At 67.6% G+C, this 57,023-nt stretch carries 49 protein-coding genes, 1 tRNA gene and 2 pseudogenes (2 of these 52 cut by a window edge); 27 read left to right on the forward strand and 25 right to left on the reverse strand.

Annotation, left to right across the window (positions count from 1 at the left end):
* The 3 genes from AAYO93_RS04755 to secA all read left to right on the forward strand — a co-directional run.
* Positions 1-442, forward strand: the 3' portion of a protein-coding gene (locus tag AAYO93_RS04755; RefSeq protein ID WP_345763862.1) for a ComF family protein. Its footprint begins 269 nt before the window's first position; 442 of the gene's 711 nt are visible here — the last part of the coding sequence; its start codon lies off the left edge, out of view; its stop codon occupies positions 440-442.
* Positions 443-530: 88 nt separating this feature from the next.
* Positions 531-1,232 (forward strand): ribosome hibernation-promoting factor, HPF/YfiA family, encoded by a 702-nt coding sequence (gene hpf / locus AAYO93_RS04760; RefSeq protein ID WP_345763863.1) that lies wholly within the window; start codon positions 531-533, stop codon positions 1,230-1,232.
* A 148-nt stretch (positions 1,233-1,380) separates the two neighbouring features.
* The gene (gene secA / locus AAYO93_RS04765; protein ID WP_345763864.1) at positions 1,381-4,188 is read left to right on the forward strand and encodes a preprotein translocase subunit SecA; all 2,808 of its coding nucleotides are present in this window, start codon (positions 1,381-1,383) and stop codon (positions 4,186-4,188) included.
* Positions 4,189-4,223: 35 nt separating this feature from the next.
* On the opposite strand, the gene AAYO93_RS04770 is transcribed toward secA, so the two are convergent.
* Positions 4,224-5,078 (reverse strand): helix-turn-helix transcriptional regulator, encoded by an 855-nt coding sequence (locus AAYO93_RS04770; protein ID WP_345763865.1) that lies wholly within the window; start codon positions 5,076-5,078, stop codon positions 4,224-4,226.
* Between the two features lie 112 nt (positions 5,079-5,190).
* On the opposite strand from AAYO93_RS04770, the gene AAYO93_RS04775 reads away from it, so the two are divergent.
* Positions 5,191-5,886 carry an SDR family NAD(P)-dependent oxidoreductase gene (locus tag AAYO93_RS04775; protein WP_345763866.1) on the forward strand — a complete coding sequence of 232 codons (696 nt, stop codon included), beginning with the start codon at positions 5,191-5,193 and terminating at the stop codon, positions 5,884-5,886.
* Between the two features lie 25 nt (positions 5,887-5,911).
* On the opposite strand, the gene AAYO93_RS04780 is transcribed toward AAYO93_RS04775, so the two are convergent.
* Positions 5,912-6,373, reverse strand: a complete 462-nt coding sequence (locus AAYO93_RS04780) for an Rv3235 family protein (protein ID WP_345763867.1) — start codon at positions 6,371-6,373, stop codon at positions 5,912-5,914.
* Between the two features lie 225 nt (positions 6,374-6,598).
* Here AAYO93_RS04780 and AAYO93_RS04785 point away from each other — a divergent pair, with 225 nt between their 5' ends.
* Together AAYO93_RS04785 and AAYO93_RS04790 are read left to right on the forward strand one after the other, a co-directional pair.
* Positions 6,599-8,092: a sensor histidine kinase gene (locus AAYO93_RS04785; protein WP_345763868.1), complete on the forward strand. Its 1,494-nt coding sequence runs from the start codon at positions 6,599-6,601 to the stop codon at positions 8,090-8,092.
* Between the two features lie 82 nt (positions 8,093-8,174).
* The gene (locus AAYO93_RS04790) at positions 8,175-8,480 is read left to right on the forward strand and encodes a hypothetical protein (protein WP_345763869.1); all 306 of its coding nucleotides are present in this window, start codon (positions 8,175-8,177) and stop codon (positions 8,478-8,480) included.
* Positions 8,481-8,558: 78 nt separating this feature from the next.
* Here the strand turns inward: AAYO93_RS04790 and AAYO93_RS04795 are convergent, their stop codons facing one another.
* A complete protein-coding gene (locus AAYO93_RS04795) occupies positions 8,559-8,807 on the reverse strand; it encodes a WhiB family transcriptional regulator (protein ID WP_055890939.1) in 249 nt (82 codons plus the stop codon).
* Positions 8,808-9,020: 213 nt separating this feature from the next.
* Here AAYO93_RS04795 and AAYO93_RS04800 point away from each other — a divergent pair, with 213 nt between their 5' ends.
* Both AAYO93_RS04800 and AAYO93_RS04805 read left to right on the forward strand, forming a co-directional pair.
* Positions 9,021-9,443: a hypothetical protein gene (locus AAYO93_RS04800; RefSeq protein ID WP_345763870.1), complete on the forward strand. Its 423-nt coding sequence runs from the start codon at positions 9,021-9,023 to the stop codon at positions 9,441-9,443.
* 35 nt (positions 9,444-9,478) lie between these two features.
* Positions 9,479-10,210, forward strand: coding sequence for a DUF1684 domain-containing protein (locus tag AAYO93_RS04805; protein ID WP_345763871.1), 732 nt, complete (start codon positions 9,479-9,481; stop codon positions 10,208-10,210).
* A gap of 51 nt (positions 10,211-10,261) precedes the next feature.
* Here the strand turns inward: AAYO93_RS04805 and bcp are convergent, their stop codons facing one another.
* The 3 genes from bcp to aroA are packed head-to-tail and all read right to left on the reverse strand — an operon-like array spanning position 10,262 to position 13,234.
* Positions 10,262-10,738, reverse strand: a complete 477-nt coding sequence (bcp, locus tag AAYO93_RS04810; protein ID WP_345763872.1) for a thioredoxin-dependent thiol peroxidase — start codon at positions 10,736-10,738, stop codon at positions 10,262-10,264.
* A 9-nt stretch (positions 10,739-10,747) separates the two neighbouring features.
* The gene (rsgA, locus tag AAYO93_RS04815) at positions 10,748-11,809 is read right to left on the reverse strand and encodes a ribosome small subunit-dependent GTPase A (RefSeq protein ID WP_345764818.1); all 1,062 of its coding nucleotides are present in this window, start codon (positions 11,807-11,809) and stop codon (positions 10,748-10,750) included.
* Between the two features lie 51 nt (positions 11,810-11,860).
* Complete coding sequence (aroA, locus tag AAYO93_RS04820) at positions 11,861-13,234, reverse strand: 3-phosphoshikimate 1-carboxyvinyltransferase (RefSeq protein WP_345763873.1); 1,374 nt, start codon at positions 13,232-13,234, stop codon at positions 11,861-11,863.
* 66 nt (positions 13,235-13,300) lie between these two features.
* Between aroA and AAYO93_RS04825 the strand changes: the two genes are divergently transcribed.
* Positions 13,301-13,978: a sigma-70 family RNA polymerase sigma factor gene (locus tag AAYO93_RS04825; RefSeq protein ID WP_345763874.1), complete on the forward strand. Its 678-nt coding sequence runs from the start codon at positions 13,301-13,303 to the stop codon at positions 13,976-13,978.
* A complete protein-coding gene (locus AAYO93_RS04830; protein WP_345763875.1) occupies positions 13,975-14,223 on the forward strand; it encodes a zf-HC2 domain-containing protein in 249 nt (82 codons plus the stop codon). Before AAYO93_RS04825 ends, AAYO93_RS04830 begins: the two co-directional genes overlap by 4 nt.
* A 16-nt stretch (positions 14,224-14,239) precedes the next feature.
* Here AAYO93_RS04830 and AAYO93_RS04835 read toward each other — a convergent pair whose 3' ends face one another.
* The gene (locus AAYO93_RS04835) at positions 14,240-15,022 is read right to left on the reverse strand and encodes a VOC family protein (RefSeq protein ID WP_345763876.1); all 783 of its coding nucleotides are present in this window, start codon (positions 15,020-15,022) and stop codon (positions 14,240-14,242) included.
* Between the two features lie 144 nt (positions 15,023-15,166).
* Positions 15,167-19,114, reverse strand: a complete 3,948-nt coding sequence (locus AAYO93_RS04840) for a multifunctional oxoglutarate decarboxylase/oxoglutarate dehydrogenase thiamine pyrophosphate-binding subunit/dihydrolipoyllysine-residue succinyltransferase subunit (RefSeq protein ID WP_345763877.1) — start codon at positions 19,112-19,114, stop codon at positions 15,167-15,169.
* Between the two features lie 136 nt (positions 19,115-19,250).
* Between AAYO93_RS04840 and AAYO93_RS04845 the strand changes: the two genes are divergently transcribed.
* Positions 19,251-20,690, forward strand: a complete 1,440-nt coding sequence (locus AAYO93_RS04845; RefSeq protein ID WP_345763878.1) for a GuaB1 family IMP dehydrogenase-related protein — start codon at positions 19,251-19,253, stop codon at positions 20,688-20,690.
* A gap of 27 nt (positions 20,691-20,717) precedes the next feature.
* Here AAYO93_RS04845 and AAYO93_RS04850 read toward each other — a convergent pair whose 3' ends face one another.
* From AAYO93_RS04850 to AAYO93_RS04885, 8 genes and pseudogenes are all read right to left on the reverse strand, one after another.
* Complete coding sequence (locus AAYO93_RS04850) at positions 20,718-21,245, reverse strand: hypothetical protein (RefSeq protein ID WP_345763879.1); 528 nt, start codon at positions 21,243-21,245, stop codon at positions 20,718-20,720.
* An 85-nt stretch (positions 21,246-21,330) separates the two neighbouring features.
* Positions 21,331-23,043 (reverse strand): DUF222 domain-containing protein, encoded by a 1,713-nt coding sequence (locus tag AAYO93_RS04855; RefSeq protein WP_345763880.1) that lies wholly within the window; start codon positions 23,041-23,043, stop codon positions 21,331-21,333.
* Between the two features lie 122 nt (positions 23,044-23,165).
* Positions 23,166-24,173: a type I glyceraldehyde-3-phosphate dehydrogenase gene (gene gap, locus AAYO93_RS04860; protein WP_345763881.1), complete on the reverse strand. Its 1,008-nt coding sequence runs from the start codon at positions 24,171-24,173 to the stop codon at positions 23,166-23,168.
* 143 nt (positions 24,174-24,316) lie between these two features.
* Positions 24,317-25,264 carry a GlxA family transcriptional regulator gene (locus AAYO93_RS04865; RefSeq protein ID WP_345763882.1) on the reverse strand — a complete coding sequence of 316 codons (948 nt, stop codon included), beginning with the start codon at positions 25,262-25,264 and terminating at the stop codon, positions 24,317-24,319.
* Between the two features lie 320 nt (positions 25,265-25,584).
* A pseudogene (locus AAYO93_RS04870) lies at positions 25,585-26,814 on the reverse strand (alpha-hydroxy acid oxidase); the annotation flags it as partial.
* The gene (locus AAYO93_RS04875) at positions 26,807-27,628 is read right to left on the reverse strand and encodes a FadR/GntR family transcriptional regulator (RefSeq protein ID WP_345763884.1); all 822 of its coding nucleotides are present in this window, start codon (positions 27,626-27,628) and stop codon (positions 26,807-26,809) included. The pseudogene AAYO93_RS04870 and the gene AAYO93_RS04875, both read right to left, overlap by 8 nt.
* A 92-nt stretch (positions 27,629-27,720) precedes the next feature.
* Entirely contained in the window at positions 27,721-28,542 is an 822-nt protein-coding gene (locus AAYO93_RS04880) for a C40 family peptidase (RefSeq protein WP_345763885.1), read from the reverse strand.
* Positions 28,543-28,672: 130 nt separating this feature from the next.
* Positions 28,673-30,130: an MDR family MFS transporter gene (locus AAYO93_RS04885; protein ID WP_345763886.1), complete on the reverse strand. Its 1,458-nt coding sequence runs from the start codon at positions 30,128-30,130 to the stop codon at positions 28,673-28,675.
* 123 nt (positions 30,131-30,253) lie between these two features.
* Between AAYO93_RS04885 and AAYO93_RS04890 the strand changes: the two genes are divergently transcribed.
* The 4 genes from AAYO93_RS04890 to AAYO93_RS04905 all read left to right on the forward strand — a co-directional run bounded on the left by AAYO93_RS04890 (position 30,254) and on the right by AAYO93_RS04905 (position 36,316).
* Complete coding sequence (locus AAYO93_RS04890; RefSeq protein ID WP_345763887.1) at positions 30,254-30,913, forward strand: ArsR/SmtB family transcription factor; 660 nt, start codon at positions 30,254-30,256, stop codon at positions 30,911-30,913.
* Entirely contained in the window at positions 30,910-32,187 is a 1,278-nt protein-coding gene (locus AAYO93_RS04895) for an MFS transporter (protein WP_345763888.1), read from the forward strand. The genes AAYO93_RS04890 and AAYO93_RS04895 overlap by 4 nt, the downstream gene beginning before the upstream one ends.
* Before the next feature lie 57 nt (positions 32,188-32,244).
* Positions 32,245-35,997, forward strand: a complete 3,753-nt coding sequence (locus AAYO93_RS04900) for an AAA family ATPase (RefSeq protein WP_434056670.1) — start codon at positions 32,245-32,247, stop codon at positions 35,995-35,997.
* 121 nt (positions 35,998-36,118) lie between these two features.
* Complete coding sequence (locus AAYO93_RS04905) at positions 36,119-36,316, forward strand: hypothetical protein (protein ID WP_345763890.1); 198 nt, start codon at positions 36,119-36,121, stop codon at positions 36,314-36,316.
* Positions 36,317-36,322: 6 nt separating this feature from the next.
* Here the strand turns inward: AAYO93_RS04905 and mscL are convergent, their stop codons facing one another.
* Positions 36,323-36,751 (reverse strand): large conductance mechanosensitive channel protein MscL, encoded by a 429-nt coding sequence (gene mscL / locus AAYO93_RS04910; protein WP_345763891.1) that lies wholly within the window; start codon positions 36,749-36,751, stop codon positions 36,323-36,325.
* A gap of 32 nt (positions 36,752-36,783) precedes the next feature.
* Here mscL and AAYO93_RS04915 point away from each other — a divergent pair, with 32 nt between their 5' ends.
* Positions 36,784-36,948, forward strand: a complete 165-nt coding sequence (locus AAYO93_RS04915) for a hypothetical protein (RefSeq protein WP_345764961.1) — start codon at positions 36,784-36,786, stop codon at positions 36,946-36,948.
* A gap of 62 nt (positions 36,949-37,010) precedes the next feature.
* On the opposite strand, the pseudogene AAYO93_RS04920 reads toward AAYO93_RS04915, so the two are convergent.
* Together AAYO93_RS04920 and AAYO93_RS04925 are read right to left on the reverse strand one after the other, a co-directional pair.
* Positions 37,011-37,235, reverse strand: a pseudogene (locus AAYO93_RS04920) (FmdB family zinc ribbon protein); the annotation flags it as partial.
* The gene (locus AAYO93_RS04925; RefSeq protein ID WP_345763892.1) at positions 37,162-37,743 is read right to left on the reverse strand and encodes a 5-formyltetrahydrofolate cyclo-ligase; all 582 of its coding nucleotides are present in this window, start codon (positions 37,741-37,743) and stop codon (positions 37,162-37,164) included. The gene AAYO93_RS04925 and the pseudogene AAYO93_RS04920, both read right to left, overlap by 74 nt.
* Positions 37,744-37,777: 34 nt before the next feature.
* On the opposite strand from AAYO93_RS04925, the gene galU reads away from it, so the two are divergent.
* The 7 genes from galU (at position 37,778) to AAYO93_RS04960 (ending at position 44,796) form a co-directional block, all read left to right on the forward strand.
* A complete protein-coding gene (gene galU, locus AAYO93_RS04930; protein WP_345763893.1) occupies positions 37,778-38,743 on the forward strand; it encodes a UTP--glucose-1-phosphate uridylyltransferase GalU in 966 nt (321 codons plus the stop codon).
* Positions 38,744-38,769: 26 nt separating this feature from the next.
* Positions 38,770-39,432, forward strand: coding sequence for a GNAT family N-acetyltransferase (locus AAYO93_RS04935; RefSeq protein ID WP_345763894.1), 663 nt, complete (start codon positions 38,770-38,772; stop codon positions 39,430-39,432).
* A gap of 52 nt (positions 39,433-39,484) precedes the next feature.
* Positions 39,485-40,552: a hypothetical protein gene (locus AAYO93_RS04940; protein WP_345763895.1), complete on the forward strand. Its 1,068-nt coding sequence runs from the start codon at positions 39,485-39,487 to the stop codon at positions 40,550-40,552.
* Between the two features lie 55 nt (positions 40,553-40,607).
* Positions 40,608-40,680: transfer RNA gene (locus AAYO93_RS04945), tRNA-Ala, on the forward strand.
* Positions 40,681-40,797: 117 nt separating this feature from the next.
* Positions 40,798-42,585 carry an ABC transporter ATP-binding protein gene (locus AAYO93_RS04950; protein ID WP_345763896.1) on the forward strand — a complete coding sequence of 596 codons (1,788 nt, stop codon included), beginning with the start codon at positions 40,798-40,800 and terminating at the stop codon, positions 42,583-42,585.
* The gene (locus AAYO93_RS04955; protein ID WP_345763897.1) at positions 42,585-43,715 is read left to right on the forward strand and encodes a glycosyltransferase; all 1,131 of its coding nucleotides are present in this window, start codon (positions 42,585-42,587) and stop codon (positions 43,713-43,715) included. The genes AAYO93_RS04950 and AAYO93_RS04955 overlap by 1 nt, the downstream gene beginning before the upstream one ends.
* Positions 43,708-44,796 (forward strand): glycosyltransferase, encoded by a 1,089-nt coding sequence (locus AAYO93_RS04960; protein ID WP_345763898.1) that lies wholly within the window; start codon positions 43,708-43,710, stop codon positions 44,794-44,796. The genes AAYO93_RS04955 and AAYO93_RS04960 overlap by 8 nt, the downstream gene beginning before the upstream one ends.
* An 18-nt stretch (positions 44,797-44,814) precedes the next feature.
* Here AAYO93_RS04960 and AAYO93_RS04965 read toward each other — a convergent pair whose 3' ends face one another.
* The 3 genes from AAYO93_RS04965 to AAYO93_RS04975 are packed head-to-tail and all read right to left on the reverse strand — an operon-like array spanning position 44,815 to position 47,145.
* On the reverse strand, positions 44,815-45,954 hold the full coding sequence (locus tag AAYO93_RS04965) for a glycosyltransferase family 1 protein (RefSeq protein WP_345763899.1): 1,140 nt from the start codon (positions 45,952-45,954) through the stop codon (positions 44,815-44,817).
* A 39-nt stretch (positions 45,955-45,993) separates the two neighbouring features.
* A complete protein-coding gene (locus AAYO93_RS04970; RefSeq protein ID WP_345763900.1) occupies positions 45,994-46,854 on the reverse strand; it encodes an Fpg/Nei family DNA glycosylase in 861 nt (286 codons plus the stop codon).
* 42 nt (positions 46,855-46,896) lie between these two features.
* Positions 46,897-47,145, reverse strand: coding sequence for an SCO4226 family nickel-binding protein (locus tag AAYO93_RS04975; protein ID WP_345763901.1), 249 nt, complete (start codon positions 47,143-47,145; stop codon positions 46,897-46,899).
* A gap of 131 nt (positions 47,146-47,276) precedes the next feature.
* Between AAYO93_RS04975 and AAYO93_RS04980 the strand changes: the two genes are divergently transcribed.
* Positions 47,277-50,147, forward strand: coding sequence for a helix-turn-helix transcriptional regulator (locus AAYO93_RS04980; protein ID WP_345763902.1), 2,871 nt, complete (start codon positions 47,277-47,279; stop codon positions 50,145-50,147).
* A gap of 28 nt (positions 50,148-50,175) precedes the next feature.
* Here AAYO93_RS04980 and AAYO93_RS04985 read toward each other — a convergent pair whose 3' ends face one another.
* Positions 50,176-50,796, reverse strand: coding sequence for a LysE/ArgO family amino acid transporter (locus AAYO93_RS04985; RefSeq protein ID WP_345763903.1), 621 nt, complete (start codon positions 50,794-50,796; stop codon positions 50,176-50,178).
* Between the two features lie 72 nt (positions 50,797-50,868).
* On the opposite strand from AAYO93_RS04985, the gene AAYO93_RS04990 reads away from it, so the two are divergent.
* Positions 50,869-51,801, forward strand: a complete 933-nt coding sequence (locus AAYO93_RS04990) for a LysR family transcriptional regulator ArgP (RefSeq protein ID WP_345763904.1) — start codon at positions 50,869-50,871, stop codon at positions 51,799-51,801.
* Here the strand turns inward: AAYO93_RS04990 and AAYO93_RS04995 are convergent.
* Positions 51,743-54,664 (reverse strand): aminotransferase, encoded by a 2,922-nt coding sequence (locus tag AAYO93_RS04995; protein ID WP_345763905.1) that lies wholly within the window; start codon positions 54,662-54,664, stop codon positions 51,743-51,745. The two genes, AAYO93_RS04990 and AAYO93_RS04995, sit on opposite strands and share 59 nt — an antisense overlap.
* 73 nt (positions 54,665-54,737) lie before the next feature.
* On the opposite strand from AAYO93_RS04995, the gene AAYO93_RS05000 reads away from it, so the two are divergent.
* Positions 54,738-55,646 carry an SDR family oxidoreductase gene (locus AAYO93_RS05000; protein WP_345763906.1) on the forward strand — a complete coding sequence of 303 codons (909 nt, stop codon included), beginning with the start codon at positions 54,738-54,740 and terminating at the stop codon, positions 55,644-55,646.
* Positions 55,647-55,718: 72 nt separating this feature from the next.
* Positions 55,719-56,090: a DUF3054 domain-containing protein gene (locus tag AAYO93_RS05005; protein ID WP_345763907.1), complete on the forward strand. Its 372-nt coding sequence runs from the start codon at positions 55,719-55,721 to the stop codon at positions 56,088-56,090.
* A 9-nt stretch (positions 56,091-56,099) separates the two neighbouring features.
* On the opposite strand, the gene AAYO93_RS05010 is transcribed toward AAYO93_RS05005, so the two are convergent.
* A protein-coding gene (locus tag AAYO93_RS05010) for an aminopeptidase P family protein (protein ID WP_345763908.1) crosses the window boundary here: on the reverse strand, positions 56,100-57,023 show its 3' portion. Its footprint extends 189 nt past the window's final position; only the last 924 of its 1,113 coding nucleotides appear in the window; its start codon lies off the right edge, out of view — the gene reads right to left on this strand; it ends in the stop codon at positions 56,100-56,102.

Consider the following 57,023-nt stretch of genomic DNA (forward strand, 5'->3'; position numbering starts at 1 on the left):
CGCTGCGATCGCGTCCGCACTGCGCGACGGCCGAGCCTGCGGTGGCGAACCCGGCATCCGTATCGCCACCATCCCGTCGACGCGCGCTGCGTTCCGGCGTCGCGGCTACCACCCGGTCGAACTCCTCCTCGCACGCTCCGGCCTGCGCAGCGAACGGGTGCTCCGACCGATCCGGCGCGCGGCCGACCAGGCGTCGCTCGGTGCGGCGGAACGGGCCCTGAATCGTGCAGGTTCGCTACGCTGCATGCCGCGGGCAGCAGGGCGGACCTACCTTCTGGTCGACGACATCCTGACCACCGGATCCACGCTCCGCGAGGCCGCGCGGGCGCTCAGGCGGGCCGGTGCGAGCGTCGCGGGAGCGGCCGTCGTGGCCAGAACGGAGCGTCGCGACGGGTTGAACGGATGGGATCAGGTTCCGGCCGGATTCACGGGTGACTTATGAACGGGTCGGCACTACGGTAGGTGAAAAGGCGTGGATGACTCGCCCTTCGTGATCCGGGCGGTGTGACACGCCGATCAGGGAGGCCCTCATGGAAATCAACATCGTCGGACGCAACCTCGGCATCACCGATCGATTCCGTGAATACGCGACGGAGAAGGCCGCTAAGGTCACTCATCTCGCAGAACGCGCGATCACTTTCGAGATCAAAGTGAGCCGTCACAACGAGAAGCTCGGCAGCCAGAACGGCGATGACCGGGTCGAGCTCACGTTGGTCGGGCCGGGGGCAGTGGTGCGCGCCGAAGCGACGGGCACCGACAAGTATGCCGCGTTCGACGTTGCCATCGCCCGTCTCCTGGAGCGTGTGAGACGTGCGAAGGACAGGCGGAAAGTGCATCGTGGCCAGCATCGACCGACCTCGCTCCGCGAGGCGAGCACAGGCGGGTTCAGTGTGGTCGACATCACCCCGGCGCCGGTCGCCGTTCTCGATCAGGTGCGCACGGGTGCGATTCCCGTCATCGCGGACGAGGTCGAGCCGACCGAGGACTCGGACGACTACTGCCCGGTCGTCATCCGCAAGAAGGTCTTCGCGTCCGTTCCGATGACCGTCGATGATGCGCTCTACTACATGGAGCTCGTCGGCCACGACTTCTACCTCTTCATCGACCAGGAGTCGACCCGGCCGAGCGTCGTCTACCGCCGCAAAGGCTGGGACTACGGTGTGATTTCGCTCGACGAAGACGCCGATGAACTGCAGGAGGTCGCGACAGCGAGCCGAAAGCTCGCCCACTGAGGCTGTGACCTTGTTCGGGGGCCGAGCAGGCTCAGCCCCCAAACAAGTAGCATTGCTATAGTTGCCGGCTGCGGTCGGTTAGTCACCCGTGCGTCCGGCCGGACGACAGGCGCGCATCGCGCCCAGACATACAAAGTGGAGTGCATCAGTGGCCTCAGTACTGGAAAAGGTTCTCCGTGTCGGCGAGGGACGGATCCTTCGCAAGCTCGAGGGATACGCCAAGGCGGTCAACGCTCTCGAAGACGACTTCCAGGAACTCACCGACGAGGAACTGAAACACGAGACCGTCGAGTTGCGGGAGCGTTACAGCAACGGCGAGTCCCTCGACGATCTGCTGCCCGAGGCGTTCGCCGCCGTTCGCGAGGCCGCGAAGCGCACCCTCGGGATGCGTCACTTCGACGTGCAGATCATGGGCGGGGCAGCACTGCACCTCGGCAACATCGCAGAGATGAAGACCGGTGAGGGCAAGACTCTCGTCGCCACGACCGCCGCCTACCTCAACGCGATCGCCAGCCGCGGCGTCCACGTCGTGACGGTGAACGACTATCTCGCGAGCTACCAGAGCGAGCTGATGGGCCGCGTCTTCCGCGCACTCGGAATGTCGACCGGCGTGATCCTCGCGGGCCAGACCCCGGAGGAGCGGCGCGAGCAGTACGCCGCCGACATCACCTACGGCACGAACAACGAGTTCGGGTTCGACTACCTGCGCGACAACATGGCGTGGCAGGCGAGTGACATGGTCCAGCGCGGGCACTTCTTCGCCATCGTCGACGAGGTCGACTCGATCCTCATCGACGAGGCCCGCACGCCGCTGATCATCTCGGGCCCGGCATCGGGTGAGGCCAACCGGTGGTTCAACGAGTTCGCGAGCCTCGCGAACCGTCTCACGCCCGACGTCGACTACGAAGTCGACGAGAAGAAGCGCACCGTCGGTGTCCTCGAGCCCGGGATCGAGAAGGTCGAGGACTACCTCGGCATCGACAACCTCTACGAATCGGCGAACACCCCGCTCATCTCGTTCCTGAACAACGCCATCAAGGCGAACGCCCTGTTCAAGCGCGACAAGGACTACGTCGTGATGAACGGAGAGGTGCTCATCGTCGACGAGCACACCGGCCGCATCCTCATGGGCCGCCGCTACAACGAGGGCATCCACCAGGCGATCGAGGCGAAAGAGGGTGTCGCGGTCAAGGCCGAGAACCAGACCCTTGCGACCGTGACCCTGCAGAACTACTTCCGCCTCTACAAGAAGCTCTCCGGGATGACCGGTACCGCCGAGACCGAGGCGGCCGAGTTCATGAGCACGTACAAGCTCGGCGTCGTTCCCATCCCGACGAACAAACCGATGCAGCGCCTCGACCAGTCCGACCTCGTCTACAAGAACGAGGAGGCCAAGTTCGGCCAGGTCGTCGAAGACATCGTCCGGCGCCACGAGAAGGGGCAGCCGGTCCTCGTCGGCACGACGAGCGTCGAGAAGAGCGAATACCTGTCGCGCCTGCTCGCCAAGAAAGGCGTGCGCCACGAGGTACTCAACGCGAAGAACCACGCCCGCGAGGCGGCGATCGTCGCCCAGGCCGGACGTCTCGGCTCGGTCACAGTCGCCACCAACATGGCGGGCCGCGGCACCGACATCATGCTCGGTGGCAACGCCGAGTTCATCGCCGTCGCAGAGATGAACGCGCGAGGTCTCTCGCCTGTGGAGACGCCCGACGAGTACGAAGCCGCGTGGGACGACGTCTACGACGAGATCAAAGCGACGGTCCAGGAAGAGGCGGACAAGGTCATCGACGCCGGCGGACTCTACGTCCTCGGCACCGAACGGCACGAATCGCGTCGCATCGACAATCAGCTGCGCGGACGCAGCGGCCGTCAGGGCGACCCGGGGGAGAGCCGTTTCTACCTCTCGCTGACCGACGACCTGATGCGACTGTTCAACGCGGGCGCGGCAGAGAGCCTGATGGGCCGTGGAAACGTGCCCGACGACCTTGCGATCGAGTCCAAAGTCGTGAGCCGAGCCATCCGTAGCGCGCAGTCGCAGGTCGAAGCGCGAAACGCCGAGATCCGCAAGAACGTGCTCAAGTACGACGACGTGCTGAACCGCCAGCGCGAGGCCATCTACAGTGACCGCCGACACATCCTCGAAGGTGATGACCTCCACGAGCGCACGCAGAAGTTCCTGACCGATGTGATCGACGAAGTCCTCGACTCGCACACCGGCGACGGAAACGGCGACGACTGGGACTTCGACGCCCTGTGGAACGAGCTCAAGACGCTCTATCCGGTGGGCGTGACGATCGATGAGGTCATCGCTGAAGCCGGCAACCGCGGGCGTATCAATCGCGACTTCATGCGGCGAGAGATCCTCTCCGACGCACGGCTGGCCTACCAGCGTCGCGAGGAGAGTCTGGGCTCGCCGGCGATGCGTGAACTCGAACGCCGTGTCGTCCTCTCGGTGATCGACCGCCGCTGGCGCGACCACCTGTACGAGATGGACTACCTGAAAGACGGAATCGGCCTGCGCGCGATGGCGCAGCGCGATCCGCTGGTCGAGTACCAGCGCGAAGGCTACGCGATGTTCCAGCAGATGATGGGGCAGATCCGCGAGGAGACCGTCGGCTTCCTGTTCAACCTCGAAGTCGAGGTCAACCAGGGGCCGGGTGAGGTCGCCGGGCCTTCGGTCGCGGCGAAGGGACTCGCCCGTGCCGAAGCCGAACAGCAGCGGCTGAGCTACTCGGCACCGAGTGACTCGGGCGGCGTCGAGGTGCGCAACCAGCGCGGCCAGCTCGAGCAGGCCGCGACGGACCGCGCACAACGGGCGCAGGCCGAGGCCAATGCTCCGGCGCAGCAGGCCCAGCAGGGTCCCCCCCAGCGTGGTGCTTTCGGGCAGCGCGTCGAGGCTGACCAGGCTCCGGTCAACCGTGCCGAGCGGCGGGCGCAGGACAAGAAGCGCCGCTGAGTTCTCCAGAATCGCGTGCGCCTGCCTGAATCAGGTCAGCGCCGCGATCCGGATCCGATGACGCCGAGGAGTGCGAGCTTCTCGGCGTCATCGCTGCCCGCCGACGCGGAGTAGACGACGAGGCGCAGGTCGCTGCCCTGCACGGACAGCACATCGCAGTCGAGTGTGATCGTGCCGAGTTCGGGATGAGCGATCATCTTCCTGTCCGTTGAGCGCACAGCCACATCGGCTCGCGCCCACAGGTCGGCGAATCGCTCCGAGTTCTGCGTGAGGTCGACGATCAGAGCCTTCAGCGCCGCATCGTTCGGATACCGTCCGGTCGCTCGGCGCAGATCGGCCACCATCTCCGTCTCGAAGGCGGCCTTGTCGTCCGCCGAACGGATGACGCGACCTGCGTTCGCGGGCGGCGTGCCGGTGAAGAAGCGCCAGGCCAGGTTGCGGTCCCGTGCGGACTCGCCGGCCGGCTCGCCCATGAGGGCCACGAAGAGGGCGTTGCCAGAAACGTATGTCCACGCCGCGTCGAACACGGCGACGGGGAGGTCGCGCATCCTCTCGGTCATCCGCTGGATCCCGGGTGTGACGTGGGCGTCGATCACGCCGGAGCCCGGAGGAACGAGCTGCGCGAGCGCGAAGAGGTGGTTGCGTTCCGCGGTCGTCAGCATCAGTGCCCGGGCAAGCGCGGTGAGTACCTGCGCCGACGGATGCACCGCACGGCCCTGCTCCAGCCGCGTCAGATAGTCGACGGACAGCCCGGCACGCGCCGCGACATCTTCGCGGCGCAGGCCGGGGGAGCGACGCTGACCGCTGAGGGACGCACCCGCATCATCTGCGTCGGCGCGGTCGCGCCAGGCACGCAGTGTGCGGCCGAGTTCGCGTACATCGACGGTCATGATCCGAGTATCCCGCACCGACCCGGCGTCCGGCCGGCGGGAGGGTAGGACTGGCGGTCCCAGGCTGCGCCGGGCACTGGGCGCGGGGGAGGATCCGGCGCAGGATCGAAGCATGACCATCACACTCATCTCGGGAGCCAACAAGGGCCTCGGCCTCGAAGCCGCTCGTCGTCTCGTACTGCTCGGCCACACCGTCTACCTCGGCGCACGGGATCGTGAGGCGGGTGAGCACGCCGCTGCCGACGTCGGCGGCACCTTCGTTCCGTTCGACATCACCGACGACGAGTCCGTCGCCGGCGCGGTGGAGTTCATCGGGGCCAGGGAGGGCGTGCTCGACGTCCTCGTGAACAACGCGGGAATCTCAGGCGGCCGCATCCCTGCGCTCGAGACCACCGCTGACGACGTCGCGAGAGTGTTCGCTACGAACGTTCTCGGGATCGTGCGCGTGACGCACGCTTTCGTCCCGCTCCTGGACCGTTCGGACGCTCCGGTGGTCGTCAACGTCGGAAGCGGGATGGGATCCCTCACGGTGACGACCGATTCGTCGCGGTTCGAGTCGACCCTGACAGGGCTCGCCTATCCTGCCTCGAAGGCGGCCGTCTCGATGATCACGTCCCAGTACGCGAAGGCGTTGCCCCGGTTCCGGGTGAACGTTGTGGATCCGGGTTACACCGCCACCGACCTCAACGGCCACCGGGGCACGCAGACCGTCGAAGAAGGGGCGACGGCTATCGTCGCCATGGCGAGCATCGGCCCGGACGGACCGACCGGAACATTCGTCGACCGGAACGGTACCGTCCCCTGGTAGTGCTCTCCCTCGGCGCCGGAGCAGGTCAGAGCACGTTGATCGCGCTCGCTCGCCATCGGCCGTCGAAGGATTCGAGCCGGATGGCGACGGCACGTGAGCGGGTCCGCTGGTGCACGACGACGACGGCTTCGATCGCGTTGTCGCGAGGAAAGGTGATTCGGGGTTCCCCGACCGTGAGCTGCGGGCGGCGAACTGTGCCACCGGTGATGGCTCTCGCCCGGCTCGCGAGCACGACTCTCTTGAGAAGGTGACGATAGACGTCGTCGGTCACCCACCGGGACAACTGGTCGAGTCCGCGGACCCCGGCGAGCACTTCGACCACACAGCGTGCGAGGTTGACCAGGAGTGTGGCCGGGTCCGGAAGGCCGAATCGGGATGGGGCCTGGGCGGCGAAGTACTGGTCGCGCGAGCTTGGCGCGGCCCCTCGCGAAGGTCGTCGGCGAGACTCGGCAGTGTGCTCGCGGTCGTCGTTTAGCGCATGGCTCAATGTGTTCCCCTCGATCAGAGCCCGCCGCTCGGCGGACAGCATGGTTCAGCGCGTCGTGGCGATCGACGTGCGATCGTGACCCTGGGCCCGCCCTGCCCCGGGTGTCGGACGCGCTGATCTGCAACTCAAGCAGTAATCGCGTGCGGCTGTCCAGAGATCAGGAGCTGTGTGGATAACTCCGGGACGGGGACGGCATGCTGAGCGCGTCTGCCTAGACTATGAAGCGTGTCGACGCTCAGTGATCTCGTGCTTGCCCAGGGCCGCTCCTCGGAGGTCGACGTCGACTGGCTGCACATGCTCGTCGGCGACTGGCAGCTTCTGGCCGATCTCGCGTTCGCCGACATCGTCCTCTGGGTGCCTACGAACGACGGCAGTTTCGTCGCTGTCGCCCATGCACGACCGTCGAGCGCCGCGACGCTGTTCTACCGCGATTTCGTGGGCCAGCGCATCAAAGCCGAGTGGCGCCAGCAGGTCACAGAGGCGTTCGAGACCAAGCGCATCATCGATACGTCCGCACCTGACTGGTTCGAGGAGACACCCACCCGGGTGCGCGCCGTGCCCGTGATCCGTCGGCTGAGTGCTGTGTCGCCGCAGACCGCGGATCAGCCGGTCGCGGTGATCACCCGACACACGAACCTGAGCGAAGCACGCACGCCGAGCCGACAGGAGCTCACGTTCAACGACTGCGCCAACGACTTGTTCAACATGATCGCGACCGGTGACTTCCCCGACCTCGGGGCTCCCACCGGTCCTCGGCGTGGAGCTCCGCGTGCATCCGACGGTCTGCTCCGGCTCGACGTCGACGGGGTGACGACCTTTGCGAGCCCCAACGCGCTGTCTGCGTTCAACCGCATGGGCTTCACCGACGAGCTCGAAGGCGAATCGCTCGCCGAGGTCACCACCCGGCTGCTCAGTGGGCGGATGGCGGTCGACGAGTCCCTGCCGCTCGTCGTCACAGGGAGGGCGCCGTGGCGCACCGACATTGAGGCGCGCGGTGTCACCGTGTCGCTGCGGGCGATCCCGATCCGCAATCGCGGAGAGCGTGTCGGCGCGATCGTGCTCTGTCGCGACGTGAGCGAGCTGCGTCATCAGGAGCGGGAACTCATCACCAAGGACGCGACCATCCGCGAGATCCACCACCGGGTGAAGAACAACCTCCAGACGGTTGCCTCGCTGCTGCGCATCCAGGCCAGGAGAACGCACTCCGACGAAGCGCGCGAAGCCCTCAGCCAGGCGATGCGGCGCGTTGCAGCGATCGCCGTTGTGCACGACACCCTGTCGACGGGTCTCGCGCAGATCGTCGACTTCGATGACGTCTTCGATCGCGTGCTGCTCCTCGTGGCCGAGGTGGCGTCGAGCCACAACACGACCGTCCACCCCAAGTCGTCGGGGAGCTTCGGTGTGCTGCCCAGCGAATACGCGACCCCCCTCGCACTGGCGCTGACCGAACTGGTGACCAATGCTGTCGAGCATGGCCTCGCCGGCCGCGAAGGACAGGTCGAGATCATCGCCGACCGGTCAGACGACGCCCTCACCGTCAAGGTGGTCGACAACGGATCAGGGCTCCCTGAAGGCAAAGTCGGCTCCGGGCTCGGCACGCAGATCGTGCGAACTCTCATCCAGGGCGAGCTCGGCGGCACGATCGACTGGCACACGATGATGGGGCAGGGCACAGAGGTGACGATCGACGTCCCGTTGCGCTATCTCACCAAGGCCTGACAACCGCAGGCGGGCCCGGTCAGACGATCAGGGCCGATCGACCGTGAAGGGGAGCGACGTGCTCGACGGCAGGATTTTCGACATGGTGTCATCGACCGCGAGCGTCGTTTCCGACCCTCCCACGCGTTTCCGTTACAGCGAACGCGACGGAGTGGTGTGGGGCGAGTACCGAGGAGACACGGTCACCGAAGGCCGGTTCTGCGGCAGCAGAGAGGGCGACGTGCTGCGTGTCGCCTTCGTGCACCGGTCGACTGCGGGCGCGCTCGTATCGGGTGCGGCGACCTCGACCATTTCGCAGGACGCCGAAGGTCGTCTGGTGCTGACCGAGGACTTCACATCGCCGGACGGGTCGCCGGAGGTAAGCGTGTGCCGCGAAATCGGCGTTTAGACGCCGAGGATCCTCTGCGCTGCATCCAGGGCTAGGTGTGCAGATGTGCAGCGGCAGAGGCCTCGATGGCGCCCTACGTCAGGAAGCGCGACGGGCGCGAGCGGCGCGGCGCTTGAGCGCGCGGCGCTCGTCTTCGGAAAGTCCACCCCAGACGCCGGAGTCCTGACCGGTCTCCAGTGCGTACTGCAGGCAGATCTCGGTCACCGTGCAGCGTGCGCACACGGACTTGGCCTTGTCGATCTGGTCGACGGCGGGCCCGGTGTTGCCGACGGGGAAAAACAGTTCCGGGTCAGCGGTGAGGCAGGCTGCCTTGTCGCGCCAGTCCATGGGGGTGCTCCTTTGTTGCTGAGTGCATGGCCGATCGGCCTAGAATGCGGGGTAAGCGTCGAGTTACAGGGTGATTGATCCGTGGGGATGAGACCTGCCCACGACCCTGTGAGCGTCAACTCGACCTCAAATATGCTCCCATACTGGTTAAACCAAATCAATAGTTTTGTATGGGATAACCCTGTGAACACACGCTTGAAACCTTCGGATGATATGACGCCACGCGAAGAAGCCCCGGCCCCGGGGCGCCCACCGCTTCTCATTGCGCTCGCCGCGCTTCTCTTCCTCGAGGCGGCCGGCGCGATCGTTCTCGTCATCTGGCTGGTCGTCGAGCTCGTGACGGCCGGCTCCGCCGCGTACGCGAGCGGCATAGCCCTCGTTCTTCTGGCCGCTCTCGCGGCCGTGTGGATTCTCTTCACGGCCGTCTCGACCCTGCGTCTGAAGTCGTGGGTCCGCGCATCCGCTGTCACCTGGCAAGTGCTGCAGATCGCCGTCGCCATCGGCAGTTTCCAGGGCCTCTATGCTCGGCCGGACCTCGGCTGGGCGCTGCTCGTACCTGCGCTGGTCGGCATCGGTCTCGCCCTGTCGCCGTCCGTCGTGCGGGCCACGACGCGCAACAAACCGGAACACGATTAGCCTCGGCCGGAAAGAGCGACAAGACTTCGATGGTCATGCTGACCGCACCATCCACCGACGCCGCCAGAGCGGGCTATCCCGAATGGCGCGCGTGGCGCCTGGAGACCGTTACCGGGCCGACCGGCAATCTGAGCCTCATCGAGACTCGTTGGCTTCCTGACGGCGACGAGACGACCCTCGAGGATGCGCTCGCCGCCCATCCAGCCACGGTCGTCGCGACGCCTTTGCAGCGCCGCAACCTCGACACGGGCGAGCCTGAGCGAGGGATCCGGCTCTGGGATGCGGCGTCACCCGCAATCAATGCGTTCGAGACGGTCACGGCGTTCCCGTTCAACCCCGACTGGGTGATCGAAGCCGAGTTCACGCCGGTCTCGACCGCACGTACGGTGCCGTTCGAGCACATCCGGGACAACGGGGGCACCCGCGACCTGGTCGTTCCCGGCGACATCACCTTCACCCGCGACGGGGCCGACTATTCGCTGAGCGCCTTCGACGACGACGGCACCCTGCTTCTCGTCTTCGGCGACGCGAGCAACGGCGACGACGGTCCGCAGGGCACCTACGAGTCCGGCCGCTTCCTGTTCGTTCAGCGAGCCGGCGACGACCCGGCTCGGGTCATGCTCGACTTCAACCGCGCATTCGTTCCACCCTGCGGCTTCTCCGCACAGTACAACTGCCCGCTGCCGCCCCGGAACAACCGGTTCGGGTTCGTCGTCGACGCAGGCGAGAAACGGGTCGTCTTCCGCGACGGCTACGCCGTGCACTGACCTGTCGCGCGACCGACGTCACACGAGCACCCCGCCTGTGTCGACGACGGCTCAGGCGTCGATACCGAGCTTCTTGCGGAGGCTCGCCACGTGCCCGGTCGCTTTGACGTTGTACATTGGCAGCCGCACCGAGCCGTCGGGGTCCACGACGAAAGTCGAGCGGAGCACCCCGGTGACCGTCTTGCCATAGAGGACCTTCTCGCCGTAGGCGCCGTACGCCTGGTGGATCGCGAGATCCTGGTCGGACAGGAGAGGGAAGTTCAGCCCGTCGTGCTCCTGGAACTCCTTGTTCTTCGCTGGGGTGTCCTTCGAGATACCAATGACCTGATAGCCGGCGGACTTCAGCGAGTTGAGGTTGTCGCGGAAGTCGCAGGCCTCGGTGGTGCAGCCCGGCGTCATCGCGGCAGGGTAGAAGTAGACGATCACGTTCTGCCCGGCGAAGTCGCCCAGCGAGACGTCGTTCGAGTCCTGGTCTTTCAGAGTGAATGCGGGCGCGGTCGCACCGGCTTCGAGTCGTTCAGCAGTCATGCTCCAACGCTACCGCGAGCCGCCCGCGGCCACCCCGGCGAACGTCGTCAGAAGGCGCTGGAGCGAGTCGAGACGCGCGCGCCCCGTCTCGCCCAGGCGTCCATCCTCCACCGCCTCCTGGATCGCGCAGTCGGGAGCGTCGGGCAGATGCGTGCAGCCCCGCGGGCACTCCTCGGCTATGGCGGCCAGGTCGGTGAACGCCTTGAGGATGCTGTCGGTGTTGACGTGCCCCAGGCCGAACGAACGAACGCCGGGGGTATCGATCACCCAGCCGCGGCCCTCCGGAGTCTCCACCCGCAGGGAGACGGTCGATGACGACGTGTGTCGTCCGCGTCCGGTCACGGCGTTGACCACCCCGATCGCGCGTCGTGCGCCGGGTACGAGCTCGTTCACCAGGGTCGACTTGCCGACACCAGAATGTCCAACGACAACCGTGTCGTGGCCGATGAGCGCCGCGCGGATCGTGTCGACCGGGATGGCGTCCTCGCGGCTCGTGAACACAGGCAGGTCGAGGCCGGCGAAATTGTCGAGGAACTCGGACGGATCCGCGAGATCGATCTTCGTCACGCAGAGCATCGGCTCGATACCAGCGTCGTAGGCCGCGACGAGGTACCGGTCGACGAGCCTCGTCCGGGGCTCCGGGTTGGCGGCCGCGACGACGATGAGCATCTGGTCGGCGTTCGCCACGATGACGCGCTCCACCTCGTCGGTGTCGTCGGCGCTGCGGCGCAGGAGGGTCGTGCGGGGTTCTATGCGCACGATGCGGGCGAGGCTGCCCTCCTCGCCGCTGGTGTCGCCGACGATGGCGACGCGGTCGCCGGTGACGATCGCCTGGCGACGCAGTTCGCTTGCCCGTGCGGCGGTCAGTTGACGCTCGTCGGCTGTGTTCTCGTCGAGCATGACGGTGTAGCGGCCCCGGTCGACGCCCAGGATGCGCCCGATCTCGGCGTCGCTGTGCTCGGGGCGCGTCTTCGTGCGCGGGCGTGAGCCTTTGCGGTTCGGGCGACTGCGGATGCTCGACTCGTCGAACTCGTCGTCCTCGTCGTCGTCGCCGTCATCCCACCAGCTCACGGCATCCACCCGCTCATGGGATGCGCCTGTTCACAGGACCCGCCACGTCATCTAGGCTGCGCCTTCCGTGAGCATCGCCTGCCACAACTGTGTGAACTGGGGAAGCGTCTTCGCCGTCGTGGCGACGTTCTCGATCTCGACGCCGGGCACTGCGAGCCCGATGATCGCGCCTGCCGTCGCCATCCGGTGATCGTGGTAGCTGCGCCACACTCCGCCCTGGAGGGGCCGGGGCACGACGCGCAGCCCGTCCTCGAGCTCCGTGACGTCACCGCCCAGACCGTTGATCTCGGCGGCGAGGGCGGCCAGCCGATTGGTCTCGTGGTGGCGGATGTGCCCGATTCCGGTGATCTCGCTCGGTCCGTCTGCGAGGGCTGCGAGGGCGACGATGGCGGGGGCGAGCTCTCCGCCGGTCGAGAGATCGAGTGTGACGGCGCGGATTCCGCCCGCGCGGACACCGTCCGCAGACACTGTGAGCCGATCGCCGCTGAGGTCGACGGAGGCGCCGAAGAGCGGCAGGATGGCGGCGAGGTCCGCTCCGACCTGTGTCGTCGAGGCCGGCCATCCCGTGATCGTGACGCTGCCGCCGGCGACGAGCGCAGCTGCGAGGAACGGTGCGGCGTTGGAGAGGTCGGGCTCGATGTCCACGTCGGTCGCGCCGATCGTGCCGGCCGACACCATCCATTCACCGGCAGCAGGAGATTCGACAGCCACCCCGCGCGCGGCGAGGGCTGCGATCGTCATCTCGATGTGGGGAAGGCTCGGCAGGCGTTCGCCTTCATGGGTGAGGTGGAGTCCGTCGTCGAACCGTGCTGCCGAGAGGAGGAGGCCGGAGACGAACTGGCTCGACGACGACGCGTCGATGGTGATCCGGCCGCCGGTGACGCGCCCTGTGCCATGGACGGTGAACGGGAGGGTTCCGCGGCCGTCGTCGTTGATGTCGACGCCGAGAGCGCGCAGGGAGGTGATCATGGCCTTCATGGGCCGGCCGCGGGCCGAATCGTCCGCGTCGAAGGTCGTCGGTCCGAGGGCGAGACCGGCGACCGGGGGAACGAAGCGCATCACCGTGCCGGCCATGCCGCAGTCGATCGTCGTGCTTCCGAACAGTTCCTCCGCCGGAGTGACGCGAAGATCGGCGCCGAACGCCCCAGACCCCTGGACCTCCTCGATGCCGGTGCCGAGCGCCCGGAGCGCCTGCACCATGTTCGCGCTGTCGAGCGAGTGCAGGGGAGCGCGGATCAGCGACGGGCCGTCGGCCAGCGCCGCGAGGACGAGCTCCCGATTGGTCAGTGATTTCGAGCCCGGAAGCGAAACGGATGCGCGGAGCGGCCCGTCGGCGACCGGTGCCGGCCACAGCACATTGGGGTCGTCAGCAGCCCTGTCGCCGTACGGGTCGAAGTCGGGAGCGGAATATTTCGAGATCAGCATTGTTGTCAAGATTATCCGCGATCGGTCGCGGGGGAGGCGCAGAACCTGAGGAAGGACGGACAGAGCATGACGGCAACCGCTGTTCTGGCAGCTGAGCGTCCCTCGGAACTCGCAGAACGAGAGCTCTTGGCAGAACTAGACTGGCCCGTGATGACCACCGCACCAGAAGATCTCGGATCCCTCTTCGAAGAGCAGGCGCTCCCATTCATGGACCAGCTGTACGCAGCTGCCCTGCGGATGACGCGCAATCCAGCCGACGCGCAGGACCTCGTCCAGGAGACGTTCGTCAAGGCGTACGCGGCGTTCCGGCAGTTCGAGCAGGGCACGAACCTGAAGGCGTGGCTGTACCGCATCCTCACCAACACGTTCATCAACACCTATCGCAAGAAGCAGCGCGAGCCGTACCAGGGCACCATCGACGAGCTCGAGGACTGGCAGCTCGGCGGTGCGGAGTCGACGACGGCGTCGACCACGCGCTCGGCTGAAGCCGAAGCGATCGACCACCTGCCGGACAGCGCCGTGAAAGACGCTCTCCAGGCCATCCCGGAGGACTTCCGGATGGCGGTCTACTTCGCCGACGTCGAAGGCTTCTCCTACCAGGAGATCGCCGACATCATGAAAACCCCCATCGGCACCGTGATGAGCCGCCTCCATCGCGGTCGCCGGATGCTGCGGGAACTGTTGACTGACTACGCGCACGAGCGGGGGCTCTCCGCCGTGCAGACACCCAGGAGCGCGAAATGACCGACTGCGGCTGCGACAAAGCCAAGCAGGATCTCGAGGAGTACTTGCACAACGAGCTCTGCAACGAAGATGCTGCAGACATCCGTGAGCACCTCGCGAACTGCGCCGACTGCAACCACGAAGCGCACCTCGGTGTCGTGCTCACCGAAGTCGTGCAGCGGGCGTGCAAGGAGACGGCACCCGAGGTACTCCGCGCCCAGGTCCTGTTGAAGATCCGCGAACTGCAGTCGACGCACACGGTGTGAGCCGACCCGTTGGCGTTCAGCCGGCCATCACCGAACTGAGGACGAAGAAGCCGCCGGTGGAGTCGGTGACCTGGCAGAATCGCCCGAATTCGCTGTCCCATGGGTCACGGACTACGGCGCCGCCGAGCTCCGTCACCTGGGCAGCGCTCGCATCCACGTCCTCGACGCCGAAATAGACCAGCCAGCTCGACGGCATTCCCGGCGGGAGAACGGCCGCAGCGTCGTACACACCTCCGACCGGACTCTCTGGTGACGGGCCGAACGTCACATACCGGAAGTCCTCGGTGTCGCTGAGCACGGCGGGCTTCCAGCCGAACACATCAGTGTAGAAGCCGACCTGGCTGTCGAAATCGCGTGCGTTCAGTTCGTGCCACACGACCGAACCGACCTCGGCGGCCAACTCGTATCCGCGGTGCTCGGCGGGCTGCCAGAGTCCGACGGCGGCGCCACCCGGATCGCCGATGACGGCGAGCCTGCCCTGGTCGCCCACGGTCATCGTCGGCGCAAAGACCTGGCCGCCCGCTGCGACGACCGACGCCTCCGTCGTCTCCGCGTCCTCGACGAGCAGATAGGTCATCCACGCGTCGGGTGCGTCGGCGCCGCCCATCGCGCCGCCGAGCCCGGCCACGTTGTGTCCGTCCTTGTGGAACGTGATGTACCCGCCGTACTGGTCGTCGTCGGACACCCGGGGCTCCCAGCCGAACAGGGCGGAGTAGAAGTCGCGGGAGGCGGCGACGTCGTTGCTCATGAAGTCGACCCAGCACGGTTCGCCGAGCCGATGGGTGTTCAGGACGGGCATGATCGTCTCCCTACCGCCGGGGTAGCACCGGCACGAGTGGGCACCGTTCGGATGCCCGCGGCCAGCCTACGACCGAGCCCGGATGCGCGGAAGGCCCCGGGCGTGCTGCCGGGGCCTTCCATCGTCTCGTGCCGGGCGGTGCCGCTACTGGAGGGTGACGGCCCGCTGGACGAGTTGCGCCTGCTCTTGTGCGTGACGCTTCGCAGAGCCCGCCGCCGGCGACGCCGACGGTGCGCGGGAGATCACGCCGAGTGGGCGCGGACCGAGCTTCGAGGTCTCGAGGATCATGTACGGCCAGGCGCCCTGGTTCTCGGGCTCGTCCTGAACCCAGACCAGTTCGGCGTTGGGGTAGGAGTCGACCACCTGCTTGAGCTGTGTCGCCGGCAGGGGGTAGTACTGCTCGACGCGCACCAGAGCGATCTGCGGGTTGGGGTTCTTATCGAGCTCGTTCAGCAGGTCGTAGTACAGCTTGCCCGCCATCATCAGTACCCGTCGTACCGCTCCACGGTCCGTGATGCGTGCATCGTCGATCACCGGCTCGAACTTGCCCGAGGTGAAGTCGGACACATCGCTCGACGCGCCGCGGAGGCGGAGCATCGCCTTCGGTGTGAAGACCACGAGCGGCTTGCGCGGCCGGGCGTACGCCTGGCGACGGAGCAGGTGGAAGTACGATGCCGGGGTCGAAGGACGCGCCACGGTCATGTTGTTCTCTGCGCAGAGCTGGAGGTACCGCTCGATCCTTGCGGACGAGTGGTCCGGTCCCTGGCCCTCGTATCCGTGGGGGAGCAGGAGTACCAGCGATGAGCGCTGGCCCCACTTCTGCTCAGCCGACGAGACGAACTCGTCGATGATCGTCTGTGCACCGTTCGCGAAGTCACCGAACTGTGCCTCCCACAGCACCAGCGCATCCGGTCGCTCCACCGAGTAGCCGTACTCGAAGCCCATCGCCGCGTACTCGCTGAGGAGGGAGTCGTAGATCCAGAACTTGGCCTGGTTGTCGCTGAGGTTCGCCAGCGGCAGCCATTCCTGTCCGTTCTTACGGTCGTGGAGCACCGCGTGACGCGACACGAACGTGCCGCGGCGCGTGTCCTGGCCCGCCATGCGCACCGGGGTGCCCTCGAGCAGGAGCGACCCGAGCGCGAGCAGTTCGCCGAAGCCCCAGTCGATTCCGCCGTTGCGGCTCATGTCGAGGCGCTTGGTCAGGAGCTGCTGCAGCTTCGGGTGGACCGTGAAGCCCTGGGGCGGGTTGTTGAACGCGTCGCCGATCAGGCGGATGACCGCATCGCTCACACCCGTCGTCTCCGGTTCGCCCGCACCGTCTTCATGCTGCTGGGCCTCCGGACGCTCGAGGTCGGCGACCGCCTTCGCGTCGGACGTGATGATCGGCATCGAATTGGTCTGGGCCGCGTGCGTCTCCATGAAGGCGCGCTCGAGGCGTTCCTGGAAGTCGCGGTGCGCCTGCTCGAATTCATCCTGGGTGATGTCGCCACGTCCGACGAGGGCTTCCGTGTACAGCTTGCGAACGCTGCGCTTGGCCTCGATCAGGTTGTACATCAGCGGCTGCGTCATCGACGGGTCGTCGCCCTCGTTGTGTCCGCGACGACGGTAGCTGACGAGGTCGATGACCACATCGCGCTTGAACTCCTGGCGGTACTCGAACGCGAGCTGCGACACGCGCACCACGGCCTCCGGGTCATCCCCGTTCACATGGAAGATCGGCGCCTGGATGGTCTTGGCGACATCCGTCGAGTACACAGACGAACGTGCCTCGGTCGGAGACGTGGTGAAGCCGACCTGATTGTTGATGTTGACGTGGATCGTGCCGCCGGTGCGGTAGGCACGCAGCTGCGACAGCTGCAGAGTCTCCATCACGATGCCCTGGCCGGCCATGGCCGCGTCGCCGTGGATGAGGATCGGCAGGGTCAGGAAGGTTCCCGCCGGTCGGCGGTCCTGCTTCGCGCGGACGATGCCCTCGAGAACCCCGTCGACCGCTTCGAGATGCGACGGGTTCGCCGCGAGGTAGACCGGGATCTCCTCGCCGTTCGCGCCCTTGAACGTGCCCTCGGTGCCGAGGTGGTACTTGACGTCGCCGGACCCCTGCACCGTGCGCGGGTCCTGGGTGCCCTCGAACTCGCGGAAGATCTGGCCGTACGTCTTGCCCGCGATGTTCGTCAGGACGTTGAGACGGCCGCGGTGCGCCATACCGATCGCTACCTCGTCGAGACCCGCCTCGGCAGCACCCTGGAGGATCGTATCGAGTGCCGCGATCGTGGACTCGCCGCCCTCGAGGCTGAAGCGCTTCTGGCCGACGTACTTCGTCTGCAGGAACGTCTCGAACGCCTCGGCCTCGTTCAGCTTGCCGAGGATGCGCAGCTGCTCTTCGTGCGCGATCGTCTGGTACTTGCGCTCGACCTTCTCCTGGATCCACCGGCGCTGTGCCGGGTCCTGGATGTGCATGTACTCGATACCGATCGTGCGGCAGTACGAGTCGCGGAGCACGCCGAGGATGTCGCGCAGCAGCATCTGACGCTTGTCGCCACCGAACTGACCGGTGACGAACTCGCGGTCGAGGTCCCAGAATGTCAGGCCGTGGCTGGCGATGTCGAGGTCGGGGTGCGAACGCTGGACGTACTCGAGCGGGTCGATGTCGGCCATCAGGTGGCCGCGGACACGGAACGCGTTGATCAGTTCCTGCACACGGGCCGTCTTGTCGACGGCGCTAGCCAAGTCGACGCTGATGTCCGGTGCCCAGTGGATCGGGTCGTACGGGATGCGCAGTGCGGCGAAGATGTCTTCGTAGAAGTTGCGCTTGCCGATCAGCATCTCGTGCACGATCTTGAGGAACTCGCCCGAGCCTGCGCCCTGGATCACGCGGTGGTCGTACGTGCTCGTCAACGTGATCGTCTTGCCGATCGCGAGTTCGGTGAGAGTGTGTTCGCTCGCACCCTGGAACTCGGCGGGGTACTCGAGTGCACCGGCACCGATGATGGCTCCCTGGCCCTTCATCAGGCGGGGGACCGAGTGCACGGTTCCGATACCGCCAGGGTTGGTGAGGGAGATCGTCGTGCCTGCGAAATCGGTCGCGGTCAGCTTGTTGTTGCGCGCCCGGGAGACGAGGTCTTCGTAGGCCGCGAGGAATTCGCCGAATCCCATCGTGTCCGCGCGCTTGATGCTCGGAACGAGAAGAGCACGACTGCCGTCAGGCTTCGGAAGGTCGATCGCGATGCCGAGGTTGACGTGTGCCGGGGCGACCACGGACGGCTTGCCGTCGACCTCGTCGTAGAACACGTTCTGGCTCGGGAACTCCTTGAGCGCCTGGACGAGCGCCCAGCCGATCAGGTGGGTGAACGAGACCTTGCCGCCTCGTGCGCGGCGCATGTGGTTGTTGATGACGATGCGGTTGTCGATGAGGAGCTTCGCCGGGATCGTGCGGACGCTCGTCGCCGTCGGGACCGTCAGGCTCGCATCCATGTTCGATGCCAGCGACTTCGCCATTCCGCGCAGCGGCGTCACGAGATCCTGCGGTTCGGCCTCTTCGGCGGCCTCGGTCGCCTTGATGATCGGCTGCGGTGCCGTCACCGGGGCGTCGGCCGGGACAGGTTGCGGTTTCGGCGCCACGGAGGTCGTGCGCGCCACCGGCTGGGTGCCGATGACCGGGATCGGTGCGGTGACGGGGCGCGGCTCGACTGCCGGTGCTGCGTTCTCGGGTGCAGGCGGCGGTGTCGGCGCTGCCGGCGGGGTCGGTGTCTCGGGTGCTGCGGGCGTCGTCGGTTCGGCCGGTGCAGGCGGGTTCGGTTCGGACGGTGCCGGCACCGTCGGTTCCGTGGGGGTCGGAACGCCCGGCTCACTCGGTGTGGGCGCGACCGGTTCGGTCGATGTCGCTGGTGAGGCCGGTGCCGGTGCTGCCTGCGCCGTACCGCTCTCGTCTTTCACGGTCGGGTGGTAGGTCTCGAGGATCGGCCACCACGACTTGTCGACCGAGTTCTTGTCGACGATGAACTGCTCGTAGAGTTCGTCCACGAGCCACTCATTGGCTCCGAATTCGCCCGAGGATCCGTCGTCGGTTCCTACACCGGTCAATTGGCTCGACACAGCCGATCGCCCACTCTCTCCGTTGATTTCGCATTCGATCGGGTGGCACTCGGCCACCCTCTTCTGTCCAGTCCTCAAGCCTAATCCCATTGCCGGAGGGCTGCGGGCGACTGGCTATGGGGATAGCGTTATTCCCATGCAGTTCTATGGGACGACCCCGAGTCACGATCTGACGTACTCCGATGTTTTCCTGGTTCCGTCCCGCTCGTCCGTGACGAGTCGACTCGACGTCTCGCTCGCCCCCGGTGACGGTACCGGGGCGACCATCCCCATCGTCTCCTCCAACATGAACTCCGTCACCGGCAAGCGACTTGCCGCGACGCTCGCCCGCCGGGGAGGAATCGGCGTCCTCCCGCAGGACATGCACCTGCAGGACCTGGATGACGCCATCCGCTGGGTGAAGGCGCAGCCGGTCGCCTTCGACACGCCTCATGTACTCGCCCCTGATCAGACCGTCGCCGAAGCATTGCGCCGCGTTCCCGCCGTCGAAGGGCACGGAATCGTCATTCGTGACCAGTCCGGCGAATACCTGGGTTGCATCTCTGCCTCGCAGCTCGGTACCGCCCTTCCGGATGCACGACTCGGCGACCTTCTGCACGGTGCGCTCACGTCCCTCGACGCTGACGACATCCCTGACGGCCGTGCCGCTTTCGAGGTGATGAGTGCCGCCGGCCTCGAATTCGCGCCTGTTCTCGAACACGGGCGTGTCATCGGGACGCTCAGCCTGCGCAGTGCGCTTCGGTCGACGATCTACGAACCTGCCGTCGACTCCCACGGTCGGCTGCGTGTCGCGGCCGCTGTCGGGATCAATGGTGACGTCGGTGGAAAGGCCAAAGCGCTGGCCGCTGCCGGCGTCGACGTGATCGTGATCGACACCGCTCACGGAGACCAGGAGGGGATGCGTCGCGCGATCGAGGTCGTCAAAGGTCTCGGAATGGGTCTTCCGATCGTCGCGGGCAACGTCGTCACCGACCAGGCGGTGCGAGACCTCGTCGAGGCCGGCGCGGACATCCTCAAAGTGGGTGTCGGGCCGGGCGCCATGTGCACGACCCGGATGATGACCGCTGTCGGCCGACCGCAGTTCTCCGCAGTCCTCGAAGCGTCTGCGGCGGCTCGCGAGCTCGGTGCGCACGTGTGGGCGGATGGTGGAGTGCGGTATCCGAGGGATGTCGCGCTCGCGCTCGCCGCTGGCGGTGCCTCTGTCATGATCGGGTCGTGGTTTGCGGGGACCATTGAGGCTCCGGGCGTTCTCGATCGCGATGACGCTGGTGCCCTGTACAAGGAGAGCTGGGGGATGGCCAGCACCAAGGCCGTGCAACAGCGATTCGAGCGGCTGGACGCCTACGAACTCGCGCGCAAGACCCTCTTCGCGGAGGGAATCTCGAGCTCGCGGATCTACCTGGATCCGCTTCGACCGTCGGTCGAGGATCTGCTGGACATGATCACCACCGGGCTGCGCAGTTCGTTCACCTATGCGGGTGCGCGCAGCGTCATTGAGTTCCACGATCGGGCGCTGGTCGGTATCCAGTCCGCTGCGGGCTACGAAGAAGGCAAGGCGCTGCCTGTCAGCTGGTGAGTTCGGCGTGAAAGGGTGGTCTACGCCTCAGGCGTCCTGGCTTCTGCGCGGAGCAGAACGGAGGCCACCCTCGGTCGAGGACCTCCAGCGAGTGCCGAGTGAATCCGTGAATTCCAGTGACTGGACCTTCTTTGCGTGGCTCTCGGCGAGCTTCACGCGCTCGTGTTCCGCGATGACCGTTTGGCGGCCCCATGCGCGTTGTGCGGTCTTTCCATGTGACTCGATGAAGTACCTGCCCGGCTGAAGTTTCTTGAAAGCGATCGGTTCCGCGCCGCGCTGGTGGTTGTTGCCGAGAACTGTGATCAGGACATCGTGAAATGCCGTGCTCGCCGCGTTGTGGACAAGAACACCCCAAGCCTCTCGATCTTCGTCGTCGAGATGTGCAGTGGCCCATGCTGCGCTGACTCCGAGAGCGGCCCTTCGGGCATCTCGTACGCGATCTTCCTTGAAAGTGCGCCAGGCAAAGACTGCCGCCACGCTCGCTGCGACCATTCCGGCGGCGGTCACGAGGAGGTCCAACCAGTTGGGCAGGTATTGTCCGAATTCGACACTCATGCGTTCTAGTACATCAGAATCTAAGGTGTGAGAACAGGTCAAGACCGGCGATCGGCATCCGAGATCGGTTCAGCTCGCCGTCGGGTCATGGTGGTGTGCTTTCGGGGAGGCGGATGCGTCCGCCTCGGCGCGGTGTGCGGGTTGGGTCGTGATGTGCGGGTGGGGTGAACCAGGGGGTGTTGTCCCGGATGTGAATGTCCCAGCCGTCGTCGTGCACCCGATGATGATGCTGGGAACGCAACAGGATCCCGTTGTCCAGGTCGGTCGGGCCGGTATCGCGGTCCCACCAGCGGATGTGGTGTGCTTGCGCGTAGGAGGGTGGGTGGGGGCAGCCGGTCCAGGCGCAGCCGTCGTCGCGTTCGGCGAGAGCGTGCTTCTGGGCGGGGCTGAACAGGCGTTGTTTCCGGCCCAGGTCGAGGACTTCACTGTTTCCGCCGAGGACCATCGGGATCACGTTCGCGTCGGCGGCGAGCCGCCGGGCGGTGCCGGCGCTGACCGGGGTGGGGGTTTCGTCGATCTGCGCGGTGCCGTCCCCGCTGCGCAGGTCATCCAACCCGATCCGGACGATCATCGTCACCGACGGCCGTGACCCGGGGGTGCTGCAGCCGGCCAGGTGGCGGAAGGCGTCGACCGCCCCATCCGACCGCAGCTGTGCCAGGGTGCGCGACTCGGGCATGATCGGCGACGGGTCAGCCGACCCGTCGGTGGCTGGCCCGCCCGCGGCTGCTCCGCCCGCAGCAGATCCGCCAGCGGCTACTTCGGTCCGGCTCGCGAGCTGGAACCGGACCCCGCCGGCCTGGTCCGCAGTTGTCGGGGCGGTGCCGGACCCTTCAGACTGAGACTGGCTGGCCCGGTAGTCCTGGCTGACATAGGCGGTGAGCTGTGGAACCACGTGCCCGGCAGACTCGGCGTCGAGGTACCAGTTGATGTGAGTCATCCCGTCTCGGGTGGTGCTGATCGTCAACGACCGGAGGCGACGCTGCATCTGTTCGCGGGGTTCGGTGCCGTCCTGATCGAGCCGCTCACGCACCTGCACCGCCAGTTTGCGCAGCTGCTCCACCGTCAACCCGGGCGCATGCTCGATCAGCACCCGTTCGCCCATCGCCCGCTCGTCCAGGCCGCAGCCGGGCCCGGTCTTGACCAGTTCCCGGATGATCGCCCCCGCTTGCTCGACCGACACCCGCGGACGCACAACACCGGCCGTCGGATCGGCCTCGGTATCGGCAGCGTCAGCGTCGTCGCTGAACAGTGCCTTCGCGAGGTCGGGGAACTCGGCGGGCAACGATTCGCCCTGCAGGGTGTGCCGGGGTGCGGTTGCGCGGGCGACCGCACACAACTGGCGGGCGGCCGGCAGCGGTGTCTTCCACAGTTCGGCCAGTAACGATTCGACATTCGGGTGCCCGGCCGCCTGCACCGGATCCGACTCCGAATCGAACCAACGCCCCCCTTCGAGTGCGACTATCCGGCGCAGAGCCACCGCATCCACCGCGGCCCGTATCGCGCCCAGGGCGGCCAGCGACCGGACGAGCTTCTGCGCATTGGTCAGGACTGGGCCGGCCGGCGCAGGTGCGGACCCTGCCACGAACGAGGTGGCAGGTGCGGACCCAGCCACCTCGTTCGCACCCGCACCTGCGGTCGCAGCAGTGTCGGCACCAGCGCACGCATGCGCATTCATCCCAGTGCGCGCATCCGCGCCGAACCCGCCATCCAACTCCCCATCGGCATCCGCCTCGAGGGCGCGCAGCGCATCAAGCGCTGCAGCGACCACATCGAGGTCGGAAGCCGGTGGGAAGGTCATGACTCAAGCCAACCAGCAGCCACCCACATTCGAAGCGACCAATAAACATCCTCTGACCGGCAATTTACCTGTGGAAAACTTCTGAACACCAACAAATGTGGAGGAGTGGACGAAACCCCCGATCAGAGATGGGGTCGGCGCGCGAGCAACTCCAGAGTGTCCACGACACGGTTCGAGAAGCCCCACTCGTTGTCGTACCAGGCGACCACCTTGACGTGCTTGCCATCCACCCGGGTGAGAGCGGCATCGAAGATGGAGGAGGCGGGCTGTCCGGTGATGTCGCTCGACACCAGCGGCTCGTCCGAGTAGTCCAGGATGCCCTTGAGTCCACCATCCGCGGCCGCGCGGTACGCAGCGAGAACCTCGTCGCGCGTGACCTCGCGGGAGACGGTCGTGTTCAGCTCGACGATCGATCCGACGGGTACGGGAACCCGGATGGAGTCGCCGGACAGTTTCCCTTCGAGGCCGGGAAGCACGAGACCGATGGCCTTGGCGGCGCCGGTGGTGGTCGGTACGATGTTCACCCCGGCGGCACGCGCACGACGCAGATCGCGGTGGGGTCCGTCCTGCAGGTTCTGCTCCTGCGTGTAGGCGTGAACGGTGGTCATGAATCCGTGCTCGATGCCGGCGAGATCATCCAGAACCGCAGCCAGAGGTGCAAGCGCGTTCGTCGTGCAGGACGCGTTCGAGACGATCAGGTGAGCCGCCGGGTCGTAGGCGTCGGTGTTCACGCCGTAGGCGAGGGTGACGTCTGCTCCGTCGGATGGAGCACTCACGAGCACACGCTTGGCGCCGGCGTCGAGGTGGGCTCGGGCGGCATCGGCTGAGGTGAAGCGTCCGGTCGATTCGAGCACGACGTCGACGCCGAGCTCGGCCCAGGGCAGGTTGGCGGGTTCGCGCTCCGCGAGCACGATGATGCGGCGACCGTCGACGATGAGGTCCGTGCCGTCGACTTCGACCGAGCGACCGAGGCGGCCCATCGAGCTGTCGTACTTGAGCAGGTGTGCGAGGGTCTCCGGTGCGGTCAGGTCGTTGACGGCGACGACTTCGAGGTCGCTGTCTCGCTCGAGGAGTGCACGCAGGGTGTTGCGTCCGATACGGCCGAAGCCGTTGACGGCGATGCGGGTCATGGATGGTTCCTTTCGTTCCGCCCTCCATGCTCGCGCGCCCGGGAAGGCGCCGACAGTGGCCTGAACGACAGCATGCGCAAGAAACGCGCCACGTCCTCGGTCACGGATCACAAGATTCGCGCCAGGCCGACGGCGAAGCGGAATCAGGCGGAGAACGTGTGCCGATATTCCGTCGGCGAGGTGCCGAGGATGCGCTGGAAATGCATCCGGAGGTTGGCGCCGGTACCGAGCCCGACACGGTCGGCGACCTGCTCGACGCCCAGGTCGGTGCGCTCGAGGAGTTCACGGGCGAGATCGACCCGGGCCCGAAGGACCCACTGCATCGGAGTGTAGCCGGTGTCCTCGATGAACCGTCTCGAGAAGGTGCGTGCAGAGACGCGGGCGTTACGGGCGAGCGCCTCGAGTGTCAGCGGTTCCGACAGGTGCGCGAGCGCCCACTCGCGAGTGCTGGCGAAGACGTCGCCGAGTGGCTCTGGCATGCTCCGGGGGACATACTGCGCCTGGCCGCCGCTTCGATACGGTGCCGCCACCAGACGCCGAGCGACATGATTCGAGAGTCCGACGCCGTGATCGCGCCGCACCAGGTGCAGGCACAGATCGATACCGGATGCGGCACCAGCGGATGTGAGCACGTCGCCCTCGTCCACGAACAGGACGTTCTCGTCGACGTGGATGAGCGGATGCTTCGTGGCGAGGGCTTTCGCATAGTGCCAGTGCGTGGTCGCCCGTTTGCCGTCGAGAAGACCGGTCGCCGCCAACGCGAAAGCTCCGGTGGAGATCGCGGCGAGACGGGTCCCGCGCGCGTGGGCGGCCGTGAGCGCCTTGACGACCTCGGCGGGCGGCTCGGCGGAGGCCGGTTCCCGGTAGCCGGGGATGAAGATGGTGTCCGCGATCTCGAACGCTTCGAGGCCGTCGGCGACGTGGTAGGACAGTCCGTCTCCGCCGCTCACGAGGCCGGGCTCGGCTCCGCACACGCGAACGTCGTACGGCATGCTGGGGCGGTTGGAGAACACCTGTGCAGGGATGCCGACGTCGAGCGGTTTCGCACCCTCGAGCACGAGCACGGCGACGTGGTGGTTGGTCCGACTCATCGGGTCTCCTTCGACTCGAAAGCTCGCACGAGCTGGGGCGCAGCAACTGCTCGACGCCGCTGATGCGCACCTAGGCGGGTCCGCGCCTATTCTGTACCAGTCCGCCGCTTCGGAACAGTCCGCGCTTTCGCCGACGCAGGTGCTTTCGGCTGCGCCGGAGCGTTGGCCGTGGTCCGCGCGGCCGCCGAGGCGGCTGCCTTCGACGAGGTCACGGCCGAGCGACCCGATGCGGTGGTGGAAGTGGTGCGCTTCGCGGGGGTGCGTCTCGCCGATGCGGTGGTGACGGCATCCGCTGCGGCCGCGGCGTCCGCCGCGGCGGGCGCGAGCGGCGTGAGCCGCGCGAGTTGCGTCACGTGACCCGGATTCAACTCGTCGAGCGAGGCGACGCCGAGAAGCCGCATCGTGCGGGCGATCTGACCGGCCAGGATCTCGATCGTGCGGTCGACGCCTTCACGGCCGCCGGCCATCAGTCCATAGAGGTAGGCACGTCCGATCATCGTGAACCGTGCGCCGAGGGCGATCGCTGCGACGATGTCTGCCCCCGACATGATGCCCGTGTCCAGGTGCACCTCGGTGTCGCGACCGACCTCGCGGACGACGTCTGGAAGGAGGTGGAACGGGATGGGGGCGCGGTCGAGCTGGCGACCGCCGTGATTCGAGAGGGTGATGCCGTCGACGCCCATGGCTGCGAGCTTCTTCGCATCCTCGAGGTTCTGCACACCCTTGACGACGAGCTTGCCCGGCCACTGCTCTTTGATCCAGGCCAGGTCCTCGAACGTGACAGTGGGGTCGAACATCGAGTCGAGCAGCGCGGCGACCGTTCCGGACCAGCGGTCGAGGGAGGCGAAGGCGAGCGGCTCGGTGGTGAGGAAGTTGATCCACCAGGCGGGACGGGGGATCGCGTTCACGATCGTCTTCGGAGTCAGCGTGGGCGGGATGGTCATGCCGTTGCGGGTGTCGCGGAGGCGCTGACCGGCTACCGGAACGTCGACGGTGACGAGGAGTGTGTCGAACCCGGATGCGGCGGCACGCTCGACGAGCGCCATCGAACGCTCGCGGTCCTTCCACATGTACAGCTGGAACCAGTTGCGCCCGTTCGGGTTGGCGGCCTTGACGTCCTCGATCGAGGCGGTTCCCATGGTGGAGAGGGAGAACGGGATGCCCGCGGCGCCGGCAGCTGCGGCACCGGCGCGCTCGCCCTCGGTCTGCATCATGCGCGTGAAGCCCGTCGGTGCGATACCGAACGGGAGTGCGACGGGCGCACCGAGCACCTCACGCGACATGTCGACGGTCGACACGTCCCGCAGGATCGCGGGGTTGAACTGGATGTCCTCGAACGCCTGGCGTGCACGGGCGAGCGAGATCTCGGCTTCGGCGGCACCCTCGGTGTAGTCGAATGCGGCCTTGGGAGTCCTGCGCTTCGCGATGGCGCGCAGGTCGGCGATGGTGAGCGCAGCATCCAGGCGCCGCTTCTTGCCGTCGAACTCCGGCTTCTTGAATTTCATCAGAGGAGCGAGATCGCGGGGGCGTGGGATTCGGCGTTCAACCATGATGGATGTTCCTGTCTGGGTACGGTGCGGTGGCGTAGTCGGTCGCAGTGGAGTGGTTCGGGGTGGATGCGATGATCGGGGTCAGGCGGGAGTCGCGGTAGTAGCCGCTGATGTGGTCGTGGACGATGGTCCTGGCGAGGTCGGCCTGACCGGCGTGGATGGCGGCCATGATGGTGCGGTGCTCGTCGCGCAGGCGGGAAGCCATGCCGTCCCAGTCGGGGAGCCGTTCGGCGCCGGCACGGACGTAGCCCTCGATGGAGCTGCGCAGCCCGGCCATCATCGCCGACACGACCTGGTTGTCGGCGGCGACGGCGAGCGCGAGATGGAACTGCGCGTCGAGCACGAGGAATTCCTCGGGGGTGAGAGAGGGCGCATCCATGGCATCGAGGAGCTCGATGGCCTCGCTGAGGTCACGCGTACTTGCGTCCGATCCGGTCGCCCGCCTGCCGGGGAGAGCGAGTTCGGCGAGTTCGGAGACGACCGCGGTCTCGAGGAGGAGTCGGGTACGCACGACGTCGGCGACGGGGAAGCCGCTCGCTGCGACCTGCAGCCGCATGAGGGCCTGCATGCCGCCGTTCGGCCGGGCGACGATGATCGCACCGGAGCTCGGCCCGGAGCCGGTCTGCGTGCGGATGAGGCCCATGACCTCGAGTACCCGGACTGCTTCGCGCACGCTGGAACGGCCGACATCGAGTTCGCCCGCGAGCGCACGCTCCGGGGGAAGATGGTCTCCCGGCTGGAGGCGGCCTTCGACGAGCTGGGTCTCGATGTGGGAGAGGACCAGCTCCCAGGCGCGGCGGTCGGCGACGGTCATGCTGCCTTCCTCACGCGAGTCGAGATGTGGTCAGACCACATGTGGTCCGACCACAGACTAGCGCATTGCCGCGGGGCGGGCCACAGCGGCTCCTAGGTGCCGGCGGGAAGGATGCGCGTGAAGTGGTGGGGCACGCCCTGCCAGACAGTGGTGATCTCCACCGGTCGACCGGGCGCGGGCGCCTGGATGAGGACGCCGCCGCCGAGATAGAGGCCGATGTGCTCCTCGTCGTCGAACACGACCAGATCGCCCGGGCGCGCCTGCGATTCGTCGATGCGGGTGCCCACCGCATCCTGTGCACTCACCAGGTGGACCAGGGGGATGCCGACCTCGGCATACGAGACCATCGTCAGTCCTGAGCAGTCGATGCCGTCGTGCGTCGTTCCGTCGAGCACGTACGGGTCGCCGAGGTAGGTGAGGGCTTTCGCGACGATCGTCTGTCGTGGGCCACCCACCTGGAGGGCCGCGGCGATGGCGTCGCCCGCTATGGCTCCAGCATCCCCACCCTGAGCCGACACGATCCCGGCCAGCGCCGAGGCGACCGGATCGTCACGCTGCCCGAGGGGAGAGGTGACCGAACCGGACACGGTGAGCGCCTGGAGGTGTCGCTCGCCGGCGACGGCATTCGAGTCGGAGGTCGAGACGGTGCCGACCTGGTCGGCCGGGCGCGTGTCGACCGCCGCATTAGCGGGAAGAGCGAACATGAGGCTGCAGACGAGGCCGGCAGAGGCGGCGGAAGCGGTCAGCGCCGTGCTTCGACGCGCGGAACCCGGTTTGGAGGCGATCGGACTGGCGGACGCTTTCGTGGAGCGGAGTGCTGCGGTGGAGCGCCTGCGGGTGGAGGGGGTTGCGCGGTGTCGCTTGGCCGGGGTCGCGCGACGGCGCCCGTGGGCCGCGTTCTCTCTGTGCTGCATGTGCTCCAACTTGCTGACGTGTCGCTCCCCGGGGGACGCGGACGGCGTGCGCAGATCGGACGCAGACCGTCTACCACCCTAACGTGGGTCAGCTGGGCGACCTTCGAGGGCGCCGGTAGAGCCGGCTGGGTCAGGCAGTGCCCTCGTCCGGCAGCGCCCTCGGCCGGGCCATCTCGATGTCCTCGACGCGGCCATTCGGCATGGCGAGCCCCGCCGTGATCGTCAGGACGGCCGCGATCGCGACCGCGAGGAACACCGCACTGCCGGCGGATTCGACCGTGGCCGGGTCATGTTCCCCCTGGGACGACGAGGCGATGATCGCGTTGGCGATCGCCCCGAAGATCGCCACGCCGACCGAACTTCCGATCGACCGGGCGAACAGGTTGGCGCCGGTGACGACTCCGCGCTCGTTCCAGGGGACGCTCGACTGGGCTGCGATGAGGGTCGGCGTCGCGACCAGCCCCATCCCCAGACCGACGATGAAGCAACTGACGGCCACGAGGGCGACACTCGGGTGCGACGAAGTGAGGAAGAGGGAGACGGCCCCGATGATCGCGACACCCATGCCGAGCAGCGCGGTGTTGCGGAATCCGATGCGCAGGTAGAAGCGACCGGACAGGGAGGCGCTGATCGGCCATCCGATCGTGAGGGCCGCGACCGCGAGCCCGGCGACAACGGGGACGGCTCCGATCGACCCTTCGAGATAGGTCGGCACATAAGAGGTGAGTCCGATGAGCATCGCACCGACGCCGAGCGAGATCAGCGTCGTCGTCACCAGGAGCCGACGCGAGAAGATCCAGAGCGGGAGGACGGGTTCTGCCGCCCGCCGCTCGACCAGGACGAACGCGATGAGGAGGAGACCGCTGAGCACGAAGGCGCCGATGCTCTGCACCGAATTCCAGGCCCAGGCCTGACCGCCCTCGAGCACGGCAAGGATGAGCAGGGTCATCCCTGCCGTGAGCAATACCGCGCCGGCGTAGTCGATGCGGTGGCGCCGGGGCTCGATGCTCTCGTGGAAGTTCCGGATGATCATCCACCCGGCGATGAAGCACAGCGGGATGTTGACGAAGAAGATCCACCGCCACGACGTGAACTGGGAGAACACGCCTCCCAGCGTCGGTCCCACGACGGAGGAGATCGCCCAGACACTCGCAAGGTAGCCCTGAACCTTCGCGCGTTCCGCGACGGTGTAGATGTCGCCGGCGATCGTGACGGCCATCGGCTGCACGGCTCCCGCACCGAGACCCTGGACGACGCGGAAAGCGATGAGTGCGGGCATGCTCCACGCGAAGCCGCAGAGGATCGATCCGAGCAGGAACAGCGAGATCCCGATGAGGATGATCGGCTTGCGCCCGACCGTGTCGGCGAGCTTCGCGTAGACGGGAACGGAGGCGGCCTGCGCGAGGAGATACACGGAGAACAGCCACGGGAACTGCGAGAAGCCGCCGAGATCGGCGACGATCGAAGGGACGGCGGTCGCGAGGATCGTTGCATCGATGGCGACGAGCCCCGTCGTCAGCATGAGCGCGATCAGCACCGGCCCCCGCTCCGAACGGAACCCGACTCCTTCACGTACGGCGGTGGACATGGGCCTCCTGGGCGGTTGCTTGCGAACGACGACTCTCAGAACAACGTACGCGTTCCGGCAGCATTCCCGCGGCGCGTGCGATCCGGGTTGCTCCTGTCCTTGAGCTGGTGCATAATGTGAAACATGTCTTTCACATCGGATGGCGAAGCCGGCCGGCCAGAGGTGCGCCGCGCGGTCACCGACGTGCGCGCGCTCCGCGCCCTCGCGCATCCGCTGCGCCTCGCGCTCCTCAACCACCTGATGACGTTCGGCGCCCAGACGGCCAGCCAGTGCGCCGAAGTGGTGGGCTCGACCGCCTCGAACTGCAGCTACCACCTCCGTTCGCTCGCGCGGTTCGGGCTCGTCGAATCGGTCGATCCGGTGGACGGCCGCGAGCGCCCTTGGCGGAGCACCGCGACCGGGCTTCAGTTCGGCGCGACGGACGACCAGGCGACGACGCTCGGCGTCGACTCGGCCGAACGCCTGCTCGTCGAGAAGCAGATCGACGACGAAGCGAACCTGACCCGTCGTGCCGTCGCCCAGCGCGACGAGACCCCGGCCGGATGGCGCGACGCGATGATGCTCTCCGGGTACGCACTGCGCATGACCCCGGAAGAACTGCGGGCGCTCGGCGAGAAGCTGGATGCGCTGATCCGCCCCTACATCGGCCTCACCCGCACCGACGCCCCCGCCGACAGCGATGTGGTCGAACTGCGCCTGAACGCCTACCTGCACCCGGATGCGCTGCGAACGGCGGCCGCGCAGGGCAGGAACACCCCCGCGACGAAGGACGACGAGCGATGACAGACACCCTCTCCGCGGCTCCGCGACTGCGCTCGCCGCTGCGCCAGCGCAACTTCGGCCTGGTCTGGGCCAGCAGCTTCGTCTCCGACGCCGGCGACTGGCTGCTGATGATCGCGCTGCCGCTCTTCGCCTTCGCCGTGACCGGCTCGGCGCTCGGCGCATCCACGGTCTTCCTGGCCGAGCTGATCCCGATGCTCGTGCTCGGCAGCTTCCTCGGGGTGCTCGTCGACCGCTGGGACCACCGCCGCACGATGATCGTCGTGAACCTGGTGCAGGGCGCCTTCCTTCTTCCTCTTCTCTTCGCGTCGGCCGAACACATCTGGATCGTCTACCTCGTCGCCGCGGTCGAGGCATGTCTCGCTGCGCTCTTCAACCCCGCGAAACAGGCGCTCGTCCCACGCCTGGTGGCGCCGGAACAACTCGGCACCGGCAACGCTCTCATGGCGGTGAGCGAGAACCTCGCGCGGCTGATCGGCTCGCCGCTCGGCGGCCTCGCCTTCGCGACCGTCGGCCTGCCCGGCGTGGTCATGGTGGATGCCGCCACCTACATCGTCAGCGCCATCCTCGTCGCCCTGAGCCGCACGCTGCCTGCACGCGACGAGCCCGAGGACGGCCCGCTGCCGCGCATCCACTTCCTCCGCCAGTGGGTGGACGGGATCTCGACCATCCGCCGAACCCGTCCGCTCGGTGCGATCTCCGTCATCACCCTGCTCGGGCAGTTCTCGCAGGGCATCTTCCTCGTCCTCTTCATCGTCTACGTGGTGCAGCAGCTCGATGCGGGCGATACCGCGGTGGGGCTGCTGCGCGGTGTCCAGGCGATCGGGGGAGTGGCGGGTGGCCTGCTCGTGGGTGCGCTCATCCGCAGGTTCTCTCCCCAGACGCTGGTCGGCTGGGGCTACGTGGCCTTCGGTGCGATCTCAATGCTCACCTGGAATCTGTACGGGGTCACTACGGCGATCTGGGTGTACGTCGGGCTCTTCATCGTCGTGGGCATCCCGGCCGTGGCGACCTCGGCCGGCACGATCACGATCGTCCAGAAAGTGACGCCGCCGGATGCGCTGGGCCGTGTCATCGCCAGCTTCGGGACGCTCGGCGGGGCAGCGCAGGGCCTCGGGCTGCTCGCCGCAGGCCTTCTCGTCGAACACCTGGACGTGGTGGCCATCCTGAACGGCCAGGCGATCATCTACATCGTGTGCGGCCTCATCGGATTGATCTTCCTCGGCCGGGTCGGTGCGAGGGGGAGGGCCGGCTCGAGGGCCGATGCCGCCCAGTAGCGCGAAACTCGCCCTGATTGCCGGGGAAATCCGCCGCCGGGCACGTATGGTGGCCGTGTGTGGCGACTCGACAGAAGACATGAGGACGACGACGTGACGTCGGATTCCCGGACCGGCGACGCCCTCAACCCCCGGAACTCCACCGAGCCTCACAAGCTGAGCCTCGGGGACCCGAGCGTGACCGCGGGTAACATCGCCGAACCGGTGTGGCGACGGTGGCGCGAGGAACTCGCGAATGTCGGCGGGCGCTCGCCGCTCCTCCACTTCGACGACAGCGCCCGCACGCGCATCGAGCTGAGCTCGACCCATCCGGGCGGCCTCCCGCAGTTCATCACCGGCCAGAGCACGCTGCTGTCCAGCCTCATCCGCGACGAGCTCGCGCTGCGCAACGCCCGCCTCGCTGCCAATGCGATCACGTCTAAAGGGATCGAGCTGCGCTCGGTGCGCGGCATCGAGTCCGTCCACCTGGCGATCGGGCTCGCCCAGTGGCGGCACGGCGGCGACGAGTTCATGGCGCCGATCCTGCTGCGGCCCCTCGCGATCCGGCGCTACGGACGCGACTTCGAGCTGAAGCTCAAGGGGCAGCCGTTCCTCAACCCGGAGCTCGCACGCGCACTGTCCGAGCAGTTCCAGATCACGCTCGACGCTGACGCGTTCGTCGCGCTCGCGCTCACGAACGGCGTCTTCAAGCCCCAGCCCGTCATCGACCGGCTGCGCGGACTCACCTCCCACCTCGCTTGGTTCAACGTGCTGCCGCGCCTGGTGGTGTCGTCGTTCGCGGATGTGGCGAGCGGGATGCGCGCCGATGCCGACGATCTCGACAACCCGGTCCTCGACGCCCTCGCAGGCAACCCATCCGCCCGCCGCGCGATCGAGGAGGCGTACCGGCCGGTCGAGACGATCGGGCAGGACGAGCGCCCGCCAGCGACCGATACGCTGCTGCTCGACGCGGACGAAGAGCAGGAGAACGTCGTCGCGCAGATCGGCGCAGGAAACTCCCTCGTCGTGAAGACGCTGCCCGGCACCGGCGGAACCCAGACGATCGTCAACGCGATCGGAGTGCTCGTCGCCCAGCACAAGCGTGTGCTCGTGGTCAGCCCCCGGCGCTCCAGTCTCGACGACATCGCGCACCGGCTGACGCAGGTGGGGCTTCCTGGCCTGGCCGTCACCCCGCGCACCTTGCGCCGTGACGTCATCCAGTCGATCGGACGCAACGAGAAGGCGACGCAGCCGCGGGTGACCGAAGTCGACGACGCGCTCGTGCGGCTCCGCAAGGTCCTGCTCGACTACCGGCATGCGCTCGTGCGCCGCGACCCGGTGCTCGGTGTCTCGGTGCTCGACGCCATCCACGAACTGTCCCGTCTGGCGCTCCTTCCCACGCCGCCGTCGACGACCGCTCGCCTCGACCGGCTCTCGATCGAGCTGCTCGCGACCGACCGGTCGGATGCGGCGGATGCGCTCATCAAAGCGGCCAGGCTCGGCGAGTTCCGCTACGGACCCAACGATTCGCCCTGGTACGGCGCGTCGTTCGTGACCACCGCTGAAGGCAACGCTGCGCACGAGCTCGCCAAGAAACTGAACCGCGCGGAGCTTCCGCGCCTGCTCGACCGGGCGAACACGCTGATCGGGCAGACGCGGATGCGCCCCTTCGAGTCGATCGCCGAGCTCGGCGTCTACCTGCGACTGCTTCTCGACGTGCGCGAGACACTCGACAAGTTCCAGCCCGCCGTCTACGACCGCTCGCTCGCCGAACTGATCGCCGCCACGTCGAACCGGCGGGATGCCCCCAACATGTCCGGCGCGAACCGGCGTCGCCTGCGCAAGCTGGCGCTCGAATACGTGCGCCCGGGCGTTCACGTCACCGACCTCAACGAGAGCCTGCGCCGCATCCAGCAGCAGCGCATCCTCTGGCAGCGTTTCGCTGCGGCCGGCGTGGTTCCGGAGGTCCCGGTGGGGATCGCGGATGTCATGGTCGCCTACCAGCGGGTCGCCGAAGACCTGGCCCGGCTCGACATCCCGCTGCGGCGCGTCGGCACGCCGCACTCTCTGCCGGTCCTCCCGATCTCCCAGCTGACGACGCAACTCGCGGGGCTCGCGGCCGACTCCGAAGTGCTCGCCAACCTGCAGGAGCGCACCGCGCTTCTCGTCTCGCTGCGCGACCGCAACCTGGACCCGCTGCTCTCCGACCTGTCGGAGCGCCATGTGCCGGAAAGCCAGGTGAGCGCGGAACTCGAGCTCGCCTGGTGGCAGTCGGTGCTGGAGACACTGCTGGCGGGGGATCGCGCACTGCTCAACGCCAACACCGGTGTGCTCGACCGGCTCGAAGCAGACTTCCGCCTCGTCGATGAAGCACACGCGTCGGCCACCGGCCAGCAGTTGGCGTGGATGCTCGCCGAGACCTGGAAGATCGGCGTCGTCGACTGGCCGGACGAGGCCACCGCGCTGCGCCGCGTGCTGAAGGGTGAACGCACGACGGCCGAGACCCTCAACGCGGTCGCGCCGCACCTTGCGCGCGCGCTCGCACCGGTCTGGCTGGCGTCGCCGTATGAGGTCCCCGACATCACCACAGACCTCGCCTTCGACGCCGTTCTCATCGTGGACGCGGGCGCCTCCAGCCTCGCCGAGAATGTCGGCGTCGTGCGACGCGCGCGTCAGATCGTCGCGTTCGGCGACCCGGTAACGCAGACGCCGTCGCCGTTCGAGATCGGGCTCCACGAACTGGCGGAGGAACCTGACGACCTCGATGTCGACGGGATGCACGCCGACTCGGCACTCGCCCAACTGAGCGAACTCCTTCCGGTCTTCACACTCACTCGCAGCTACCGCGCGGGCGGCGAGGACCTCGCAGACCTGGTCAACCGGCGCTTCTATGGCGGAAAGATCGACTCGCTGCCGTGGGCGGGCACCTATCTCGGGCACGGCAGCCTCACCCTCAACTACGTCGAGGGCGGGCATGGCATGCCGGATGCGGACAGCGGCGCCGTCGAAAGCGTCGATGCAGAGGTCTCCAAAGTCGTCGACCTCGTGCTCGATCACGCGCTGAACCGTCCGCGCGAATCCCTGATGGTGATCACGGCTAGTGCCCGCCACGCGGTGCGCGTGCACCAGGCGGTGCTGGCTGCGTTCGCCTCCCGCAGCGACCTGGCGGACTTCATCCTGAAGGACCGCGCCGAACCGTTCACCGTCGTGACCCTGGAGCAGTCGGTCGCCCAGAGCCGCGACCGGGTCATCTTCTCGATCGGCTACGGGCGCACCCCGCACGGGCGCCTCCTGTCGAACTTCGGGGCCCTCGCGGAACCGGGCGGCGAACGCCTGCTCGCGGTCGGGATGACCCGCGCGCGCCGTTCGATGGACATCGTCTCCTGCTTCGCTCCCGACGACATCGACGACTCGAGGATGCGCCACGGTATCGTCGCGCTGGCCCAGGTGCTGAGCGAGGCGGATGCGATCCAGTCGGCCGAATTCATGGTCGAGGAGAGCGAGCCCATGCTCGTCGATCTCGCCAAGCGTCTCGAGCGGCGCGGACTCACGGTGCGCCTCGGCTACCGCGGCAAGCTCGCGCTCGTCGCTTCGCACCAGGGGCGTGCGGTCGCGATCGAGACGGATGCGGTCGTCAACCAGGGGAGCCTGCGCGAGTCGCTCCGCCTGCGTCCCGAAGTGCTGCGCCGCCTCGGCTGGCACTACCTCCGGGTGCACAGCTTCGAACTGTTCGCGGACCCGGATGCGGTGGCCGCGCGGATCGCCCGTCTCATCGGCGTGACCGATGTCAGTACTGAGACGGCGCCCATCCAGATCCCTGTCGCTGTCTGACCCGTTGCGTCGCGCTGCGGGCCCGAATGGGTCAGGATCCGCTGGTTCCGGTGCTGCCCACCAGCGGAAGGTGGCCCATCGGCGCCGAGTTGATGTGCCCGGGCGCGGCTACGCTTGAAGGATGAGCCAGAAGCCGGTGCGACGCGGACCCAGGCGGGCGCAGTTGCCCGCGGTGCCCGGCACCGACGCGACTCCGCAGGCTGTCCCTGCGCAGCCGGATGCCCCGACGCGGGCAGGTGAGGACACCGACCGCGCCTGGGGTGACTCCTCCGACTCCAACGACGACCGTCTGAAGCGCGACGTTCCGCCGCACTGGTGACGCGGTCTACGCGTCGGGCGTGTGCCTGCCGCCGGCGGGGGTCTGGTCCTTCGCGAGGAGGTCGCGGATCTCGGTGAGGAGATCGAGTTCGGTGACGGGAGTGTCCGCATCCACCACGCCCGTGTCGCGGCGCTTCTGCGCGCGCTCCTTCGCGAGGTTGATCGGGAAGACGAACACGAAGTAGACGACGACGGCCACGATCAGGAACTGGATGATGGCGCCGAGCACGGAGCCGAGGAGGATCTGCGACCTGCCGACCTGGATGACCGCGACATTCTTGAGGTCGTCCGCGTGGAAGAACGCGCCGATCAGCGGGTTGAAGATCCCGTTGACGATCGAGTTGACGACGCCGGTGAATGCGGCGCCGATGACGACGGCGACAGCCAGGTCGATGACGTTGCCACGGAGGATGAACTCCCTGAAACCTTTGAGCATGAGAGCTCCTTTCGTCGAATCAGGACGCGGAGGTGGTGCTTGACGGTGTGGAGGAAGAGGACGAAGAGGACGAGGAAGAGGTCGAGGGTGCCGAGCCGGTGGAGGTGGTGGCCGGGGCCGGCGCGGACGAACCGGACCCCGAAGAACCGGACCCGGAATCCTTCGAAGCGCCGCTCGGGCGCGAATCGGTGCGGTAGAAGCCGGAGCCGTTGAACGTCACGCCGACGGCGCTGAACACCTTGCGCAGCGCGCCGCCGCAGTTCGGGCAGTCGGTGAGCGAGTCGTCGGTGAACGACTGCTGGATGTCGAAGGCGTGACCGCAGGTCGGGCACTTGTAGGAATAGGTGGGCACTTTCGCCTCGGCTTTCAGGGGGTATCGCTGGACGCCGCCGCGCTCACGAAGCGCTCGGCTACGAGAACTGGACGATCCTGGTCGGAGTGACCGCGCCGTCGACGGGCTGGTCGTGCTTCTCCCGGGGGACATCGTCGACGAGTTCGCTATCGAACACTACGGCGTATACAGGTGGACATTTTTCCATGCTGCCGAGGGTTTTGTCGAAATAGCCCCGGCCCCACCCCATGCGCATGCCGGTCGCGTCGATGGCGGCGGCGGGTATCACGATGAGGTCTACATCGTTGATGGCGATCGGACCGAGCAGCTCGCCGACCGCCTCGGGCATGCCGTACAGGCCTTCGGTCTCAGACTCTCCGTCGCCCGTCGTCCAGTCGAGCAGGCCGTCTTCGCGGGTGATCGGAAGCAGCACCCGGATGCCCTGGCGATGTGCCCAGTTGAGGAACGGCCGGGTGTTCGGTTCGACCGCGGTCGAGAGATACGCGGCGATCGAACGAGCAGAGAGATCGGTGGCCAGATCGACCAGATTTCGGGTGATCCCCGCGGTCGCCGCGTCGCGTTCCGGAGCGGTCAGATTCCGTCGTCGCTCGCGCAGTTCGGCACGCAGTGCGCGCTTGCGGTTGCCTGCGTCGGGGTCCATGTACGTCATCCTAAATGCCGATAACCTGTCCCACATGGCAATCAAAGTGACCAAGGCGGTAATTCCGGCGGCGGGGCTCGGCACCAGATTCCTTCCTGCGACCAAGGCGATGCCGAAGGAGATGCTTCCCGTCGTCGACAAACCGGCCATCCAGTACGTGGTCGAGGAGGCCGTCGACGCGGGCCTCCACGACGTGCTCATGGTGACCGGCCGCAACAAGAACGCGCTCGAGAACCATTTCGACCGCAACACCGAACTCGAGGCCTCACTGCAGAAGAAGGGCGACATCGCCCGCCTGCAGAAGGTCATGTACTCGACCGACCTCGCCGACATGCACTACGTGCGACAGGGGGATCCGAAGGGTCTGGGTCACGCGGTCCTCCGCGCCAAGATGCACGTGGGACGCGAGCCGTTCGCCGTGTTGCTCGGCGATGACATCATCGACAGCCGCGATGTGCTGCTGAAACGGATGCTCGAGGTGCAGGAGGCGCGCAATGCGACCGTGATCGCGCTCCTGGAGGTCGACCCCGACCAGATCCACCTCTACGGTGCGGCTGCGGTCGAGGCGACGGATGAGGACGACGTGGTGCGGGTGACCGGCCTCGTCGAGAAGCCGGACCGCGAGAACGCGCCGTCGAACTACGCGATCATCGGTCGCTACGTGCTGCGCCCGGAGGTCTTCGACGTCCTGGAGCAGACCGAACCCGGCAAGGGCGGCGAGATCCAGCTGACCGACGCGCTGCAGAAGATGGCGGCGGCCCCGGAATGGACGGGTGGCGTGTACGGGGTCGTGTTCCGCGGTCGGCGCTACGACACCGGTGACCGGCTCGACTACATCAAGGCCATCGTGCAGCTGGCCGTCGACCGGGAAGACCTCGGGCCCGCACTCCGCCCCTGGCTGCGGACGTTCGTCGAGGACCTCGACGACAGGCCGCCCGTCGATGACATCGTCGTGGAGATGCCCGTCGCAGTCAGCGACAGCATGGACGCCGGTCGCTGAGACCGCAGATCAGGAGAGGCCCGTCAGTGTCGATCGTTGTTCCGACCCTCCGCGAGGGTCCGGTGGGGCTGCGGCCGATCCGCCTGCGTGACGCGCGTGCGCTCGAGCGCTCGCTGCTCGACAACCGCAGCTGGCTCCGCCAGTGGGAGGCCACGAGCCCGTATGCGCCGATGGCGTTCGACACCCGGTCGAGCATCCGCTCGCTCCAGAACAATGCACGTTCCGGCCACGGGCTGCCGTTCGTCATCGAGTACGACGGCGAGCTCGCCGGCCAGCTGAACGTGTCGTCGATCACTTATGGGTCGCTGTCGTCGGCAACGATCGGCTACTGGGTGGCCGAGCAGTTCGCCGGTCGCAACATCACCCCGACGGCCGTCGCACTGGCGACGGACTACTGCTTCTACCAGCTCGGCCTCCACCGCATGGAGATCTGCATCCGCCCAGAGAACGCGCCGAGCCTGCGCGTCGTGGAGAAGCTCGGGTTCCGCTACGAGGGCCTGCGGCGCAGATACATCCACATCAACGGTGACTGGCGTGACCATTTCTGCTTCGGCCTGGTCTCCGAGGAGCTCACCCAGGGAGTCCTGCGACGCTGGCTCGACGGGCAGGCTCCGCAGGACGCCGCCATCGTGACGCCCGAGGACCGGGCGGCCGCGGCCGTCCCGCTGCCCATCGCTCGCGATCGGTGACACACCCTCAGTGAATGAGCCGGAGACCGACCGTTCCCCCTACCGTTAGAACATGAGCGGGGATGTGCTTGGTGGTGGGGTCGTGGTGGCACTCGCTGCCGCCCTCTGGCTCGCCTACCTGATCCCCGTCTGGCTGCGGAGGCGCGAGTATCTCGCGACCGAACGCAACGCCGTGCGGCTGCAGCAGACTCTCCGGATCCTCGCCGAGACGTCGGAGCTTCCCGACGCGGTCCGCTATGAAGCGACCGCACGCACGGTCGCGGAGCAGCAACGCATCCTGCGGCGTGCCGAGGAGCGCGTGAAGGCTGATGCGCGTGCTGCGGCAGAGGCGGACGCCCGCCGCCAGCGTGCGCTCGCCGAGGCGCAGAGAGCAGCCGCAGAAGAAGCGGAGCAGGCCGCACTCGCCGCCATCGAACTCGAACGCGCCTCCCGCGCGGCTGCTGCCAGGACAGCGCGCCTGCAGTTCGCTGCACCGCAGCTGTCGCCGTCCACTCGTCGCCGCCTCCGCCGGTCGCGTGCGACGACGTCCGTGATGCTCCTGGCAGGTCTCCTCGGGATGATCGGTGGGGTCGCGCTGCTCGCAACGGGCGGGTCGTGGGTGGCGCTCGCGGCATCCACTCTCGTCGCCGTCGCCAGTATCGGGATGCTCGGCCGCCTCGCACGCGCACGTCACCGGCCCGCCGCCGGCCGCCCGATCCCTATGGCGCCGGTCTCCGCAGAGCTCTACGACCACGCCGACGACGAGGTCGTTCCCGAGGCACGTCCGACCTGGACGCCGCAGCCGCTTCCGAAGCCGCTCCACCTCTCGCGTGGCACGATCGCCGCGAGTGCGATGGCGTCGATCGATGCGGCGACAGAGCTGCGGCGCGCCGCGGCTCGCGCCGACCTGGAGGAACGGGCCGCGCGCCTCGCTTCCGAGGTCACGCCGCTTCGCCCGCCCGTACCGATCGCAGCGCCCGCGGCCTCGGCGCAGGGGGCATCGACACCTGCGGCTTCGGCACCCAGGGCTTCGGCACCCGGATCGGATCCTCGTTTCGCGAGCATGGGAGTCATCGACGACGTCGATGTTTCGTCCATGGATCTCGACGCGGCCCTGCGCCGACGCCGCGCGGCAGGTTAGTTTTCCTCAGTTCGAATTCGTGCCGGTCGGGTGCTATCGTAGCTAAGCAGTTCCCGGGGCTATGGCGCAGTTGGTAGCGCGCTTCGTTCGCATCGAAGAGGTCAGGAGTTCGAATCTCCTTAGCTCCACAACACGGGCGCATAAACTGGCCGAGCAACAGAGGCCAGTGAAAAGGTGCGGAGTCTAGCTTTGATCAACCAGTGGGCGTATGTCCCGAACCCGTCGGCGAACGTGTGGTGCGAGGCATGAAAGCACTCGTGCGTACCATGCGGGAGCTTCTTCCGCTTCTGCCGAAATCCGGTGTCCGCTTCCTGAAGTGGTACACAGTGCTTCTCAGCCTCCTCGCGCTCCTCGACGCGTTCTCCCTCGGCCTCCTCGCAGTCGTCATCACCCCGCTGATCTCCGGTCAGTCGCTGTCGCTCCCGGTGATCGGCACGATCTCCACCACAGGCCTGATCTGGCTCCTGGTCGTGATCTGCGTCGTCGTGATCATCAAGGGCATCCTCGCGTCCGTGTTGCAGTTCTATGCAACGCGGCGGTTCGCGACCTACGAACTCGAGATCGGCGACCGGCTGCTGGCGGCATACCTCGCTGCGCCGTGGGTCGAGCGTCTCAAGCGCAACTCCGCCGATGTGGTGCGACTCGCCGACTACGGCATCGCGAACACCATCGCAGGCGTTCTGCTGCCCGCCGCATCGCTGATCGGTGAAGCGACGACCTTCATCGTGGTCCTCGCCGTTCTCCTGGTGGCTCAGCCCGCCATCGCGGTCACGGCGTTCGTCTACCTCGGCGTCATCGGGATCGTGCTCTATTTCTGGATATCGCGGAACTCGCAGGTCGCCGGACGCGTCAATCGCGACTACTCGTATGTCGTCGCACGCCTGCTCACTGAGATGATCGGCGCGCTCAAAGAGATCACCCTGCGCAACAAATCCGACGAGGTGGCGGCCGTGGTACACGCCCAGCGCATCCGCACGTCACGAGCGCGGGCCAACATCCAGTTCTTCAGCCTCGTGCCCCGCTACGTCCTCGAGACAGCCCTGATCGGCGGCTTCGTCCTTGTCGGCGTCGTCGGCTTCATCACGGGCGGAAGCATCGTGGCAGCCGTGACGGCGGTTTCGATCTTCAGCCTGGCGGGTTTCCGCATGGCACCGTCGATCACACGATTCCAGGCGGTCGCAGCAGTCACGGCGGCCAACCTGCCGCATGCCCGCAATGTCATCGACGACATCCGCCACATGGAGAAGCAGGGCCTCGCCACGCAGGACGGTCTCGATTCTGGTCACCTCTCCCAGCACCCGACAGAGCTCGCGTTGCGCAACGTCACGTTCGCCTATTCCGAGACGGCGGCGCCCGCGCTGCGCGACGTCTCGCTGAGCATTCCTTTCGGTTCCACCGTCGCCTTCGTCGGGTCGTCGGGCGCTGGAAAGTCGACCGTCGTCGACCTGATCCTCGGCCTCGTCGAACCGACCTCCGGAACGGTCGCCATCGACGGGACGCCGCTGCGTCACGTCGCGTCGGCATGGCATTCACGGGTCGGCTATGTCCCCCAGGACGTATCCCTTTTCGACGCGACGGTCGGTCAGAACGTCGCACTGACCTGGTCGCACGACTACGACCGTGAGCGTGCACGCGAGGCGCTCGAGCAGGCGCAATTGTGGGACATCGTCGAAAGCCGCGACGGTGGACTCGACGGTGCTGTCGGGGAGCGCGGCCTCGCGTTGTCCGGAGGCCAGCGCCAGCGGCTCGGAATCGCGCGCGCGCTGTATGTCGATCCGTTCGTCCTGGTGATGGATGAGGCGACCAGCGCTCTCGACACCGCGACCGAAGCGGCGGTCGCCCAGGCCATCCGCGACCTGCACGGCAAGGTCACGGTCATCCTCGTGGCGCACCGCCTCTCCACGATCCGCCACGCGGACCAGATCTACTTCATGGCGGATGGAGCTGTGGCCGCCAGCGGAACCTTCGACGAGCTCGTGGCATCCGTTCCGGCGTTCGCGGAACAGGCTGCCCTCGCCGGGATGATCGAGTGATGCGGGTCCTCGTCGTCACGACCTGGTTTCCCAGCAGTTCCGAGCCCGTGCAGGCCCCGTTCAACCTCGAACACGTGAAGGCCATCTCGCGCAAGCATGACGTCCGGGTCATTCACGTCGTGCTGGGTGGTACTGGAGACCCCGTCACCGAAACATATGAAGGTGTGAGGGTCCGTCGGGTGCCGTTCCGTCCCACCAGCCCACTCAGCATGTTCCGTGCCTGGTCGGCGATCCGCGGCGCCCTCCGGCAAGCCGATGTCCTCCACACGATGGCCTTCTCATCCGTCCTGGTCGTCGCGCCGGTCCAGGTGCTCTCGTTCGCTGCGCCGCCCTGGGTCCACAGCGAACACTGGAGCGGAGTGACGAACCCGGAAAGCGTGCCCGGCCGCTGGAAATCGTTCGCGTGGTTGCGGCACGCGCTTCGACTCCCGGATCGGCTAACAAGTGTGACCTCGCAACTGGCCGAGGTGCTGGCGACCTTCGGGCGGCCGGGCAGTGTGAGCGTCGTTCCGTGCGTGGTCGAGAACGATCGGCCGATCGTACAGCCGTCGTTCGGTGATCCTCTCGAACTCGTCGCAGTCGCCGGGCTCATCGAAGGCAAGCGCCCGCTCATGGCCGTGCGCACCCTCGAATGGCTTCGAGCGAAGGGGCACGACGTTCGCCTGACCTGGATCGGAGGGGGCGTGCTCGCCGAGGAGACCTACGATCTCGCCGCCGAGCTCGGCGTAGCCGACTCCCTCGTTCTCGCCGGACGGGTGGCCCCACGCGACGTCTTCGCCCGTCTCGAGCAGGCCGACCTGTTCTTTCTTCCGACCGCGCAGGAGAACTTCCTCACGGCGGCCGCGGAATCGTTGTCTGCAGGTCGTGGCGTCGTGGTACCCGGCCACGGGGGATATCTCGACTATGTCGACGAGGCGAACGGCGTACTCGTGGATGGGAACAGCCCGGAGGCCTACGGATCGGCGATCCTCCGCGCAGTCGAGAAATTCCGTGGACTCGATGCGCGTCGGCTTGCCGATCCGATCCGCAGCCGGTTCAGCCGTGATGCGGTCGGCGATGCGTTCGACAGCCTGTACACGGCGCTGTGCGCGGATCGGGCCGGGACGGCGGGGGCCGAGCGACGTGGGTGACGCCCCGCTCGTCGACGCTGTCATCGCGGTGCACGATGCTTCGCGCCCGATCGCGCGTGCGGTGGACTCGCTCACCACGTCGGGATTGAGCCTCAGTACAGGCGGCGAATTGCGCATCACCGTCGTCTGCCACAATCTTCCCGTCGACGAGATCAGGTCCGTGCTGCCGGATCGGCTGTCGTCCGTGGTCCGATTCATCGGCCTCCGTGACGGAATCGCGAGTGCGGCCGGCCCGTTCACTGCAGGGATCGACGCTGCGACCGGGGGGTACGTCTCGATCATGGGCTCTGACGACTACCTCGAGGGCGGGGCTCTTGCGGCCTGGCTGGAACATGCCCACGACGGAGCGGTCGACGCAGTGATCGCCCCCCAGGTCCACGCCGGAGGGTCGAAGGTACGCACCCCGCCGGTGCGCCCACTTCGGCGCGGGGACCTCGATCCGGTGAAGGATCGCCTGGCTTACCGAACCGCGCCGCTCGGGCTGATCAGCCGGCGAGCGATCGAGCGGCTGGGGCTGGCCTTCCCTGCCGGACTCCGCACAGGCGAAGATCAGAGCTTCAGCGCGAAACTCTGGTTCGGAGGAGGCGCGATCAGGTTTGCGGCGAAGGCACCGCGCTACGTGGTCGGTGCGGACGCCGCCACGCGGATCAGCCTGACGCGGCGGGCGCTTGCTGAGGATCTCGCGTTCGTCGACCAACTGATCGACGACCCCTGGTTCGCGACGCTGTCGCCGAGGGCCCGGTGCGCGATCGCGATCAAGGTGGTGCGCATCCATGTCTTTGACGGCGTGCTCGCTCGTGCGAACGACGAGACGTGGAGCCCCGATGACCACGTGTATGCATCAGCACTCGTCGAGCGCCTCAGACTCACAGCGCGTGGATTCGAGAGGCCGCTTTCGATCGCGGACAGGAAGGCGCTGGACGCGATCGTGGACGTGAACTCGAGTCAGGCCCTGATCGCGGGGCGACTGCGCGCGAGACGTCGCTTCGGCCGACCGGAGACACTCGTCACTCGCGAGCTGTCGGGATTGCTGGCGGTTGAGGGGCCGGTCCGTTTCATGACTGCCTCAGCGCTTCTCTGAGAGACACCGGCCGCACCGTCAACTTGGCTGAACGGTGGCGAACAGCCGCCTGATCGCCTCGGTCCATCCCGCATTCTGGGCCTCGGCGGAGAGGTCATGCGCTGCGGCATCCGCGGCCCGTTTCCATTGCGCTACGCCCTCACTAGTCAGGCCGGCGACGACGGCACGCAGCGATTCCACGCTGAAGTCCGGCACCACCGCGCCCAGGCCGTACTGCTCGAGGATGGCGACCATCTCCGGCGACGGCCCGATGATGAGGCCGAGGCGCGCCTGCACCGCCTCGAAGAACTTGTTAGGCAGTGCATGCGCGAGGTTGAAGTTCGTGGGGGGAAGGAACGTCATCGAGATGTCGTAGTCCGCCAGGGTTTCGACGAGCTGCGCATAGGGAACCGGGTCGCGGAAGGTGAGTCCGGGCACACCGGCGCCCATGGTCTTCAGTTCGGCCACGTAGTCGGGCTCGTTCGGCATGACGATCATGTCGAGGGTCACATTCGCCGGCGCATCCTTCATCAACTCGATGAAATTCTCCAGCTTGCGATACCGCTGCCCCGCAGCCGAATGGATGAGGCGGATGGGGGAGTGGACGGGCTTCGGGTCACGCGCGGCGTACGGTGCGGCGTTCGTGACGACACCCACTGTGACGCCGTAGTCGGCTTCATACTGGTCGGCGATACCGCGGGCCACCGTCGTGATGGACGTGAGCTGCTTCAGATATGTTCGGCACAGCCACCGCATGAACGGAGCCACCATCAGGCGCCATTGCAGGTTGTCGTCCTTCTCTCTGGGCGCGAATTCGTGAAGGTCGCCGTGCACGCCGTGGACCGGGTTCAGGGAGAGCGCCAGGGGCACCGCGTTGAGGTCGTTCGCGAGGATGCCGTCGAATCGTCGCCCCTGGAGCTTCGGCTGTGCGTCGGCGACCGCCTTGATGTTCCAGTACGCCCGGGAGTAGCGGCGGGTGGCGATCGAGACCTTGTCATCGACCCACGCACGCGCGTCACGGGGGATCTCGATGTGTTCGACGACGCCGTCGGGAGCCGGGCCGAAGCCGCAGGTCGTGACGTCGAAGTCCGGCGCGAACAACTGCACCTGCTTGAGTACCCGCGGGTCAGACCGGATGGGCGAGAACGACAGGATCAGAAGTGAAGGACGCGTCGGCATACATCGATCCTCCCATCTCCGTCGACCCGTCTCGTCTGGCTACTTGAGCAGGCGCGACAGTACGCGGTCGGCGAGCGGCTTGCCGCCGGTCTGGCACGTCGGGCAGTACTGCAAGGTCGAATCGTGGTAGATCACCTGCCGCACCGTGTCGCCGCAGACCGGGCACGGTTCGCCGAAGCGGCCGTGCACCTGCAGGCCCGACTTCTTCTCGCGTTTCAGCTCGGAAGCCGCGAGGCCGTCTGCCCGGGCGATGGCGTCGCGCAGCGTCGACTGCATCGCGGAGTAGAGCCGCGCGACCTCGTCGTCGGTCATCGCCGCGGGCTTGAAGGGAGACATCTTCGCGGTGTGGAGGATCTCATCGGAGTAGGCGTTGCCGATTCCCGCGATGATGCCCTGGTTGCGCAGCACGCCCTTGATCTGGGCCCGGCCGGCCGACGAGAGAATCGCCGCGAACACGTCCTCGGTGAAATCGTCGGAGAGCGGGTCGGGCCCGAGCCTGGCGATGCCGGGCACGTCGGAAGGGTCGCGCACGACAGAGATCGCGAGGCTCTTCTTGGTGCCGGCCTCGGTGATGTCGAGACCCGACCCGTCGTCGAGCACCAGCCGCGCGGCGAGGGGACCGCGCTGGAGGCCCTTGGACGGGGTCGGCGCGCTCTCCCGCCAGCGGATCCAGCCCGCCCGGGCGAGGTGCATCACGAGATGGAGATCGCCGATGGCGAAGTCGAGGAACTTGCCGTGGCGGGTCACACCGTGGATCGTCTGGCCGGAGAGCGAGGACACGGGCGGGTCGAAGGTCTTCAGGACGGCGAACGAGACGACGTCGAAACGATCGAGGACGCGCCCCGACAGGCGTGCGCCGAGATCGGCGGCAAGCGCGTTGACCTCGGGAAGCTCAGGCACCATCCCATTCTGCGCCATGCCGCCGACACGACGGCGGAACCGTCAGACCTCGACGGCGATCTCGTACACCTCGGCGGTCGGGTGGCCGGTGCGCTCGTGGATGCGCATGACCGCCTCTTTCGTCGGGCCTTCCGAAAGGCAGAAGGCTTTGCCTGCCTCGGGGTCCAGCCACGCCTTGAGGAAGTGAACGCCTTCGTCGCCTTCGATCGCGAGGTCGGCCGCGTGAGCTTCGGCGAGCTCGTCGGCGCTGACGCCGACGAAGCCGTCGTGGACATCCATGAACGTTGCCATCAGTGGATCCTTTCGTAAGGTGGTGCTGCAGCCGATCGTCGGTGCATGTGATAAGTGTCGATCCGGGGTCGATGCGCACACATCGGTCATCCGACCGATCATCCGCGGGCCGCCCGGCGGTACCATATGGCATGCCCACTGAGGGAATCTCAGCTGCGGAGCAGATCCGAATCTCGCCCGTCCCCGTCGGGAGGGGCGACCTGTTGGCTCTGGCGGACCGGCGCTGGGCGGCGGCGGCCTCCGGGACCGGTCATCTGCTGCTGCTCGCGGGCGAGGCCGGAATCGGCAAGTCGCGACTCGTCGACGACATCTCCGTGCGCATCACGGGAGTCGAGAACCGGTTCGATGCGTCCGCCTTCCGCCGCGGGAGCGAGATCGTGGGCGGGGTCCTGCTCGAACTGGCCGCGGCTCTGCGTAGGTCGAAGCATCCAGACGTCGCCGATCGGCTGCGAACGCTGCTGTTCGCCGGCGCGGAAGGCGGTGACCGGGCGCGCCGGCGCCGGGTGCTCGTGACCGACCTCGCCGACATCCTGAGCGACTTCCTCGGCGCGTGCGGACCCACGCTCCTCCGCCTGGAAGACCTGCACTGGGCCGACGAACTCAGCCTCGACGTGCTCGAACGGATGGCAGGCTCGCTGCGTGGCACTCACACCCTGGTGCTCGCCACCTATCGCACGGAGGAGCTGTTCCCGGGCACGCCGCTGCGCCAATGGCGCGACCGACTCGTCGGGCAGCGTCTTGCAGAAGAGGCGCACATCCGGCGCCTCGACCGCGCGATGACGGCGCAACTCGCCGAAGCCATCACCGGCTCCGTTCTGCCGTCCGTGTACCTGGACCAGTTGTACGCGCGCAGTGACGGGATACCGCTGCACGTCGAAGAGCTGATCGCGGCGGGCGCGGTAACGCGGGTTCCCGGGTCGGTCGCGGAGGCCGTGCTGCTCGGTCGTGGTGCGCTCAGTCCTCGCGCCCGCTCACTGGTCGACGCTGCAGCGGTCATCGGGCGTTCGTTCGACATCGACGTGCTCGCGGGCACGATCGGCGAATCGGTCGACGAGCTCGACGCAGGCCTCACCGAACTGCTCGACCGGCACATCATCGTCTCGACAGGGGACGGCACGAACTTCGACTTCCGGCACGCGATGATCCGCGACACTATCTATGAGAGCATCCCGCCCAGCAGGCGACGACGGCTGCACGAAGCGGCGGGGGTGGCCGCGATCGTTGCGGAATACTGTTACGCCGACGTCTCCGATCACTACGAGCGGGCCAATCTGCCCGACATCGCCTACGGTCATGCACTCTTCGCGGCCGCAGACGCCGCGCGCGTCTCGGCCCACCGGGAGGCGGCCACGCTGTACGAACGCGCGCGACGCACGGCGCCTCAGGATCTTCCGCTCTCCGAGCGGGCGGACCTCTACGCGCGTCTCGCCTCGGAGGTGGCCGCTGTCGACGAGAACGAGGAGGCCGTCGAGCATTTCGCGATGGCGATCGACCTCTACCGCTCGGCGGCCGACGAAGTGGCGGCCGCCCGGCTGGTTCCGCGGCTGATGTCGACGAGGCACCTCGTCGGCGATCCGCTCGAGACCCGCACGCGACTGGCTCTGGATGCGCTCGCCCGGCTGAACGGTGCCGACATCGACCCGGAGAGCGTGCCTCCGCTCGTGCGATTCGAGTTGTTCGCGGCTCTCGCGGCGGCCTACATGCTCGATCGGAGGCTGTATACGGCGATCGAATACGGCACCAACGCGGCCGCCATCAGGCTCCCGCAGGATCCGGACGACGTCGCCACACTGGCGGCGCGGGTGAACCTCGACGCGACTCTCGGGTCCGTCCTCGTCTTCGCAGGACGAATGGAGGAGGGATGGCGCCTTCTCGAGAACGCCGTCACGACCGGGCGCAAGGCCGGGATCGAGGCGGAGACGGCGCGCGCGTTCCGGATGCTCGGGTCGTCCGCCTCCGTCCTCGTCGAGTACGACCGCGCTGAACGGTGGCTCGAGGAGGGCCTCGAGTACACCGAGCGGACGGAGCGCTGGAATGACCACCACTACCTGGCCTCGCATCTGGCGCACGTGTGCTGGGCGCGCGGCGACTGGCAACGCGCCGAGAACGAGGCGAGACGCGCGCTCGCGGATGGGCGCGGCGGGATCACGACGCGCGTGACGGCACTGATCGTGCTCGGGTATCTCGGCGTCGGGCACGGAGAACTCGACGAGGCGCATTCCGTTCTGGACGAGGCCCGCGTGATCGGCGAGCGCATGAACGAGCTGCAGCGACTGTCCCCGGCGCTCTGGGGTCTCGCCGAACTCGCAGTGCAGGAAGGACGCGCGCACGATGCGGTGGCATTGTGCGATCGCGCCCTTCGCGACTCGGAACGCGTGGGCGACGCCGCCTACTTGTTTCCGTTCCTCGTCACCGGCGTCCGCGCGCACCTCGCCCTTCACGAAGTGACCGCCGCCCGCGAGTGGATCAGACGCTGCGGCAAGCTGATCAGCGCACGCGGCATCCCGGGGACGCTTCCCGCGCTCGAGCATGCCGAAGGACTGCTCGCACTGGGTGAAGCCCACTGGGTTCACGCACGCGAGCATCTCGAGTCGGCACGTTCCGGCTGGGAGCAGCGGCACCGGTTCTGGGAGGGGACGCAGGCTTCGATCGACCTCGCATCGGGGCTCAACCGCACGAGGCGGGGGAGGGAGGCGACGGCGGAGCTGGATCGCGCCCGGTCGCTGGCGCAGGGAGCAGGCGCCCGTGTGCTGGAGCTTCGAGCGGATGCGGTGAGCGTGCGCGCCGCGGAGGCCCCAGGAATCGCCCCGTTGTCGGAACGCGAGTTCGAGGTCGCCGGCCTGATCGCCGCGGGCGCGACCAACAAGGAGATCGCCGTCACGCTCACGATCGCGCCCAAGACGGTCGGCGCCCATGTCGAGCACATCCTCGCCAAGCTCGACGCGGCGCGACCTTCGGAGATCGCGGCCTGGGTGGCCGAGCACCGGGCCGTGGCGCGGTAGGCAGGGCCGCCCGGGATCGCCCGCGCGCTCAGGCCTGCACGACGAGGAGCACCGCGAGCGTCACCATGAGCACGGCGACGCCCGCGTCGAGGATCCGCCACGCGATCGGCCGGGCGAAGACGGGAGCGAGGAATCGTGCCCCGAACCCGAGGGCTGCGAACCAGATCGTGCTCGCGACGAGAGCCCCGAGACCGAAGAACCAGCGGCCCGGATCGCCGTGCGGTGTCGCGAGGGACCCGAGCAGGACGACCGTGTCCAGGTACACGTGCGGATTGAGCCAGGTGAGCGCGACACAGGTGAGCACCGCGGACGCGAGGGAGGTGCGCGTCGAACCGCCCTCGGTGTCGAGTCGCTCGGGGCGGAACGCCCTGCGGGCGGCGAGGATTCCGTAGAACACCAGGAATGCGAAGCCCGCCCAGCGCACGACCTCGAGTGCTGCGGGCGCCGCACGCACGAGACCGCCGATGCCTGCGATTCCGAGGGCGATGAGGATGCCGTCGCTCGCGATGCAGATCAGGACGATCGGCAGAACGTGCTCCCGGCGCAGGCCCTGGCGAAGCACGAAGGCGTTCTGGGCGCCGATCGCGATGATCAGCGACGCTCCTGCCGCGAGGCCGGCGAGGATCGTGGCGGCGGCTGCAGGGGGCATGGATTCGACGCTAAGGGAAAACAGCACTGAAGTGAAGTTCATTGTTCTTCAGAAGCATTAGCATTGCTTGTGATGGAGGCGAACGCCGAGCACCTGAGAACACTGGCTGCGGTCGTCGACCACGGCAGCTTCGAACGCGCCGCCGATGTCCTCCGCATCACGCCGTCGGCGGTCAGCCAGCGCATCAAGGCCCTCGAACAGAGAACGGGTCGGGTACTCGTCCTCCGCACGAAGCCGGCGACGGTCACGGAGCCCGGCCAGGTGCTCCTCCGCCTGGCGCGCCAGGTGGCGCTGCTCGAAGACGAAGCCCTCGCGCGCCTGGACGCGGATGCCGTGGGCGGCATCCGCGCCATCCCGCTCGTGGTGAACGCGGACTCACTCGCCACCTGGGTCCTCCCGGCGCTCGCCGCGGTGCACGATGTGACCTTCGAGCTGTTCCTCGACGACCAGGATCATTCGACCGCCCGGCTCAGGGACGGCACAGTCGTGGGCGCTGTCACGTCGGATCCGGTCGCCGTCCAGGGCTGCATCGTGCGACCGCTCGGGTCTATGACGTATCGCGCCCTGGCGTCGCCGGGTTTCGTCAGCCGCTGGTTTCCCGCGGGGCCGACGCGCGAGGCCCTCGCGGTCGCCCCCGTCATCGTCTTCGATCGCAAGGACGCCCTCCAGGACCGCTACCTGGCGGCGCGCGGGGTGGACGCGCATCCGCCCCGCCACCAGGTGCCCGCATCCTCCGAGTTCGTGACGGCGGCGTCCCTCGGTCTCGGCTGGGCGATGATCCCCGACCAGCAGTCGGCGGAGCTGGTCGCAGGCGGCAGGCTCGTCGACCTCGACCCGGGCCGCGGGATCGAGGTTCCGCTGTACTGGCAGCACTGGGCGGTCGAGTCGGAGTCGCTCTCGCGCCTGACGGAGGCGCTGCTTCGCCAGGCGGCCGAGCACCTCATCGTCAGTCCGCCAGCACCCGCTCCAGAGCGTCGGCGAAGAAATCCGCAGCCTCGATCGTGAGGCAGAGCGGTGGCTTGATCTTCAGGACGTTCTTGTGGTCGCCGGTCGGCTGCACGATGCATCCCTCCGCCAGCAGAGCGTCGCAGATCCGAGCGGCCTCCGCTCCTGCGGGTTCGAGGGTCACCGGGTCCCGCACGAGTTCGACCCCGAGGTAGAGACCGAGTCCGTGCACGGCTCCGATGATCGGGAACCGCCTAGCGAGCTCCTCGAGACGTCCGGCGAGATGAGCGCCGACGACGCGGGCGTTCTCCTGCAGGTGCTCGTCGCGCATGATGTCGAGCACGGTGAGCCCGACCCGAGCGCTCACCGGGCTGCCGCCCGCTGACGAGAAGAAGCTGCCCTCGGCGGCGAAACGGTCTGCGATCGCCCGCGTCGTGATGACGGCGCCGAGGGGATGCCCGTTGCCCATCGCCTTCGCGACGGTGATGATGTCGGGGACCACACCCTGCTGTTCGCTGCCCCAGAAGTACTCGCCGAGGCGTCCGTAGCCGACCTGCACTTCGTCGGCGATGCAGAGCCCGCCTCGACGCCGGACGAGCTCGAACGCGCCGGCGAGATAGCCGTCGGGCAGCATCACGCCGCCGGCGTTGCCGAAGACGGGCTCGGCGATGAAACCGGCGAGGCCGACGCCCGCGTCGTCGAGCGCTTCGAGGTCGGACGCGAGGTCGGCCAGGTAGCCGGTCGCGGCGTCCGCGCCACGATACTTTCCGCGGTAGCTGTGCGGGGGTTCCACGAGGCGGACCCAGTCCGGCCGGGTCTCGAGGGCGCGTGGATTGTCTCCGATCGAGGAGGAGACGGCGTCCGCTCCGACGGTCCAGCCGTGGTACGCCTCGCGGACGGCCATGATCGTGCGCCGGCCGGTGACGGTCTGGGCCAGGCGGAGGGCCAGGTCGACGGCCTCGCTGCCGCTGTTCACCAGGAAGACGGTGTCGAGTGGGTCCGGAGCCAGCTCGGCGAGCCGAGAGGTGAAGGCGGAGAGCTCCTCGTAATGGAACCGTGAGTTCGTGTTGAGCAGCGCCCACTGGTCCCGCACCGCGCTGACCAGTCGCGGGTGCGCGTGGCCTACGGCGGTCACATTGTTGACCATGTCGACATAGGTCTGGCCGCGGGTGTCGATGAGGTGATGGCGCCAGCCGCGCTCGATGAGAGGCGGATGCACGTAGTAGTGCTCCTGCACGCGGGCGAAGGTCGCGTCACGGCGCCCGAGCAGCGCATCCGGGTCGACGATGGTGGCGGCGAGTCCGATTCCGAAGAGCATGGACGGATCCGGGCTGAGTCGACGCCACGAATCCTCGGCACCGGGTCGCACGAACGGTGGCGGGCGGTGACCGGCGACACGGGACAGCTGAACGGTCAGTGTCTCCGTTACCCCGATCGGGTCGCCTGCGGCCACGCGGCGAGGCACGGCGCCCGATGCGATCAGCCCGTCGAGCCAGACGTCCATCCCTTCGGCGGAGAGCACCCGCGCGTCGCCCTCCTGTCGGAGCAGGCCGGCGACGGGGGCCTGCACCACGGTGCCGGCGGGGACGCGCGCCGTCACGGCCAGGGCGAAGGTCGGTGTGGGGAGGGCGGATTCGGGAACGGAGCGGGTGAGCCGGAACTCGCCGTAGCGCGTGACGGCGGCGCCGGTCGAGCGCCCGACCTCCTTCAGCAGCCCGTCTTCGATGCCGGGCTCCAGCCAGCGACCGTCGTCGAGGAGATGGCTGGTCACCGACAGGTCGAGCACATTCGCCTCATCGAGGTCGCCACCGAAGATGCGGTCGAGTGCCACCGACGACCTGCTCGCTGGGTCGTGCTGCTGCAGCCTCCACCGGATGAGCGACTCCGCCTCGTCAGGATCGATCCGCCGGGCGACGGCGAAGACCAGCCATTCGTGGGCCCGGTTCTCGTCCGCATAGGTGTTGTCGGCATCCACCGCGACCTGCTGCTCGCCACTGACGACGAGCACGGCTGCCCGGAGGACGACGAGCGGCCACAGCGCCGCGATCTCCGCGTCGGTGAGGGGCACGTGAGCGGCGAAAGCGTCGATCGTCTCCAGCACCCGGAGTGGATCGGTCGGGACGTGATGCAGTGCTGACGCGACGGCGACGGCCAGCTCGGCGACGAGCCAGCCGCGGGACACATCGCCGAAGTCGATGACGCCGGCCGGCGCATCCGGATCGCTCAGATCGACGACGATGTTGTCGTCCGTGACGTCGCCGTGGATGACACCGGTGCGCAGTGAGTCGCGCAGGGGCGCGAGCCGGCCAAGCGCGGCCCGCGTCGTCTCTTCGACCTGGCGGCGCCGTGCCGGGTGGGCGACGTGCCCGGCCAGCTGCTCGACGACCTCCCCAGCGATCCGAAGGTCCCATTGCGTCGAGCGCTCGGTGCCCGGGTGGTCGAGGTCCGCGAGGCCGGCTGCGACGCGCCCGGCGATGTCTCCGAGTGCGCGGAGCTGCGCATCGGAGAGGTCGCCTTCGCCGGTCAGGGGCGAGCCATCGACATAGGTGAGCAGCCGGGCGATGATCGACTGTCCGTGGAGTTCGACGCGCTGCAGGTCGGCGCCGTCGAGTCCGGGGACCGCGTGCGGTGCCGTCACTCCGCGATCGTGGAGCGCCCCCATCGCGAGATTCTGGGCGATGAGTTCGTCGGCGTCGAAAGCCGGGTTGGCGATCTTGAGAACGTAGCGGCCCTCTGCCGCGTCGATGCGGAAGTTGCGATCCTGCTGGCTCCCCAGTTCCCTCACATCGCCGCTCACACCGAAGCGCTCGCCGGCGATCGCCACAGCCTCGTGGGGGCTGACCGAGGGTCGCGGCAGGGCGGAACGCTGCGCGAGGAAGTCGAAGTTCGGCACGGTTCTCTCATCGTCTGTCGGGTCGGTCACGTGGGGCACCGACCAGTATGATCTACGTCTTGTCACTCCATCCAACTGCAAGACAGCACTCACGGAGGCCGCGATGAACGACCAGAATCTTCCGCTGCTCGGGCGCGGCGCCATCGTCACGGGCGTCTCCCGGCGTCGCGGCATCGGCTTCGCCGTCGCCCGCCGTCTCGCCGAACTCGGTGCCGACCTGTTCGTGCACCACTTTTCGCCGCACGACGCCGAGCTGCCCTGGGGGGCCGACGACCTCGAGGCCGTCTTCGCCGAACTGCGTGCCGCACAGCATGCGGGGGCCCGCTTCGGGCAGCTGGGTGCGGATCTGGCCGAAGCGGAGTCGGCGGACCGAATCATCCGGGCCGCGCGCGACGCGATCGGCACTCCGCGCATCCTCGTCTGCAATCAGGCGCGCAGCGGCGGCGACGGGTCGATCTTCGACATGGCGGCCGAACGCCTCGACGGGCACTGGTCGGTCAACGCACGGGCGACCCTTCTGCTCACCCGCTCCTTCGCGGAGGCATTCGCCAGCGCTGCGGGGCTCGCGAGGGACGAGGCCGCCCGTCCGGAGCAGTCGGACCCGACCGCTCCGGGGGTGCGCCAGGCGACGGACTGGCCCTTCGACGAATTCCGAACGGGCCGCGTGTTCTGGATGACGTCGGGCCAGCAGGACGGACCCATGCCGGGTGAGGTCGCGTACGCGACGAGCAAGGCGGCGCTCGCCGGGCTCACCCCCACCGTGGCCAGCGAACTGCTCACCCGGGGCATCCTGCTGAACACGATCAATCCCGGCCCGGTCAACACCGGCTATCTCGACCCGGAGACGACCGATCGTCCGCTGAAGGACATGCAGGAGCGGCTGCGCACCCTTCCTTTCGGGCGCTTCGGGACTCCGGAGGACCCCGCCAGGCTGATCGGCTGGCTCGCCACGGACGACGGACGGTGGGTGGTCGGGCAGGTGATCACAAGCGACGGCGGATTTCGGCTCTGACGGCGCACATCTTCTGACGCGGAGGCGTACGTTGCCAGCCAACGTTCGGCCTCGCGTGCTTAGGATCGCTCTGTGAAGAACCCGGGTACGGTCGCGCTCGCGGCTGTGATCGATGTAGCCGGGGTCGTGCTCTTCGTGCTCATCGGCCGGTCGAGCCACGCCGAAGACCTCAACTCGATCGGAACGCTCGACACGCTCTGGCCGTTCCTCGCCGGGCTGGCCCTCGGCTGGGCGCTCACCTTCGCGTGGCTGCGCCCGCTCGCGGTCCTCTGGCCCGGCATGCCGATCTGGATCATCACCGTCGCCGCCGGGATGCTGTTCCGCGCGTCGGCGGGGCAGGGTGTCGACTTCTCGTTCGTCGTCGTCGCGATTGTCGTCCTCGGAATCTTCCTCGTCGGCTGGCGCCTGATCGCGATGCCGATCGCACGCCGCAGGGTCGCCTGAACAGCCGCCCTATTCGACGAGCTGCAGTTCCCGGCTCGTGTCGTTCAGTCGCCGTCCGCCGTCGGCCGTGGCGACGACGATGTCCTCGATGCGCACCCCGAACCGCTCAGGCAGATAGATCCCCGGCTCGATCGAGAAGCACATCCCCGCTTCGATCGGATGCTCCTCTCCCTCGACCATGTAGGGCGGCTCGTGCGTCGTGAGGCCGATGCCGTGACCGACGCGATGGATGAACCGGTCGCCGTAGCCGGCATCCGTGATGACCCGACGGGCCACCCGGTCGATCTCCTGGCAGGGCACCCCCACCGCGACCGCCTCGAACGCCTCCTGCTGCGCCTGCCGCACGATCTCGAAGACCTGCCGCTCCTCCGGTGTCGGCTCGCCGACGTGGACGGTTCGTGTGGTGTCCGATCCGTAGCCGTCCTTGAGACCGCCGAAGTCGAGCACCACCATGTCGCCGTCCACGATGGTGCGGTCGCCGGCCTCGTGGTGCGGGTTCGCGCCGTTGGGGCCCGACCCGACGACCGTGAAATCGACCTGCGAATGGCCGTGCTCGCGCAGCAGCGCGGCCAGGTCGGCGGCCACGTCGTTCTCGGTGCGCCCGGCGAAGCGGACGTGGATGATCTGCTCGAACGTCGCATCCGCCGCCGCACCGGCCGCCGCGAGCCGCTCGATCTCGTCGTCGCCTTTCACCGCGCGCAGCATGGGGAGCGCCTTGCTCATCGCCGTGAACCGAGCGCGCGGGAGCTTCTCCTGGAGACCGAGCAGGTGCATCGCCCAGGTCGAGTCCGACATGCCGTAGCGGCCGTCGGGGGAGAGCAGCTTCGCGGTGGGCACATACTCATCCGTGCCGTCCGACCAGTCGACGAGACTGACCGCTCGCGCACCGAGGGCCGCTTCGGCACTGTCGTGCTCGAGGATCGGCACGACCAT

The organism is Diaminobutyricibacter sp. McL0608 (assembly GCF_039613825.1).
In the GTDB taxonomy this organism is placed as follows: domain Bacteria; phylum Actinomycetota; class Actinomycetes; order Actinomycetales; family Microbacteriaceae; genus Diaminobutyricibacter.

Bases quoted from the DNA above. Each gene is read 5' to 3' on its own strand.
- hpf (WP_345763863.1), top strand. From the start codon at position 531: ATGGAAATCAACATCGTCGGACGCAACCTCGGCATCACCGATCGATTC.
- AAYO93_RS04770 (WP_345763865.1), bottom strand. From the start codon at position 5,078: ATGACCGTCGATGTACGCGAACTCGGCCGCACACTGCGTGCCTGGCGC.
- AAYO93_RS04775 (WP_345763866.1), top strand. From the start codon at position 5,191: ATGACCATCACACTCATCTCGGGAGCCAACAAGGGCCTCGGCCTCGAA.
- AAYO93_RS04790 (WP_345763869.1), top strand. From the start codon at position 8,175: ATGGTGTCATCGACCGCGAGCGTCGTTTCCGACCCTCCCACGCGTTTC.
- AAYO93_RS04795 (WP_055890939.1), bottom strand. From the start codon at position 8,807: ATGGACTGGCGCGACAAGGCAGCCTGCCTCACCGCTGACCCGGAACTG.
- AAYO93_RS04800 (WP_345763870.1), top strand. From the start codon at position 9,021: ATGACGCCACGCGAAGAAGCCCCGGCCCCGGGGCGCCCACCGCTTCTC.
- AAYO93_RS04805 (WP_345763871.1), top strand. From the start codon at position 9,479: ATGCTGACCGCACCATCCACCGACGCCGCCAGAGCGGGCTATCCCGAA.
- bcp (WP_345763872.1), bottom strand. From the start codon at position 10,738: ATGACTGCTGAACGACTCGAAGCCGGTGCGACCGCGCCCGCATTCACT.
- aroA (WP_345763873.1), bottom strand. From the start codon at position 13,234: ATGCTGATCTCGAAATATTCCGCTCCCGACTTCGACCCGTACGGCGAC.
- AAYO93_RS04825 (WP_345763874.1), top strand. From the start codon at position 13,301: ATGACGGCAACCGCTGTTCTGGCAGCTGAGCGTCCCTCGGAACTCGCA.
- AAYO93_RS04830 (WP_345763875.1), top strand. From the start codon at position 13,975: ATGACCGACTGCGGCTGCGACAAAGCCAAGCAGGATCTCGAGGAGTAC.
- AAYO93_RS04835 (WP_345763876.1), bottom strand. From the start codon at position 15,022: ATGCCCGTCCTGAACACCCATCGGCTCGGCGAACCGTGCTGGGTCGAC.
- AAYO93_RS04845 (WP_345763878.1), top strand. From the start codon at position 19,251: ATGCAGTTCTATGGGACGACCCCGAGTCACGATCTGACGTACTCCGAT.
- AAYO93_RS04850 (WP_345763879.1), bottom strand. From the start codon at position 21,245: ATGAGTGTCGAATTCGGACAATACCTGCCCAACTGGTTGGACCTCCTC.
- AAYO93_RS04855 (WP_345763880.1), bottom strand. From the start codon at position 23,043: ATGACCTTCCCACCGGCTTCCGACCTCGATGTGGTCGCTGCAGCGCTT.
- gap (WP_345763881.1), bottom strand. From the start codon at position 24,173: ATGACCCGCATCGCCGTCAACGGCTTCGGCCGTATCGGACGCAACACC.
- AAYO93_RS04865 (WP_345763882.1), bottom strand. From the start codon at position 25,264: ATGAGTCGGACCAACCACCACGTCGCCGTGCTCGTGCTCGAGGGTGCG.
- AAYO93_RS04875 (WP_345763884.1), bottom strand. From the start codon at position 27,628: ATGACCGTCGCCGACCGCCGCGCCTGGGAGCTGGTCCTCTCCCACATC.
- AAYO93_RS04880 (WP_345763885.1), bottom strand. From the start codon at position 28,542: ATGCAGCACAGAGAGAACGCGGCCCACGGGCGCCGTCGCGCGACCCCG.
- AAYO93_RS04885 (WP_345763886.1), bottom strand. From the start codon at position 30,130: ATGTCCACCGCCGTACGTGAAGGAGTCGGGTTCCGTTCGGAGCGGGGG.
- AAYO93_RS04890 (WP_345763887.1), top strand. From the start codon at position 30,254: ATGTCTTTCACATCGGATGGCGAAGCCGGCCGGCCAGAGGTGCGCCGC.
- AAYO93_RS04895 (WP_345763888.1), top strand. From the start codon at position 30,910: ATGACAGACACCCTCTCCGCGGCTCCGCGACTGCGCTCGCCGCTGCGC.
- AAYO93_RS04905 (WP_345763890.1), top strand. From the start codon at position 36,119: ATGAGCCAGAAGCCGGTGCGACGCGGACCCAGGCGGGCGCAGTTGCCC.
- mscL (WP_345763891.1), bottom strand. From the start codon at position 36,751: ATGCTCAAAGGTTTCAGGGAGTTCATCCTCCGTGGCAACGTCATCGAC.
- AAYO93_RS04925 (WP_345763892.1), bottom strand. From the start codon at position 37,743: ATGGACCCCGACGCAGGCAACCGCAAGCGCGCACTGCGTGCCGAACTG.
- galU (WP_345763893.1), top strand. From the start codon at position 37,778: ATGGCAATCAAAGTGACCAAGGCGGTAATTCCGGCGGCGGGGCTCGGC.
- AAYO93_RS04940 (WP_345763895.1), top strand. From the start codon at position 39,485: ATGAGCGGGGATGTGCTTGGTGGTGGGGTCGTGGTGGCACTCGCTGCC.
- AAYO93_RS04950 (WP_345763896.1), top strand. From the start codon at position 40,798: ATGAAAGCACTCGTGCGTACCATGCGGGAGCTTCTTCCGCTTCTGCCG.
- AAYO93_RS04955 (WP_345763897.1), top strand. From the start codon at position 42,585: ATGCGGGTCCTCGTCGTCACGACCTGGTTTCCCAGCAGTTCCGAGCCC.
- AAYO93_RS04965 (WP_345763899.1), bottom strand. From the start codon at position 45,954: ATGCCGACGCGTCCTTCACTTCTGATCCTGTCGTTCTCGCCCATCCGG.
- AAYO93_RS04975 (WP_345763901.1), bottom strand. From the start codon at position 47,145: ATGGCAACGTTCATGGATGTCCACGACGGCTTCGTCGGCGTCAGCGCC.
- AAYO93_RS04980 (WP_345763902.1), top strand. From the start codon at position 47,277: ATGCCCACTGAGGGAATCTCAGCTGCGGAGCAGATCCGAATCTCGCCC.
- AAYO93_RS04985 (WP_345763903.1), bottom strand. From the start codon at position 50,796: ATGCCCCCTGCAGCCGCCGCCACGATCCTCGCCGGCCTCGCGGCAGGA.
- AAYO93_RS04990 (WP_345763904.1), top strand. From the start codon at position 50,869: ATGGAGGCGAACGCCGAGCACCTGAGAACACTGGCTGCGGTCGTCGAC.
- AAYO93_RS05000 (WP_345763906.1), top strand. From the start codon at position 54,738: ATGAACGACCAGAATCTTCCGCTGCTCGGGCGCGGCGCCATCGTCACG.